At 45.7% G+C, this 40815-nt stretch carries 27 protein-coding genes and 2 tRNA genes; 17 read left to right on the top strand and 12 right to left on the bottom strand.

Features of this window, described 5'->3' with window-relative positions:
• The first annotated feature begins 289 nt into the window (after nt 1-289).
• Nucleotides 290-688 carry a DUF302 domain-containing protein gene (locus QUF61_RS13455; RefSeq protein WP_103919755.1) on the top strand — a complete coding sequence of 133 codons (399 nt, stop codon included), beginning with the start codon at nt 290-292 and terminating at the stop codon, nt 686-688.
• Nucleotides 689-735: 47 nt separating this feature from the next.
• On the opposite strand, the gene QUF61_RS13450 is transcribed toward QUF61_RS13455, so the two are convergent.
• Nucleotides 736-4278 (bottom strand): two-component regulator propeller domain-containing protein, encoded by a 3543-nt coding sequence (locus tag QUF61_RS13450; RefSeq protein WP_289682151.1) that lies wholly within the window; start codon nt 4276-4278, stop codon nt 736-738.
• A gap of 216 nt (nt 4279-4494) precedes the next feature.
• Between QUF61_RS13450 and QUF61_RS13445 the strand changes: the two genes are divergently transcribed.
• On the top strand, nt 4495-5412 hold the full coding sequence (locus tag QUF61_RS13445) for a LysM peptidoglycan-binding domain-containing protein (RefSeq protein ID WP_289682148.1): 918 nt from the start codon (nt 4495-4497) through the stop codon (nt 5410-5412).
• Nucleotides 5413-5464: 52 nt separating this feature from the next.
• On the opposite strand, the gene mltG is transcribed toward QUF61_RS13445, so the two are convergent.
• The 4 genes from mltG to QUF61_RS13425 form a co-directional block, all read right to left on the bottom strand.
• Entirely contained in the window at nt 5465-6547 is a 1083-nt protein-coding gene (gene mltG / locus QUF61_RS13440) for an endolytic transglycosylase MltG (RefSeq protein ID WP_103919750.1), read from the bottom strand.
• 333 nt (nt 6548-6880) lie between these two features.
• Nucleotides 6881-7255 carry a hypothetical protein gene (locus QUF61_RS13435; protein ID WP_103920561.1) on the bottom strand — a complete coding sequence of 125 codons (375 nt, stop codon included), beginning with the start codon at nt 7253-7255 and terminating at the stop codon, nt 6881-6883.
• A 27-nt stretch (nt 7256-7282) separates the two neighbouring features.
• Entirely contained in the window at nt 7283-8290 is a 1008-nt protein-coding gene (gene moaA / locus QUF61_RS13430) for a GTP 3',8-cyclase MoaA (RefSeq protein ID WP_289682144.1), read from the bottom strand.
• A gap of 190 nt (nt 8291-8480) precedes the next feature.
• Nucleotides 8481-8975: a hypothetical protein gene (locus QUF61_RS13425; RefSeq protein ID WP_103920559.1), complete on the bottom strand. Its 495-nt coding sequence runs from the start codon at nt 8973-8975 to the stop codon at nt 8481-8483.
• A 116-nt stretch (nt 8976-9091) separates the two neighbouring features.
• Here QUF61_RS13425 and QUF61_RS13420 point away from each other — a divergent pair, with 116 nt between their 5' ends.
• The 3 genes from QUF61_RS13420 to QUF61_RS13410 are packed head-to-tail and all read left to right on the top strand — an operon-like array spanning nt 9092 to nt 12155.
• Nucleotides 9092-9427, top strand: coding sequence for a YqfO family protein (locus tag QUF61_RS13420; RefSeq protein ID WP_103920562.1), 336 nt, complete (start codon nt 9092-9094; stop codon nt 9425-9427).
• A complete protein-coding gene (locus tag QUF61_RS13415; protein WP_103920558.1) occupies nt 9424-10866 on the top strand; it encodes a YcjX family GTP-binding protein in 1443 nt (480 codons plus the stop codon). The genes QUF61_RS13420 and QUF61_RS13415 overlap by 4 nt, the downstream gene beginning before the upstream one ends.
• A complete protein-coding gene (locus QUF61_RS13410) occupies nt 10863-12155 on the top strand; it encodes a TIGR01620 family protein (RefSeq protein WP_289682141.1) in 1293 nt (430 codons plus the stop codon). The genes QUF61_RS13415 and QUF61_RS13410 overlap by 4 nt, the downstream gene beginning before the upstream one ends.
• A 121-nt stretch (nt 12156-12276) precedes the next feature.
• On the opposite strand, the gene QUF61_RS13405 is transcribed toward QUF61_RS13410, so the two are convergent.
• From QUF61_RS13405 to xrtH, 3 genes are all read right to left on the bottom strand, one after another.
• Entirely contained in the window at nt 12277-13389 is a 1113-nt protein-coding gene (locus QUF61_RS13405; RefSeq protein ID WP_289682138.1) for a hypothetical protein, read from the bottom strand.
• Between the two features lie 314 nt (nt 13390-13703).
• A complete protein-coding gene (gene pgeF, locus QUF61_RS13400; protein ID WP_289682136.1) occupies nt 13704-14456 on the bottom strand; it encodes a peptidoglycan editing factor PgeF in 753 nt (250 codons plus the stop codon).
• A gap of 95 nt (nt 14457-14551) precedes the next feature.
• Entirely contained in the window at nt 14552-15058 is a 507-nt protein-coding gene (gene xrtH / locus QUF61_RS13395) for an exosortase H (RefSeq protein ID WP_289682135.1), read from the bottom strand.
• A 323-nt stretch (nt 15059-15381) separates the two neighbouring features.
• Here xrtH and tnpC point away from each other — a divergent pair, with 323 nt between their 5' ends.
• Entirely contained in the window at nt 15382-17154 is a 1773-nt protein-coding gene (gene tnpC, locus QUF61_RS13390) for an IS66 family transposase (RefSeq protein ID WP_289682134.1), read from the top strand.
• A 335-nt stretch (nt 17155-17489) separates the two neighbouring features.
• On the opposite strand, the gene QUF61_RS13385 is transcribed toward tnpC, so the two are convergent.
• Both QUF61_RS13385 and QUF61_RS13380 read right to left on the bottom strand, forming a co-directional pair.
• Nucleotides 17490-17729: a hypothetical protein gene (locus QUF61_RS13385; protein ID WP_103920553.1), complete on the bottom strand. Its 240-nt coding sequence runs from the start codon at nt 17727-17729 to the stop codon at nt 17490-17492.
• Nucleotides 17730-17957: 228 nt separating this feature from the next.
• On the bottom strand, nt 17958-20846 hold the full coding sequence (locus QUF61_RS13380; protein ID WP_289682131.1) for an adenylate/guanylate cyclase domain-containing protein: 2889 nt from the start codon (nt 20844-20846) through the stop codon (nt 17958-17960).
• A gap of 168 nt (nt 20847-21014) precedes the next feature.
• On the opposite strand from QUF61_RS13380, the gene QUF61_RS13375 reads away from it, so the two are divergent.
• From QUF61_RS13375 to QUF61_RS13360, 4 genes are all read left to right on the top strand, one after another.
• Nucleotides 21015-22220 (top strand): ABC transporter substrate binding protein, encoded by a 1206-nt coding sequence (locus QUF61_RS13375; RefSeq protein ID WP_289682129.1) that lies wholly within the window; start codon nt 21015-21017, stop codon nt 22218-22220.
• Nucleotides 22220-23017, top strand: coding sequence for an AAC(3) family N-acetyltransferase (locus QUF61_RS13370; RefSeq protein ID WP_289682128.1), 798 nt, complete (start codon nt 22220-22222; stop codon nt 23015-23017). The genes QUF61_RS13375 and QUF61_RS13370 overlap by 1 nt, the downstream gene beginning before the upstream one ends.
• A 69-nt stretch (nt 23018-23086) precedes the next feature.
• Nucleotides 23087-24043 carry a PDC sensor domain-containing protein gene (locus QUF61_RS13365; protein ID WP_289682126.1) on the top strand — a complete coding sequence of 319 codons (957 nt, stop codon included), beginning with the start codon at nt 23087-23089 and terminating at the stop codon, nt 24041-24043.
• A 71-nt stretch (nt 24044-24114) separates the two neighbouring features.
• On the top strand, nt 24115-27084 hold the full coding sequence (locus QUF61_RS13360; protein WP_289682123.1) for an EAL domain-containing protein: 2970 nt from the start codon (nt 24115-24117) through the stop codon (nt 27082-27084).
• On the opposite strand, the gene QUF61_RS13355 is transcribed toward QUF61_RS13360, so the two are convergent.
• Entirely contained in the window at nt 27052-29295 is a 2244-nt protein-coding gene (locus QUF61_RS13355; RefSeq protein ID WP_289682115.1) for a prepilin-type N-terminal cleavage/methylation domain-containing protein, read from the bottom strand. The genes QUF61_RS13360 and QUF61_RS13355 overlap by 33 nt on opposite strands.
• Nucleotides 29296-29464: 169 nt before the next feature.
• On the opposite strand from QUF61_RS13355, the gene QUF61_RS13350 reads away from it, so the two are divergent.
• Nucleotides 29465-30517 carry an SEC-C metal-binding domain-containing protein gene (locus QUF61_RS13350; protein ID WP_289682113.1) on the top strand — a complete coding sequence of 351 codons (1053 nt, stop codon included), beginning with the start codon at nt 29465-29467 and terminating at the stop codon, nt 30515-30517.
• A gap of 283 nt (nt 30518-30800) precedes the next feature.
• On the opposite strand, the gene QUF61_RS13345 is transcribed toward QUF61_RS13350, so the two are convergent.
• Nucleotides 30801-34439 carry a ligand-binding sensor domain-containing protein gene (locus tag QUF61_RS13345; protein WP_289682112.1) on the bottom strand — a complete coding sequence of 1213 codons (3639 nt, stop codon included), beginning with the start codon at nt 34437-34439 and terminating at the stop codon, nt 30801-30803.
• A gap of 306 nt (nt 34440-34745) precedes the next feature.
• Here QUF61_RS13345 and QUF61_RS13340 point away from each other — a divergent pair, with 306 nt between their 5' ends.
• The 6 genes from QUF61_RS13340 to QUF61_RS13315 all read left to right on the top strand — a co-directional run bounded on the left by QUF61_RS13340 (nt 34746) and on the right by QUF61_RS13315 (nt 40626).
• Entirely contained in the window at nt 34746-36902 is a 2157-nt protein-coding gene (locus QUF61_RS13340; RefSeq protein ID WP_289682111.1) for an SLATT domain-containing protein, read from the top strand.
• Between the two features lie 74 nt (nt 36903-36976).
• Nucleotides 36977-37237, top strand: coding sequence for a DNA-directed RNA polymerase subunit omega (gene rpoZ, locus QUF61_RS13335; protein WP_103921432.1), 261 nt, complete (start codon nt 36977-36979; stop codon nt 37235-37237).
• Nucleotides 37206-39461 (top strand): RelA/SpoT family protein, encoded by a 2256-nt coding sequence (locus tag QUF61_RS13330; RefSeq protein WP_103921433.1) that lies wholly within the window; start codon nt 37206-37208, stop codon nt 39459-39461. Before rpoZ ends, QUF61_RS13330 begins: the two co-directional genes overlap by 32 nt.
• Before the next feature lie 57 nt (nt 39462-39518).
• Nucleotides 39519-39594 (top strand) — tRNA-Phe (locus tag QUF61_RS13325).
• Between the two features lie 21 nt (nt 39595-39615).
• Nucleotides 39616-39691 (top strand) — tRNA-Lys (locus QUF61_RS13320).
• Between the two features lie 548 nt (nt 39692-40239).
• Complete coding sequence (locus tag QUF61_RS13315) at nt 40240-40626, top strand: hypothetical protein (protein ID WP_289682109.1); 387 nt, start codon at nt 40240-40242, stop codon at nt 40624-40626.
• The last annotated feature ends 189 nt before the right edge of the window (nt 40627-40815 follow it).

Genomic DNA, 40815 nt, shown 5'->3' with positions numbered 1-40815 from the left:
GGGCGTTGCCCTGGGCTGGTATGTTATACCCCTTTGGGGCTGGCTGAATATTTTCTTAAGTTAATGGTAGTGGGGCAACGCCCCTGAAATTGTATCCGTGCCATTCTCTACCCTGGGGCGTTGCCCCTGGCTATATTAAAATACCCCTTTGGGGTGTTAGCGCTAAAACCCATATTTTAAGTTTTACCGTTAAACATTAGAGATAAATCTGTTCGCCTGAAAGGCGAGGGTTTTAACCTTGTGCATGGAAAATAAAACCGTAATAGAAAAAAACTAAGGAATGTGAGCAATGTATACCAATGTAATTGAATTAACGATTGATTTTGATAGTTTTGAAGACGCAGTGGAAAAAGTCATTGCTGCATTGAGCGCAGAAAAATTCGGTATTGTCAGCGATGTTAATGTGCAGGGAATTTTCAAGAAAAAAATGGATCATGAGATACCGGGCTACCGTATTCTTGGTGCCTGCATGGCTCCACTGGCAAGACGGGTTATTGAAGCCGATCCCGATGCAGGCGCGTTATTACCCTGTAATGTTGTGGTACGGGAAACTGAAGAGCAGCGGGTTTTTGTCAGCTTGATGTCTGCGCAGGCAGTACTTGCTCTGGCAGAAAATGAAGCAATTTCACAAGTTGCCCAGGAAGTGGATGCCATGCTGGAAAAGCTGACACCCTACTTTTCTGCCTAAGACTACTGTGGAAAAGCTGGATTTGGTCAGATTTCTCCTATAACACGCTATGGTAACTCAATTTTTTCTATATCAAACTGTATCAGTGGCGGTGGCGCATCTAAATCCAGCTTTAATTCCAGACTGTAAGTCATTCCAGCAAATGGCAGTTCAGGAATCAACAGGGTCTGGGTCAAGGGAATATAATTGACATAAGCCGCCTGGGCTTGTGTACTTAATTGCAGACTGGCGGTATCCAAAACCAGTTTGCTATTGGCATCTAGCAGCATTTCCGCTTGATACAGCAGTGGTTTGTCATCAGCTTGCGGGATGGTGATCGCAGGCAGCAACAAACGATTACTGAGTGCGTCAAAATCAGGATAAGCCAGCGCCTGACCTTCAGGCACGGAAAACAGCAAAGGCTGGGATTCAGTGACAAAACCGCTGTTATCTTCCGCTTTAATGGAAAAGACATAATCGCCCTGACTGGAAAAATCACTGAAACTATTGCTCCAGGTGTTTTCCGCGCTGCGGCGCAAGTACACAACCGGCGTGGGCAGGCGCGAATAACCATTTTCCGTGCGCTGACTGGCAACTTCCGGGGTCACGACTGAAGCCCACACTGAACGCACGCTGCCGCCCGGTATCTGGGTTTCCACTTGCAGTTCCATACTCTCTCCCGGTGCAACCACGGCGGGTGGCGTATTCACCGTGAGCGTGAGCATACCGGGTAAAGCGCCGAAGCAACCGTTCAGGCAATGCTGTTTAGCAAATAAACCACTGCGGGAATCTTCCAGTTGCGGGTTCTGGCGGTTTAAGGGCTTGCGATAGCCACTGATAAGCTGCCGCGTGTGGTTCATGGCTTCCTGATAAGTCGCGCCCTGACGTAGTTGATCCAGATACAGCTTCAGAAATGAAGAGCGCCCCAAATCGTCATAATAAGCCAGGTCTTCATCGGTGCTGCTGATAATCAGGCGCTGCTCAGCCGCCAAATCCGATACCAGTGTGCCGCTGTGACAGGCTTCTACGACCAGCACAAGCGCGTTGCCGGTATGTTGCTGATAATCATCCAGCCAGGTTTTTAACTGTGCCGTGCTGAGTATGTCCTGGCCTTGCGGGTCAAGCAGCAGACCGCCAGGAATACCGTGGTCAATAAAAAATATTATCAAAGGCTCATCCAGACTGCCTTGTTGTTTGGCCCACTCAAACGCCAGAGAGACATCATCCAGCGTGAGATCACGGGGATTTTCTCCCGCCCGGAAAGTACTCAGTGTCACCGGGGCATCGATCACATTAGCATCGGCATAAGCATCGGCATTGACATCCAGACTGGGCTGATAAGACAGAAAATAGATTTCCTGGTTGTCATAACCACGGGCGTGTAGCGTGTGATAGGCATAGCTTGCCATAAAATCCAGCGCCGCAGCTTGTTGATAACCAGCATTAGAACCACGCGGATGAATAATAATCGCCGCCCGCTCACCGTGTAATAAGCTGTTTTGCAGCGTTGTGTTATCTGTAAGCTGGCTTAACTGGACTTTTTCGCCAAAACCCAGATGCGCAATGCCACTCCATTGCGTCGCTATCCACAAACCACCCGTGTTATCCGCCTGCAAGGCCGTGACACTATCATCCGGCAGACCGGAACTATCTGAATTTAAGTGCAGCCAGCTTTCCATCGCGCTACGGTAACTCAGACCGCCACCACCCGCACCGCCACTCATGCCTATCCATAAACCATCATTATCATCTGCCAATAAAGCCATTACACGATTATCAGGCAGTGCGGAATTGCTGGTGCTGTAATGCTGCCATTGACCCTGAGTATTGAACAAGGCCAAGCCCCCGTAAACCAGATTGCTATCGCCGGTCGCATTGGGATCGCCAAAACCCACCCATAAACCGGCACTGGTTTGCGCCAGAGCGTGGACAAATTCCCCTGGCAAACTATTATCACTGCGCTGGTAAAGCTGCCATGTCCCGCTGGCATTACGATAAGCCAGACCACCGGGGCAATCCAGTTGATATTGGGAGGACAAGCCCACCCAGATACCGCCACTGTCATCAGTCAGCAGGGTTTTGACATAATTACCCGGCAAGGGGGTATTACCTTGGTTAAATACTGTCCAGTTGTCCTGCGAATCACGATACGCCAGACCACCGCCCCGGCTGTTAATATCTGCCGCTGGACTGCTGCCACAACCACTGCCCTGCCAGTTGCCACCGCTGCCATTAGATAATCCCGTACCTACCCACAATCCACCGAGATCATCCAAAGCCAGTGCAGTGACCAGATTATCCGGTAAATCTGAGTTTTGCAGATTGTACAGCGTGTATTCTCCGCTGGCTGAGCGATGCACCAAGCCACCGTTATTACCGGCCCAGATACCACCAGCACCATCGGCAATCAAGGCGTTAACATGGCCCATATAATCCACATAATCCGGTTGTTGCAGTTCACCTTCCGGGCTGAGATAAGACAAACCTCCACCAGCTTCCATGCCTATCCATAAGCCCTGCTGCGCATCATGCAGCAAAGACAATACACTATTGTGAGGCAAACCATTTTCATCCCCCGGCAGGGGCAGCCATTGTAAATCCGCTGTCAGCCTGACCATACCGGCTTCCGTACCCACCAGCAGAGAACCATTAGCATCCGCTAACAGACTCAATACGTAATTGGCAGGCAGGCCGGAATTGTAATGGTTAAATAATTGCCATTCCCCACTGGCGGCGCGATATGCCAAACCACCCTGCCAGGACATACCCACCCACAAGCCGCCGTTGGCATCCACCGCCAAAGATTCAATCCAGTTATCCGGTAAGGGTGAATTTTCAGTGGAATAAAAAGACCAGTTCCCTTGTTGATCCAAATGTGCCAGCCCCGCGCTTTGAGTGCCAATCCAAAGGCCGCTGTCAGCCACCGCTAACGCCTGTATGCTATCATCTGGCAACGGGCTGTTGGCGGACTGGTACAAAGACCAGACATTGTTGTTATCGCTATGTGCCAAACCACTTAAAGTGGCAATCCATACACCACCCGCGCCATCATCTGCCAGTGCGTGCACGCTGTCGCCGGGTAAATCTGAGTTTTCTGTTGTAAAATAAGTCCATTCCTGATTTTGATTTAACCATGCCAAACCACCGCCACCCCAGTGATCCTGCATCCCCACCCAAAGCCCGTCATGGGTGTACAGCAGGGCGCTGATATAATTATTGGGTAGCACAGTTGTTGATGCCGCTTGATCCGTGTAATAAGTCCAGCTACCGGATTTGCTATAGCGGGCTAAACCCCCGCCTTCGGTGCCAACCCAGATATTATGCTGCTCATCTGTTGCCAATGCCATCACGCTGTTATAAGGCAGGCCATCAAGATTGGTGAAAACCTGCAACAAAGCACCCGTTTGATAATCACGTTGTTCCAGACCGCCTTCAGTGGCAACCCACAAGGTTTTATCAGCTCCGGCATATAAGACATCACGGATGGTTTTTCTATGGGTGTAAAGTTCCCAGCCACTGTTTTCCTGATTAAATGGCAGACTGGCAGCAAGACTGAATGGAAAATTGATAAACATCAATAACAAAAGCAAATAATAAGTAGGCTTAAACATCTTATTTCCCCTGTAATTACAATCTGTTCCTTATCTTTTAGTATAGTACTCCATTTACTGCGAACATCACTTGTAAGTATGAACATCACTTGTATTTATAGGGGTAGCTTGCGTATGATTAGGGCTTCGGGCAATTGCCTTAATAAAAACAAGTTCTATCATGCAGCTTGTAATAGAAAACCAAGCTGCGCCTTATCACTGGAGGATTTTTTTATCATGAGTGTACGTGTATTTTTGAGTATGGCGGGTTGGTTGTTAGCTGCACCAGCAGTCATGGCGGAAACGGATGTGGCAGCACCGACCGCTGAGCCGCCAGCAGCGCAGCAGACTGAATCATTAACTGCGCCGTTACAGGAAAAAATAACAAAACTGGAAGCAAGCTTGCAAAACAGTCAGCAGCAATTAGAAACAAGCACACAAAAACTGCAACAAGCCAGCACTGAAGCACAAAAACAAGCGGCAGACATCAACCGGTTGCAGGCAACAAAACAAAAACTGGAACAGAACCTTGCCAGCGTGGAAAAAGCGCAAAGCAGTGCTACGGAAAAACTGAGCAGCCTGGAACAAGCCTTGTCCGAGCAAAAAACGCAAGCCAGCAAACTCAATGTGGATTTAGAAAAGACACAAGGTGAATTAACCCAGGCACAAGGTAAATTAACCCAGGCACAAGGTGAATTAACCCAGGCACAAGGTGAATTAACCCAGGCACAAAGCGCACTCACCCAAGCGCAAGGCGAACAACAACAATTACAAAATCAACTGACCCAGGCACAATCTCAAGTCACAAGTTTACGCGCAAAACTGCCCATCAGCGAAGGCGGCACGGCAGACCCGGAAGCCTATCGCCAAAAAGCCGCCAGTACGGTGAAACATTATGTGCAGTTGCGCCGTCAGAAACAGGATAAGTCTGTACAGCAAGCGGCTTTACAGCGATTGGAGCAGGAACAGCAGCAACTGGCTAAACTGACCCGCGCCAAAGCCATCCACACCGTGCGCCGGGGTGAGTCGTTATCGGCGCTGGCAAATAAATATTACCGTGACTCCCAACGCTGGAAGGACATTTATCAGGCCAACCAACATGTTTTAAGCAATCCTGATGGCCTGGAAGCGGGTTATATATTGGTGATTCCATAGTGCTGAGTTTCCCCCTTAGAAAAAGGGGGATTTATTCAGAATAAATCTCCCTTCATTCCTTGCACACCCGGCACCCCGGTTTTTTCCGACAACGGCGGGCAAATTTGCGCGGTGCTTTGTCTTTAATCTGGTAACGCATCACCGCGCATTCATGCTCGCTTAAATTGCTGGAAAAATAATGCCTGCCATTACCGCTGGCGACAAAATACAGGCTGTTACCTGCTGCGGGCTGTACTGCCGCCAGCAGTGCGGCGCGTCCCGGCAAAGCGATAGGCGTGGGCGGCAGACCGGCGCGGGTGTAGGTATTATAGGGTGTATCGCGTTGCAGGTCGGCTTTGCGGATATTGCCTTTAAAATTGTCACCCATGCCATAAATCACGCTGGGATCGGTTTGCAAACGCATACCTTTTTTTAAGCGGCGGCTGAATACCCCAGAAATCTGTGTATATTCCTGTGGGCTGGCGGTTTCTTTTTCGATGATTGAGGCTAATATCAAGGCCGCAGTTTTATCTTTCACCTGCACATCCGGGCTGCGTTGTTCCCAGGTGGCTTGTTGTTCTTTTTGCATTTTCTGATAAGCGCGTTGCAACAGCGCAATATCGCTGGTATTGGCGGTGAAATAATAAGTATCGGGGAAAAAACGCCCTTCCGGGTGGATGCCTGCCAGATCAAGTTGTTGCATGACCACTTTTGCAGCACTATTTTTGGGCAATTGATGGTTGAGATTTTGCGTCTGCTGCAAAGCACTCAGCAATTGTTTGAAAGTCCAGCCTTCTACAATTACAAACGCATGTTGTACGGTTTTACCGCTGATAAACAAGGCCAGCAGTTGCCGGGCATTGCTACCGGGCAGAATTTTGTACTCCCCGGCTTTAATTTGATGCCCCTTGCCCTGGCTGCGCGCCCATAATACCCAGGCCAGGGCGTTGGGGTAATTAAAGATTTTCTCCCGCACCAACGCTACTGCGATCTGATTCACGCCCATGCCTGGATTGATGGTGTAATAGGTAGTCTTTTGCGGCAGTTGCAGGGGGCGCTGTAAACCGTATTCATACAGCGCATAAGCCCCCGCACTGATTAACAATAGCGAGAGCAGGATGGCTAAAAACAAACGCACAAGAAATCGTTTTAACATATTAACAAATAATGATTGAGGAAATTGCGCATTATACCCAATCTGTCATCAAAGGTTTGTGCGGGTGTTGGTTTGAAATCTAAAATCAACAATATAACTTAGGAGTGAGAATTTTATAACTTCAGAAACTTGGCTGGTCTTTTTCTCCATTTTCTGCGTTGTGCCGGTTTGGACTTAGGCAGTTACATAGCTTGCTATGCGCCTGTTTTCACGCCTTGAAAATGAATAAAAATCCTGCGCCCAGTTCCTGCACTTATTTCATCCTCACTCCTTAGCATGAGGCACAAGCTTCTTTCAGCGCGATAAGCGCTGAAAGAAGCTTGTGCCGAACTCTTAATCTATGTCAATCTTAAACCCGGACCATTGATGCTTTGTTTCAGCGATTTTCTGGATTAAACCCGCTTCCACAAAACGCCCATACGCCAGGGAATTATCAAATAAACGCAATGATTGTTCAGCGCTGTTTAATAAAAACTTGCCACCGCCCAGCACTTTCAGATTGGCATCATCGACTTGAAGGGTTTCCGGATTATCCTGGTGATAAAGAATGTGTTGCGCATCCAGAAAGTGTTTTAAGATATCCACATGAAAACGGTGTAAGGTTTTTGGTGCAAAAACCAGATATGCTTCCTCCGCCCAGATGAACTGCACGAATTTACCACGAATTTCTGCCTGTGCCGGACTGTCAATATAATCAATAATCTGCATTTTATTAATAATGATAAATAATAGCCATTATCCCCCGGTTGTATTCATATAACGCATGATTTCAACTGGTTTTTCATGGCTGAAATCATGGCTGTGCGGTTTGTTGTGTATGGCCTTGAGTAAACTATTTTGCAGATACTCGGCATCACCGGGATGGGCGCGGACAATACGACGTAAATCCACCGAGTTTTCCTGACCCAGACATAGCAATAAACGTCCTTCTGCGGTAAGTCGCACGCGATTACAGGTGTCGCAGAAATCATGGCTGTGGGGTGAGATAAAACCGATTCGGGTATCGGGATGCGCTGGCAAGCGGTAATAACGCGCTGGGCCACCCGTGTTTTCCGGGGTGGGCAGCATCTGGTACTGAGTTTTTAAGTCTGCCAGAATATCATCGCTGGAATAATAGGCCTCTGCACGGTCATGACTGTTAATCAGCCCCAGCGGCATTTCTTCAATAAAAGTGAGATCCAGTTGTTTTTGGATGGCAAAATCCACCAGATCCGGTACTTCTTCGTGATTGCGGTGTTTCAGAATGACAGCATTGAGTTTTATGCGCTCAAAACCCGCTTCCCGTGCTGCATCAATCCCTGCCAGTACCTTATCCAGCTTGCCGTTACGGGTCAGCTTCAGAAATTTATCTGCTTGCAGGCTATCCAGGCTGATATTAATCCGTTTCACTCCCGACTCGCGCAAAGGTTTTGCCATCTGCGACAACTGCGAGCCATTGGTGGTCAGCACCAGCTCTTTTAAGCCCGGTAAATCCCCCAGACGCTCAAATAAAGACAGAATATTTCTGCGTACCAGCGGCTCACCGCCGGTAATACGAATTTTTTTCACACCTAAAAGCACAAAAGCACGTGCAATCTGCTCAATTTCTTCCAGGGTTAGAATTTGCTCGCGTGGCAGGAACTGCATTTTTTCATCCATGCAGTACACGCAGCGAAAATCGCAGCGATCTGTCACAGAAATACGCAAATAATTGATGTGACGATTAAAGCGATCAATAAGTGGGTGGGTGTTTGCTGTGGTCATTTAAGATTCCGCCTGTATCCTTTGCCTCGGTAAATTATGAATATCAGGATATTACGCCTCAAATGACCGACCTGTAAAGCCTTTAGGCGATTAAAATCTCGTTAGTTTATATAAACACTGCGCTTCTTTTATTTCTACGCTCATTTTGTAACACCAAAGACAGACAATAAAAACAAGTTAAATGTATTCGTTATTTAACCTGAGGCACCTGAGGCAGATGCTCTATCTGTATGCCTTGCCGTCCGGACATGCGTTGCGACAGAATGACTATAATGTTCTGGGTGTAGGGGAAAATCAGGCGGGCAATATGTTGTGCGCGTAATTTCCCCGCCTGAATATTTGCCAGTCCCTTTTTCCCCGGCGCAATACCGCTGGTGATGAGAATTTTATCCTGACTGTTGATTTTCAGACGTTGCAGTGTTTGTTCCAGCGTTTGCCGTTGTTTTGATAATAAAAAAACATAATCATCAGAAAAATGTATTTGCCATTGATAATGTAATTTTTTTATTGCTCCGGGATGTGCTATCTTTTTTTTATTTGCCACTGCCATAATATTATTATTGCGGGTGTGATGCGTATCAGCATAACTAAACTGGTTTCCATGGAAACTCAATAATCCAGATTGCCAGGATGGTAACAGGCCGGTGATAACAAACAGTAGTAAAATACGCACAATGATATGCATTATTATTGGCTCTCCATGATGATGTTTTCAGTGGGCGCATTTTTAAAACATGCAAGTTTTACACCTTTTGGCTTTGCTTGCCCACACTTTATATTTATTAGATTATGAAATCAATTTTGTATAAAATCTGTTTTTTTGTCCCGGAAACTCACCTTGAGCAAGTCAAAAATGCCTTGTTTGAACAGGGCGCGGGACGTTTTGAAAACTATGATGCCTGTTCCTGGCAAACGCTGGGGCAGGGACAATTTCGACCGCTTGCGGGCAGTCAACCTTTTTTGGGGCGGGAAAATATTATCGAAACAGTCAATGAATATAAAGTGGAAATGATTTGTCAATCAACTGTCATTGCTGCCGTCTTAAAAACATTAATCGCGGTGCATCCTTATGAGGAACCCGCTTATGATGTTTACGAAATTAAACAAGCTAAAAACTTTCCGGGCATTATATCATGACTGACTGGTTTTCTAAATTGACCCCGGATATCCACCATCGCCTGGATAATTTACAGCAAAGTTTTGGAGAAATTTTAGATCGCAGCATGGATCGCTCTGTGCGATTGGCGGTCACGGGCTTAAGCCGCAGTGGTAAAACGGTGTTTATCACATCCCTGGTGCATCAATTAATTCACGGTGTCAACAGCCAGCATTTACCTTTTTTTAAGATTGTTGACAGTGATCGACTGCTGGGCACAAAAGCGCAACCGCAGCCGGATCTGCATATTCCCAGTTTTCGCTATGACCTGGCGGTTGATAAACTCAGCGCCAATCCACCTGACTGGCCGCAACCGACCAGTGGCATCAGTGAAATCCGTCTGGCAATTCGTTATAAGCCCGCCAATCCGGTATTGGCCCGATTTTCACCGGTGAATACCTTATATGTTGATATTATCGACTATCCGGGAGAATGGCTGCTGGATTTGCCCTTGCTGGATTTATCCTATGAACAATGGTCAGAACAAACCGCAGCCTTATGTGATAAAGAACCGCGTTTGCGTCTGTCAAACACCTGGCGCACGTTTATGGATGGCGTTGATGTGACGCAACCGGCAACGGATGAAACCCTGCGTAAAGCCAGCCAGTTATTTACTGATTTTTTAATGGAATGTAAAAAGAAAGAACATGGTTTGACCTTATTACAACCAGGACGTTTTACCATGCCCGGTGACTTAAAAGGTGCGCCCCTGCTGGAATTTTGTCCTTTACTGCGTATCCCATCTAATACTACAAAATCTGGAAATGATTTTTATCATGTGATGAAACGCCGTTATGAGTCGTATAAGGAACATGTGGTCAGAAAATTTTACCGTGAGCATTTTTCGCGTTTTGACCGGCAAATCGTATTAGCCGATGTCCTCAAAGCCTTTAATACCGGTCATGAAACTTTTCAGGATATGCGCACTGCGATTAATCTGGTGCTAAAAAGTTTTCAATATGGAAAAAATAATTTTTTCTCGCGCCTATTGAACGGGAAAATTGATAAACTGTTATTTGCCGCCACCAAAGCGGATCATGTAACACCGAATCAATTACCAAATCTGGAAAGATTTTTACAATTAATGTTGACGGAAGCCAATAACAATGTCATGTTTGAGGGTGTAGAGACGGAAACCGTTGCATTGGCATCATTGCAATGCACTAAAGCGGTGACACAACAGTATCAGGGACAAGCCTTATCCTGTATCCAGGGGATACAAAAAGAAGGTGATAAATCAGTTGCAGTATTCCCCGGAGAAATCCCGGCAGATATACCGCTACCAGAAGACTGGGTGGACGGTCGTTTCCGTTTCCTGGATTTCAGGCCCCCGCATTTACCCAACGTGCGCAATGGCGTATTACCGCATATCCGCATGGATCGTGCACTAGAATTTTTGCTTGGAGATAAATTCTCATGACCACCAAAACCTGGCAGGCTCCTATCGTATTTGAGTTAGACGAGGCTAAGCCCGTTGCCAAAGAAAAAAAACCTGTGAGTCAATCCGTAAAAACTGCGGAAAAAGCCAATATGAAACCTGTGGCTTTTACTGAAAAATTTGAAAAACCGACAACTGCGAGTGCAAAAGCGCCCACTCAGCGCCAAATTCAGCATCCGGCTCAGCATCCGGTTCAGGAAAAAATCAAAGCGGTGGATAACACACAGACCGAGGATTTTGCGCGCATTGACGATGAGCCAGTTCACATACCCGAAACTGAGCGCAACTTACCCGAAGCACTGGAGCGGTTTTTCGATAAACTCGACAGCCTGCCACTGCCGGAAGTATTGTCTTCCCGGATTAACCGGGAACAGGCGCAGCAATTTTCTCCACTGCGCTGGTTATTCGCTTCGCTGGCAGCCTTATTGATGTTGATGCTGGTAGTGGATACCTGGCGTTTTCTGGCAACGCAATTTAACGGCAGTCTGTTTCTGGGTCTGGTATTCAGCTTGCTGGTCTTGACGATCACGGCTACGGCAGGTTGGCTGGCTTGGTCGGCCTGGACAGAAATCCGGCGCTTGCGCACAGTTTCCACCTTGCAGGAAGAAGGTGAAACACTGCTGGAAAATGATGCTTATGGTCATGCCACACCATATCTGAACAAGGTTGCACATTTTTATGAGCAACGTGCTGATGTCAAACCCGGCATAGACCGTTTTTATATCGTTGCCAACGATCACCACACGGATACCGAAGCCTGCCAGTTATTTTCCCAGCAGGTGTTAAAAGACCTGGATGAACAGGCTTATCGTATCGTTTTGAAACGCTCTAATGAAACCGCTTTAATGGTAATGATCAGCCCCATTGCTTCTATCAGCACCATTCTCACCTTATGGCGTAACATGCAAATGATTCGTGATGTGGCAACGCTGTATGGTGGACGCCCTGGCTTTTTTGCCTCGTTTCCTTTGCTGGGCGCGGTGGTACAGAACCTGATTTATGCTGATGTCAGTGAAATTATGGCGGACTCAGTGGGTGAAATCTTTGGTGGTGGTGTGTTATCCGTGGTGTCTGGACAAATGGCACAGGGTTTGGGCAGCAGTTTGATGACTGCCCGCGTTGGTTTGTTTGCCATGCACGCCTGCCGTCCTCTGCCGTTTCAAAGCAAAGAAAAACCCAGCCTGAAAAATATTCGCCATGAGGTGTTACGCTCGCTGAAAAAAGCGATTACGGGTGATAAAACATCGCGTTTTAAGAAAGCGGTTATTTAAAATATATCGTTTTTCATAAAAATAGCTTCACGGATAACACCCTTCGAAGGGGTGTTATCCGTCATACCAAGTATTGCGCAAGGGAATCTACTAAGCTACATTCCCGAAGCAAACGTTTCCGCTACTCATCTTCATCTTCGTCCTCATCGTCTTCGTCGTCTTCATCTTCATCCTCGTCCTCGTCCTCGTCCTCGTCCTCGTCATCATCGTCTTCTTCCTCATCCTCGCCCTCTTCTTCGGCTTCATCCGGGTCGATGACTTCAAATTCATGACGGGCTTTGACGATATATAAACCTGCGGGGAAGTTATAATAGAGACGGGCCTGGTATTTACCGGGTTTTAATTTAGGAAACTCATGGCTGCCTTCGGTTAAACCGCCGGTGCGCCAGGAATAAGTGCCAGTTTTATCATAAACTGAGTCCGGCTTGATGCTCAGACTTAAAGCAATCCAGTCAGTTTTGAAACCCGGTAATTTAGAGAATTGCACCACAACCGGATCGTCAGCGGTATATTGGGCTTTTTCAGTTTTCACTTCACTGGGCGGATCAATAATTTCAAAATCATAGGATTGTTGTACTTTCCAGCCATGTTTCACGATTTCAAAATAGACGCGGATACTGTACTTGCCACTTTCCAGCCCGGTAAATTCCATGCTGCCTTGTTTTTTATTGGCGGTGTATTGCCATTTTTGCGGCAGTACGCGGGTATGTACAGAGGGGGGTGCAATGGCAATAATATCTTCACGGTTGCCGGGCATGCCTTCAAAATTCACAACAACCGGTTCATTCAGATAAAATTTTGCTTTGCTGGTCTCAACTTTGAGGACTTTTTCAGTGGCTGCGGCAGGCTGGGCATCACCTTCAGAACTTGCTGCCGTTGCTGCTGCTTTTGGGCTTACTTGAAATGTACTGCGGGCATGGACTTTATAACCACCAATGGGATAATTCAGATAAAGACGGGCTTCATATTTGCCTTTCGCTAATGCCTTAAATGTCATTGCCCCCGATTTCTGGCCTTTGCTGTATTGGCGATTTTTACCGGGCTTAAAGGCGGTGCTGTCCGGTGTGGTAATCACTATCCAGTCTTTTTGATTGCCAGGTAAATCCGAAAATTCAATGACCACTTCCTGATCCGGTGTATAGCTTTCTTGCGTGGGTTTAATTTCTGGTGCAGCCAGTGCTGTTTGCAAGGCAAACAGGCTCCAGGCCAGCATCAAATACATTATTTTTTTCATGAGCTTCCTCCAGTGGAATAATTAACCTGAGTTCGGTGTAAGCTTTATTCATTGCTTATGGCGATGAAAGCCGCTTCCAACTCACGCTAAGTTATTGATAGTATGTGCTGAACTTAGGTAACTCGCAGCGAATAATACCCCCATTTCGCTGGTCTTTTTACCCGTTTTCTGCGTTGTAAAAACCGTTACATAGCTCACTATGCGCCGGTTTTCACGCCTTGAAAACGGATAAAAATCCTGCGCGCTATGGGGGTGTTATTTCTTGCGAGTTACCTTAAGCATTTGTTCTTAAAAAACCTTATGTTGATTTCAGGTTAATTAAGATTGGATTCTGACACACCTTGAGTATAAATCAAACTCACCATGCGACCGGTTTGGGGATTTTGACGATAAGAAAAAAAACGTGCATCCTGCCAGGTGCAAAAATCACCGCCACTGACCTGGGTAAAACCGGATGCCCGTAAGCGCAAACGTGCCAACTGGTATAAGTCTGCCAGCCAGTGACCGGGCTTGCTGGCAACAAAAGCAGTTGCGCTGTGTTTTTGGGCTGCGATGAAGGCCTCGCGCACTTCTTCTCCCACTTCAAACATCTGTGGGCCAATGGCTGGCCCCAGCCAAATCAAGGTATTGTCTGCTTGGAACTGTCCGGCGCTTAAAGTTTGCTCAATAATACCTGCCAGTAACCCCCGCCAACCGGCATGGGCTGCCGCCACTTTTTTGCCATCGCGGCTGCAAATCAAGACGGGTAAACAATCAGCGGTGAGTACGGCGCATACGGTATTGCTGTGTGCTGTCCAACTGGCATCTGCGCTAATGGGCGTTTGCGGACAGGGTAATTCAACCACTTCCGTGCCATGAATTTGTTGTAGCCAGACGGGTGGACTGGGTAAATCCAGTTCGGCTTGTACAATGCGCCGGTTTTCAGCCACCGCAGCAGCAGCATCCCCTACATGATCACCCAGATTCAATTGTGCAAAATCTGCTTGGCTGACACCCCCCATGCGGGTGGTGGTACAAGCAAAAACCTGAGGTGGTGCGGGCCAGTCTGGGCGGATAATGGGTATCATAGTTTAGCTTCTGATCATCTTGTACAGGTAGCGGCTCAGGGGTGTTGTCCCTCAGAAAAAATCACGACTCATACAGCACCGGCTAAGTTACTTTCTTATGTCGCTATAACTGGCTCATGATTTTTGGGAATCGGCAGGGCGCGCAACCAAAGCATGAAGACAATCAGCACGTCCAGCATAATCAGCACTTCCCAGGCATATAAATGCGCCCACTGAAAAGCAGACAAGCTCCATTGCCCCAGATAAAACAGGCTGATAATGCGTATGATGTTTAAGCCCTGCACCGCAAGTGCGCCAATCAGTAAACCCGTAACACGATAAGCATTGCTGGCGGGAAAGGCAAACAGCGCGGCAATCAGAATAATCAGGGCTTCAACCCCATTACAGCCACTACGAATCACAACAGCAAAACTGCGATCACTACTGCGAATTTCCGCACCTGTGACCAATACGCCGGGGTCAAAATAGTGTACCAACGTGCCACACAATGCTGCCAGTTGTGTTGTCCAGGGTAAAATCAGCATCTGTTGTACCGGCATACTCATTTCCAGTACAAACAAAACCACAAGAATTAGCAGAAAGCGTAAAAAAAACAGTCCCATCAAATTTCCCAGATACAAAAATGGTTATTTTCATGGGTACTTTTTTAACACGAAACGGAATTAAAAGCGATAAGGAGTGAGGATAAAATAAGTCCAGTTTCTGAAGTTATAAAATTCTCACTCCTAAGGAGTGAGGATGAAATAAATACAGAAACTGGGCGCAGGATTTTTATTCATTTTCAAGGCGTGAAAACAGGCGCATAGCAAGCTATGTAACTGTTTTCACAACGTAGAAAATGGAGAAAAAGAGTAAATATTCGGTCATCCTATCAGCTGAGAAAAAAAGTAGTACAGCAAGAGGAAAATGGTGTATAAAATAGCCCATGGAAGTTACGACAACAGCACATTCCTCAGATGGCGTTCAACCAATCGTCTGCTTTACCTCAGATGAGCCAGCGCCCTTTGCTCAAGAAACGATAATTATTACCAAACAGCAGGATATAGAACAGCGTTGCCGGATAAACTATCTGGAAGCTCAACAGATTCGGGATAAGGCTAAAATAAAAGCGCTTGAGGAAGAAATAATCCTCAAAGATGCAAAAATTAATGACCTTAATAAACGTTTATTCGGTAAAAGTAGCGAAAAAAGCAAGAAACAAAACTCTGAAAAAAATACCAATAACTCTGACCAAGCTCCCAAACGTAACCGAGGACAACAACCGGGTAGCCCCGGTCATGGTCGGACTAATCGGCCTAATCTACCTCTTGTTCATACCGCCCCATTGGATTTACCGGATGAGCAGAAAAAATGCCCTGATTGTGGACTCCCTCATATTCGCAAACCTGAATTAGACAAACAAAGCGATGTGATAGAAGTCGAGGTAAAAGCCCACACCCGTCGCTATTCACGACCAGCCTATACACGTAATCAGGGGTGTACGTGTGACAATCACCTTCCCACTATAATTACGGCACCACCACCACCCACGTTAATTCCCCACAGTTCCTATAATGTCAGCTTCTGGGTAGAAGCAATACTCAATAAATACCGTTATGGACAGCCAGCCAATCGCTATTTGCAAGGCTTGCAAGATTTGGGGTGTCCCGTCTCTCCAGGGACACTGGCAGGTGGACTGAAAAATCTGGCACACTTGTTCGATCCCATACTGGAAGCACTCTACATCCGACAAATGGGAGAAAAAATTTTCCATAATGACGAAACCCGTTGGGAAGTCTTCGTAGAAATTGAAGGCAAAGTGGGTAGTCGCTGGTATCTGTGGGTTACTCGCTCTCAATCAGTCATATTCTACTGCATTGACCCCAGTCGTAGCGCAACCGTTCCTGGCGCTCATTTTGCTGGTTTGCAAAATGACCTCGTCATCATTATCTGCGATCGCTACAGCGCCTACAAAAAACTCGCGCGATTAGCAGACAACATTATCCTTGCTTTCTGCTGGGCGCATGTACGACGTGATTTTCTTGACGCTGGGCGTGCTTTTGCCGAACTTAATGAATGGGGACTGGATTGGAAAGAACGGATTGGTAATATCTATCATCTGAACAAATTGCGGCTTGAGCATTGGAATCCAGAACTGCCGTTAAGCGAACAATCCAAACAATTCACTCAATGCCAGCAAACCCTGCAAGATGCACTGCAACGCATGCATGATGAAGCCAGCAAAGGCATAATGCAGGACAATAACAAACAACAAAATAAGTCCCAAGCAAGCAAACGCTCAAATAGCGCCCAGATAAAACAAAAAAAAGTCTATCAAAGCCTGCTTGATCATTGGCAGGGACTCACCGTATTTATCGAAAACCCAGATGTGCCGATGGATAATAATTTAGGAGAAAATGCTATTCGCGGTCCAGTAACAGGTCGCAAAAGCTACTACGGTTCAGGTAGCATCTGGAGCGCGGAGTTAGCAGCAGCCCTGTTTTCTATTACCCAAACCCTGGGGGTTTGGGACATCAATCAGCGCCACTGGTTAATGGCTTATCTTACTGCCTGTGCCGAAAATGCTGGCAAAGCACCCCAAGACATAAATTCATTCATCCCCTGGTTGATGGATGAAACGCGCAGGGCAGAATTGACTCGTCCCTATCCCTCCCAAGCACCTCCTGCAAATTCAGTACAAACTCATCTCAACTCATGAGCAAGCATTACTGCAGACACAATTTCAGCAGTAAATAACTCTGATACTTGAGGATACTCTGCCGCCATTGTGTCTGTTGAATGGGTATATCCTGCATTGCTGGAAACCAGGCAATCGTCCTGCTCAGTTTTACCATCACAACTTGACAAACAGCGTGTTCAAATCAAAGACTTATAGGGAAATCCCTTGAAATAGTGCCTAAATAAAGTGCCAATCAGTTGATATTACTGGGAATGGGGAGACGGAATATTTACGAAAAAGACCAGCCAAGTTGCTGAAGTTATAAAATTCTCACTCCTAAGCATGACGTTTAATCTCTTCTACGCTAACCACGCTCACTGAAGCCCGTGCTTCCGAGTTTTTTTACTCATATTGGAAGCGCTGGTGACAGAAATGTTCATGAGTGCTTCCAGGGTCAGATGAGGTAATATCTTCACCTGCTGGTTTGTATCCATTTCATTAAATAAATTATTCAGGTCATCAAATGTATTTTTATCAAACCCAGTGTTATAAGTAAAAGCCACACTAGGTAATAACAAGGCAACCACGCAGGCTAAAGCATTTTTTTGTAACATGATAGTTTTTCCGTGCTATAGTAAAATTTTTTGCTAACACATGCTAAGTATTTTGATAATACACACTAAATCTTAATATCCTTCCCTGAAAACATTTTATATTAGGTTCAGGTTAGATATAAATATTTCAAGTTTAGCATGTAAATAGCTATTTGGAAAAAGCCTGGAAAGAATTTAGATATAAAATTTAAATATAAAATATAGAATTGCCCCACCAGCAATGATAGTCTATTTTTTAGTCAGCCGCGTCACCCCCGTCCAGGTGCCTTCCAGCGGTGGTTTTTCCAACAAACTGTGACAGCGTTCCTGATAGATTTCAATCATGCGATCTCCTGGCAACAGCGTATCAATATGGTTAAATATATCCACTGCCTCCTGCCATTGGCGTTGTTTATACAGGCTCAGTGCCTGATGATAATCATCCAGCGTGGCCCGAAATTGTACTTTTCGGGCTTCAGGTTCTGCATCCAGTATGGAATAAATGGTCAGTGATTGCGCCTTGCCTTTGACTTGTACCGTATCAATTTCCCGAATTAAATAGTCATCTGGATTGTTTAAACATTGATAGGTCGATTCAGTGATACCGATATTAATCGCATATTGTTTGGTTAAGCTTTCCACACGTGAAGCGACATTCACCGTATCGCCAATAACGGTACTCTCTATGCGTTCTTCAAAACCGATGGTGCCCAGCGTCAACGGGCCGGTGTGGATGCCGATGCCGATATAAATTGGAAATTGCTCATGTGTTTTGCGGTATTGGTTCAGCAGTTGCAGGCTTTGGATCATGCCAATAGCGGCAGCAACGGCATTATCGGTGGTATAGGGATGTTTGCCGGGAAACAGTGCCATAATCGCATCACCGATATATTTATCGATAAAGCCACCATTGCCAACGATATTAGGGCCGATGCTTTGCAGGTAAATATTCAGAAAGTTAAAGGTTTCTTCCGGGGTGAGCTGCTCGGACAGAGAAGTAAAGGCGCGAATATCGGAAAATAAAACCGACATAGATTCCTGGGTGGCCTCGCCCAGTTTAACTTCCTCAATTTCTTTTTTACCCAGATGGCTGATAAATTCCGTAGGTACAAAACGCTTAAATGCAGCATTTTTACGCGCTATCTGCTCCTGGCTATGAATATTTTCAACCGCAACCGCCGCTTGACTGGCTAAAGAATAAATGATTTCAATCTGGTTTTTTTCAAAACGGGCAGCTTCCCCGGTTTTGGGATCGGTGGGATTAATCAACTGCAAAACACCAACGGCTTGATTGCGCCGATCCAGCATGGGAATCGCTAACATGCCGTGAGTTTTGTAACCCATTTCCGCGTCATATTGAATGGTGGAGGAAAAATCAAATTGTTGGTCATGATAAATATCTTCTGCCTGAATCACTTCCTTATGTTTTGCGCAATGTGCAGAGATTTTATTTTCATCAATGGAAATCGCAGGCAGGGTGTTGCTGTGACCGGAATCTCCGCCCATAAAAATATTCATGGATTGGTTTTGTACAATCTTAAAATATAATTGTTTATCTTTAAGTACATACAGAGTACCGCCATCGGCATGACAGACATTACGCGCTTCCGCCACAAACAAGTCCAGCAAAGTATTCAGATTCTTTTCAGCCGATAATGCCGTGCCAACACGAGTTAAGGTATCAATCGTGTTTTTCATCATCTGATCGATTTCTTTTTCACGGGTAATATCCCGAATCAGCACCACGCTGCCGATATATTGGCTGCCAATATAAGTCCCGGCCTCTTCATGAAGACTATCTTTTTGAATGATTGCAGTGGCGACGGCCTGCCCGATATGCTCACCTGCCAGTTTAATTTCCGCGCTGTGTACCTTGTTGGGATATAAACGGGACTGGTGTATCAGTTCACTGATTTCAGCATTAAACTGGGTGCATTCTTTTTCCAGCAGGCTTTCTGAGCCTGATTCTGGATTGTTATAATTGGGAAACATGGCTGACAACGCAGGATTAACCTGGATAATCAGGGTACGGTTATCGGTGACCAATAAACCATCAGGCATATTGTCGATAATGGCGGCCAGGTGAGCCAGGGCATTTTGTAATTTATGGGTGGCTTGCTCAATACGTTGCTCCAGCGTTTCCACCAATTCATGCAACTGACGTGACATGCCATTAAACGCAGTTGCCAGCGTACCCATTTCATCTTTTAAATCAAGGCTGATTTCATAGGATAAATCTCCAGAAGTAATACGTTTAACACCATTGAGCAGGTGGTTTAACGGCCCTAGTATGCTGTGTGCCAGCCAGTAACCCAGCACGGAAGCGCCAATAATGCAAAACAGCATAATGCCCAGCATACTCAGACCTGCTTTTAAGATGGTTTGCATATAAGGCGCGGCAGAACGGCTGATAGCCAGTACCGCAATCGCTTGACCGCTAATATTTTTTACGCTTTGATATTCGGCTAACTGGCCATCAAAGTCGATTTCTGCCACTTCCAGATTACCGGGGGTGCTGATGAGTTGTTGATACAATGCGGGTTTAATATGTGGCGGGCTAAGCGTGTGTTGCAGTGTTTTATAATTAATCGCCTGTCCATTTTGATAAATAACAGCATCCACGCCCAGCAAATCCTGAATCCTTTCACTGAGTTGTGCATTGTTATTTAAAATATAATGTACAATAACCGCACCGATGATTGCACTATTATCCGAGCGTTTATTGGGTGCATTAGACCGTGCTTTTACCCGGTCGCTACGATGAATGGGACTGATTGCGCTAATCGCCAGAAATGATTGCCCATTGAGCTTAATATGTTCAGAACTGGCAACACTGCGATCTTCTTTCAGTGCAACTTCCAGCAGTGCATTATGGGTAAAATCCTGAAAATTATTTAAGATTTCAAAATCAGGTTTGACAGCTTGCGCCAGACGCTGTTTTTGTGGATTGACCACGATTAACTGATGCGCATTAATATTTTGTAAAAATTGATCCAGGTGACCTGCCAGTTTGGGTTTAATCTCAAAATGTACCAGTAGTTTTAATGCATTTTGCCGCGACAGGCGATGACTGGTATTTTTGATTTCTTTAACCTGATTCTGGTAGATTAAATCAGCCAACTGAATATGCTTACGCATATTGAGCAGTGCCTCACTACGGATTTTATCTGAAAAATAATAAATAGAAAAAACCGTCATAGATACGGTGGAGATGCAGGTGATTAAAAAGAACGATAGTAACAACCGCCCTCGCAATTTAAGATGTTTAAACATGAATACACTCTCAAAATTCAGGAAACCCGCTGTATGAAACCATTGATTTCGACCTTGATATTCATTCTGGGTCTCATGACTTCAAATCACGCCAATACATTATTTCATTTTAATACAGTCTCTGCCGAAACTGAAACCAGAACTGTTTCTTCCATTGAAGCAGTGATGCCAGTCAGTAATCATGGCAAAAAATGGCGCGTGGGTTATATTCAGGGTGGTATTTATGAATCTTACCAACGCACCCTGCTGGCAGTCGTGCAAGGCTTGATGAATCGCGGCTGGATTGAACAAGCCGATTTGCCTAAACAGGACGATCTCCGGGATAACAGTGCATTATGGCTATGGATGGCAAAAAACCTCAACAGTAATTATCTGAAATTTGTAGAAGACGCCTATTGGTCTGCAAACTGGGATAAAGAACAACGTTTTATGATCCGCAACACCGTACTTGAGCGCCTGAATGAAACTCAGGATATTGATTTTATGCTGGCAATGGGTACCTGGGCCGGTCAGGATATGGCAAGCAATGCACATCAGGTGCCAACGATGGTGCTATCCACAACTGATCCGATTGCGGCGGGTATCATCCTCAGCGTTAATGATTCCGGTTTTGAGCATATTCACGCAAAAGTTGATCCAGACAGACATCAGCGCCAGGTACGTTTATTTTATGACATTATCCCATTTAAGCGTCTGGGCATTGTTTATGAAAATACTCAGGAAGGCCGCAGCTTTTCAGCCATTGATGCCGTAGAAAAAGTTGCCGGTGAGTTAGGTTTTAAGTTAGTGCGCTGTTATGCTGTATTTAATGACGTGGAACCAGAAACGGCAGAACAAAACCTGGCCCAATGTTATCAGGAATTAGCCCCTAAAATCGATGCCCTTTACCGGGTGCGCCATCCGGGAGCCACCCGCGCTAATATGCCAAAGCTGGTGCAACCACTGCTAGAGCATAACATTCCATCTTTTTCCCAGGCTGGCAGTCAGGATGTCAAACGTGGTATTTTATTCAGTATGGCCTTATCTGATTTTAAGTTTGTCGGACAATTTTATGCCGACACCATCGCCAAAATTTTAAATGGTAAAAAACCCCGTGACCTGCCACAGTTTTTCCGCAATCCCCCGAAAATTGCACTGAATATGAAAACTGCGCAGTTGATTGGCTTTGAGCCTTCCATTGAAATGCTTGGGGTTGCTGATGAAGTGTATCAGGACATAGAACAGCCACAAGTTGAATAATGGAAAGCCTGCAAGCAAGGCTGGAAGCACAATTGCAAAAACTGGCCTTCCCCAAACATCGCATTATTATGGTACACGCACGTCTGCGTGGTTTACAGCAGTGCACCCGCCTGAGTTATCCCGCATTGAGCCAACAGATTAAAGCCGCTTTATTGTCTTTCCAGCCCTATAGCATATTAATCCCTGCTTATACTATTACCAGCTTCCGCATGGGTCGGATTTTTCATCGCCTGTATTCTCATGCAGAAACCGGGCGTTTTTCCGAAGAACTGCGTTTATCAGGTATGCCGCGCACATCAGATCCGGTTTACAGCCTGCTTGACAGCCACAACTATCTCGCACAACAAAGTTGCTTAAACAGTCCCTGTTGTTTTGGCAAAAATAGTGTATTTGCACATTTATATTGCAATAATGCCGTGATTTTAAATATTGATATGCCCGGTTTCTGGTCTACGCTGATTCATCAACTGGAATGGCAACAACAAGTGCCTTATCGCCAGCTCAAAATGCTATCGGGTCAGATTTATCATAACGCTACAAACCATCAGCTCATTAATTATCCGGCTTATTTACGCAAGCTTAACCAACATGGCGTGATGCAGCCCTTTTATGACCAGAAAAAACGCCTTGATTTTCTGCAATCCAAGGGCATCTTACGTGAAGATTCACAGCAAAATATCAGCCTGCGCTGGACTTATGCACAAAACCTCATGCAGGTGCTGGAACCTGAACTTGACAACAATCCTTATTTTTTAATCAGTCAACAACAAAGTCCTGATTTTCCGTGGCTGACATAATCACGGATATTGCGCAATGCTGTTATTTTGATATGTCATTCGACTGTATATAAACTCTGGAGCTGTTTAATGGATACACCCACTTTAAAACAAAGTGTTAATCAACAACGGGAAAAATTGACCCTGTTATTGGGCAAGGCCTTATTAAAGCTTGCTAAATGCTGCCCACCAATTATGCAGTTACGTATTGAGCTGGAAGCCTTATTGGAAGCCGAACTGCCAAATATTGGTTATTGCAAGCACCTTTATGTACTGGATGCGCAAGGCGTGCAGGTCACAGCCAATATTACCCGTACAGGACAAGACCTGTCACATTTTGCACGTAATCGCATGACTCGACCTTATATGCAGGAAATCATTGGACACACTGATTTTAAGTTATCCGAAGCCTATATCAGTCGCAATAAAAAACGCCCTTCACTGACTGCCATTCAGGTTATCCGTGATGAAAGCGGTGAGCGTATTGGTTTTTTGGGCGCTGATTACGACTTGCGTGAACTGCCTGGCAGTTTGGGGGTATACCAGGAACCGAATAGCTGGCGGCAGATTAAAGGTGATCCCGCAATTCGTGGCGGTTTGTTTTTACAACATCGCACGGAAAGTGAGATGGATCGGCAGCTGGACATGGTATTACCCTTATTACAGGAACTCATCCTTGAACATGGCGTGTTTCACGGCAAACTGCATTTTTCCAGCAATCGCGGCACAATCTGGCTGGTTGATAACCCTTATTCTTATCGTATCCTCAACATCGAAGAATTGTGCGACCCGGACATTTGTCTGGCTTATCCCCACATGCCTTATACACAACGCGCAATCGTGCCAGCACAACAGATCATGCCGGTATTTAACCTGTTTCGCACCCTGCGTTTTGCTGATGACAATATCTATTTACGCGCTGGCTCCTTAAATGTTTGTAATGGCATGGTTGCGTTGAATTTTTCCTGTGATGGCTCGCATTATTTGCCTTATGATGAATTTCTAAATAATGGTGTTAAGTTTTGGTTCGGTGCCTTAGGTGTTTAAGCTGAAAAACTGTTGATAAACCATCTCCTAAGCCTGAATTTAGACTCTTAACTTTAAGTACGGGGCTTGCAATGAAATTGCTATGTTTCTTTTATCTCTTGGCTTTTGCTTTGTGCGCACAGGCAAACACACCTCATCTCAAATTTAGTGCGGACGAATTGCATTGGCTGGCAGAAAATCATGAAGTGCGGGTCAGGGTGAGTAATTTCGCACCATTTCATTTTGTTGATAACAACACTGTCCAGGGTATCAGTGTTGATATTATGAATAAAATCGTCGAAATGACGGGGCTGCGGATTCGCTACATCCATGATAGCAATTGGAAAGATGCATTAAAGGCAATTAGCCAGCATGAAAAATATGACATATTACTAACGGCTAAACAAACACCTGAGCGCGCCTTGCAAATGGGCTTTACCCAAGACTACCTGCATTTACCCTGGGTAATTTTTACCCGCACAAGCGCTGAACTGATTAACAGTGAATACGATCTTGATGGCAAACGGGTTACAGTTGAAGCCGGTTATGTCATGCAAAAATTGTTGCAAAAGCATGTGCCTGGAGCCGAATTAATTGTGGTGAATGGCGGTACGCCAGATGCCTTGAAACGCGTATCCACTGGCAAAGCAGATGCCTATGTGGGTAATTTAACAGTTGCCAATTATTTTATTGGTCGATTAGGACTCAACAATCTTAAAGTTGCAGCCCCAACCCAATTTGGCGATCACACGCAAGCAATGGCAGTACGCAGTGACTGGCCTAAACTCATCAGTATATTAAATAAAAGTCTGGCGCAACTCTCTCCGCAACAACGCAGTGAAATATCACGGCGTTGGTTATCGGTTAAATATGAACAAGGCTACTCGAAACAGGAAATGTTTGGCACCGCCATTATCATCAGCGCCCCTTTGGCTTTTTTATTATGGCTGTTTTACCACTGGAATCAGCACCTGAAAACAGAAATTATGCTCAGAAACCAGCTCACCACACGTTTACAGGACAGTGAAGCACGTTTCAGAGAGCTGTTTCAGTCTATGAGCAGCGGTGTTGCGATTTATGAAGCGGTAGAAAATGGTCGTAATTTTATTTTTAAGGATATGAATCAGGCGGGAGAACGTATTTCAAATGTTTCCCGGGATAAGATTTGCGGGCGTTTGGTGACAGAGTGTTTTCCAGGCGTTGATAAGCCTGAATTTGGTCTATTTCAAATTTTTCAACAAGTTTACCAGGATGGGCAATATCGTTTTCATCCCTTAACTTTTTATACAGATGAACACCATAAGCTTTGGGTGGAAAACAAAGTTTTTAAATTACCTTCAGGTGAAATTGTTGCAGTTTATGATGATGTCAGTGCGCGTAAACATGCGGAAGCCGAAGTGAGGCTTTATGCCAGTGTTTATGAAAACAGTGGAGAAGCCATTTTAATCACCGATGCCAACAATAAAATTATTGCCATCAATGAGGCATTTACCCGACTGACAGGCTACCATTTTCATGAAGTGGAAGGGAAAGATCCTAAAATATTGGCTTCAGGCAAGACGACTCCAGCAACTTATCAACAGTTGTGGCAAGCACTACAAGAAAAAGGTTACTGGCAAGGGCAACTCTGGGATCAGCAACGTGATGGTAAAATTTATCCAAAATGGGCAGCCATCTCCGTCGTGCATAATGAACAGGGAGAAATCAGCAACTATGTTGCCAGCTTTACTGACATTAGCGAAAGAATTGCGGCTGAGCAGCGTATTCATCAATTAGCGCATAACGATACATTAACCGGCTTATTAAATCGTTTCAGTCTGGAAGAGGCACTACAACAAATACTCGATCAGGCACGTCAAAATAACCATTCCATTGCGCTGATGTTTATTGATTTGGATAATTTTAAGAATATTAATGACACGCTGGGTCATCATTTAGGTGATGAGCTATTAAAGGCGGTGGCAAAACGTATCAGCAATAGTGTACGCCACAGTGATATTGTTGCACGCCTGGGTGGTGATGAATTTATTGTGGTATTAAGCCACCTTAATGATAGTCAGGTGACGGTAAACATTGCCAATAAAATTGTCAGTGCCGTTTCCGCCCTCTATCAAATCAATGGTCAGGAATTACATACCTCACCCAGTATCGGTATCAGTCTTTATCCCACTGATGGTGAATATGTTGAAGACTTGATGCAATGTGCTGATACTGCCATGTATCAGGCTAAGAGCAAAGGTAAGTGTGGTTATAAATTTTTTGCAGAAGAGATGACCTTTGTTGCGCAAGAGCGTATGTTACTCGAACGTGAATTACGCCACGCACTCAGTAAAAATCAACTGGAACTTTATTACCAACCCCAGGTTTCTGTTACCCAACAAAAACTAATCGGTGTTGAAGCACTTATTCGTTGGCATCACCCACTACAGGGTCAGATTTTTCCCGCACGTTTTATCCCCATTGCTGAAGAGAGCGGTTTAATTCAGCCTTTAGGCCGCTGGATTTTAGAATGTGCCTGTCAGCAAGTGGCAGCATGGCGGCAGATGGGCTTACCCGATTTTTATGTCGCAGTTAATATTTCTGCACACCAGCTACTCTCAGGCGATCTATTTGATCTTGTCAAAAATACGCTGGCACAATATCACATTCCGCCCTCACAACTTGAACTTGAGATCACAGAAACCGTTGCGATGCAAAACCCAGAGCAAGCCATACAAATTTTAGAGAAACTCGATAAGTTAGGCGTATCACTTACCATTGATGATTTTGGTACGGGTTACTCCTCACTGGCTTACCTTAAACGTCTACCAATACACAGCTTGAAACTGGATCAAACTTTTGTCAGAGATATTGAAACGGATGCCAATGATGCAGCGATTAGCTCCGCAACGATTGCACTGGCGCATAAGCTGGGCCTTAAGGTGGTTGCAGAGGGCGTGGAAACCACAGCCCAGCGGGATTTTCTGATACAGAACGAGTGTGATATTTTACAAGGTTATCTCTACAGCCGTCCCTTACCCAATAAACAATTACTGGATTTTATCAGACAGTTCAATTATTGATGCTTGCGGAGGCCACGGCGTATATTGTTTACCACAAGCCGGGCAGTACAGTGCTTGCGGTGGCGGCCATAATGCGCTGAGATGACGTGACAGCGGATAGCGATGACCACAATGCTGACAATCAAGCTGCTGGGGTTGCGGCGCACCGCAATGTAAGCAGAACTCACCTTCGGGCATACTGTGACCACAGGCCAGACAATGGGATTGCTGCGCTTGTCCGCTGCTGGCCTGTTGCTTGAGCCACTGACGCTGACTGTAAAGTTGTTGCAAGGCGATTGTCAGCCTATCCAGCAGACTGGAAACCTGTTTGCTCTGGCGCTCAATGTCTCGTTTTAACTGTTGCGCCTGTTGACTGTGCTTGTCATCAGCCTCAATATCTTTAAGTTTTTCCACTGCCGTCCTGAAATCCTTATTCGCTAACAAGTTTTCCAGACTACCCCGAATTTGTAGCAATTGCGTGCGTTCTTCCTGCAAAGTTTCAGGATCCTGGTTTTGCAGCGCGGTTTCCACTTCCATATCACGGGATTCCGCCTTATTGATTGTACTAAACCAACTCTGTAATGCTGATTGCAGTGCTTTGTCATATTGCTGGCGGGCTTCTTTTTGTTTTTTACGCTGACTGGCGCGCTGGCTCAGCAAAGCCGACATCGATTCCTGTAGTTGCCGATAGACTTGCTTTAAGCGTTCCAGTTGTTTATCCAGTTCCAATTCCAGATTTTTTGCTGTTGCGGCATAGTCGTCTGCTTCCAGTTTTAATTCAGCTAAACGGATTTTTAATGCCGGATAATCTGTCTGGCAGGTGCTGATGCTGGCAGCGGCCTTTTCAACTTGGTGGCGTTTGCGCTGTAAGCCTTGATCATCACTTTCTGCCAACCAGAGACTGACCTTATCCTGATATAAACCCGCGTCTTCCAGGTTTTGCTGAAGCTCCCGCTGGCGCTCATTCAGGCGTGCTTGTTGATGACGGCGCTTGCCCAGATCGCGCTGGGTTTTACGATAAGCCCGACGTTTGGCAGCCCAGCGCGGGTAGCTCCAGGTAAAATAACTCATGGTCATCACGGCAGCGGCAATATACAGATATTCCCGGTATTCACCACCATAAACGCCATTAACCACCAGACCCAGGGTGAAAACGGCTAACGGCAATACATGGGTTAAAGCAAAGCGCAACTTGAGCTGCCCCGCCAAATTTGAGGAGACATGCAAAATCAACAAGGGCAGAGACAACAGGGCGGCAAAGCTCAACCCTAGTAGCGTTGAAGTCTGGTAACGGAACATCAGCACGGCAAAAATCACAAAAAACAGGAAATAGGTCAATGCCAATAATAAAAAATGTCCCCAGCGGAAGTTGTTTAACTGTCCCGGTTGCTGCGCTTCCGCCATATACCAAAAGCCCGCGCCGAATAAAAATACCGCCAGCCCCGCCAGTTTTGCCAGCAGTATCACCCGCCCGATAGGACTCATAATCGCAGGCAACTCAACCACGATATGCCGTTGCTGGGTGACCAGATTATTAAAATCCCAATTCAGTATTGCTGCATTTTCTGCGCTGGGTTGCAAGGCGGTTGCCGGAACATGTGGGCTGCCCGTGCCCTGGTGCTGGAGTTTAATTTGAATTTTTGGCGTGCGCCCACTACCGGGCAGACGATAGACAAAACGATCCAGACCGGCAGCACGATAAGTCACTTTGGCGTTTAACAAGCTATCTTTTGCCGCTTCACCATGCCAGTAAATACCTTTTAAGTCATAAATCACATTGTCCGGTTCACTGAATTCGCCTTCCACATTTTTAAGTTGCAAAGAGACATCCCTGGCACCGATAGCGCCTGTGGGAAATGGAAAAACCAGTTTCACCGGCTCATCAACAGTCTTATCCGGGCGATAAACAAAATGTGCGGTAAACGCAGCTTCATACCAGGTATGTACATTCAGGCCATCCAGACGGTGACCGGTTTGCAATTGAATATCAGCAGACAGGGACTCCAGTTCCGGCACTTTCCCTGGTACAACAGGGAGCGCGGCTGGCTTAACCATACCCGTGGTATCGGCTGCTTGTTTCTTTGTTTTAGCCACCTCCGGTGCTATGAGGTCTTGCTCATCAGCAAAATGACGCGCCAGTTGCGGAATCACCAAAGCCGATAATATGCCAATGATTGCCATCACCACCATCAATTCAATCAGGGTAAACGCTTTGTGCTGTTGCATTTTCATGGTTTATTCACCTTTCAAATAACATCTGCGCTTTATGCGACCAATATCCACTTTTCCGCAGTCAATTATCCTAATTCCGACACTCCTTGTGCAAGAACTTCTGTATTTATGAGAAATTATAGGCTATAACACCTTCCAAGATCATTGAACCATTACAGAAAAGAGATATATGATGAGTTATGACAAGCTAGTCAGCCAATTGTTGCAATTAGGCGATACCGATATTAAACCGAAGCCCAATCTTGAAAAACTAAAAAAACTGCAACAAGCGCTACAGACAGGGCCGGAAGCAGTTACGGAAATGATACTGGATAGCAGCACAGATTTGGATAAAGCTTATAAACACAGCGATAAGTGGCTTGATTACCAAAAAAAATTCGGCATAACTACACAACATATTCCAGAACTGATTGAAATCCTGACAGATAAAGAACTGCTGTGGGCACCAGGGGACAGCAAGGAAGTTTGGGCACCTACGCATGCAGCTCGCGCATTAGGACAATTAGGTGCAGCAGAAGCACTGCCTGCGCTGGTGAGTTTATTTCCGATTGTAGAAAATATATACAATGCTAATGCAGACTGGCTATGTAATGAGCTTCCTGATATTTTTGCTTTGATAGGAAAATCTGCCATTCCTGTCTTGGCACCCATCATAGCAGACAATACCTTGCACGATTCACAACGTACTTTGGCTTCTGAATCTTTGCGTAAAATCGCGGAGTATCATTCGGACTTGTTGGAGCAGTGTAAAGATATATTTATCACCCAATTTCAGCATTATCAAACCAACCCTTATGAACTCAACGGCTTCATTGAAGGTAGCTTGTGTAGTTTAAAAGCCGTTGAGGCTATTGATCTAATTCGGGAAGCGCATAAAGCTAAAAAAGTCGATGTGCGAGTCCATGGAAGTTTAGCTTGGGTTGAATATGAACTGGGGCTTAGTACAAAAAGACCAAAATTTAATTATGATGAAAATGAATTACCCCCGGAATTGCTTGAGCAACACCTGAAAGCAAAGCAGGCTACCGATCAATTTTTGGAATCCAGCTCTTTCTTGTCAAAGGCATTAGCTTCCTCCTCTCCCTCCTCTCCCTCCTCTCCCTCCTCTCCCTCCTCTCCCTCTCCCAAGAAAGTAAAAGTAGGTAGAAATGATCCTTGTCCCTGCGGTAGCGGCAAGAAATACAAAAAATGTTGTTTGAACAAAGACAAGTTCGTAGCTTAGAAATAGGCAGTTAACAATAATCAAGGTAATTAAATATGAAAAATATACAGGTATTTTATGTTTTGGCTGTATACAGAACGATATTATAAATACCATAACCTGGACATCAGTATCTCAATAAGGAGTGAGGATAAAATAAATACAGAAACTGGGCGCAGGATTTTTATTCATTTTCAAGGCGTGAAAACAGGCGCATAGCAGGCTATGTAACTGTTTTCGAAACGCAGAAAATGGAGAAAAAGACCAGCCAAGTTGCTGAAGTTATAAAATTCTTGCTCCTAAATCAGGATAAACTGATACTTTCCACACTTAATATAATCTCCGGGCTGGATTGAATCACCTGCATGGTAATTTGATAATGCACCATGCCGCCCAAGCCATCATCCACTGCCAGCAGGGGAATTTGCACCAAACCCGTTGCCGCTTCAAAATAAGCATGGCTGCTGCCGCTGGTTTCGGTGATTTCCACTAAACTGCCCAGGTCTACTGTAAACTGCAAAGGCTCCATGCTGCTGAGCAATAAATCCAGCTGGTAAAACACTTCCTGCTCCAGACTGACGGGAACCGCTAAGACTGGCAGGCTGATACGCATGGGGTTACTGAGCATATCCAGACTGGAAGTTTGCAGGCTAGAGCCACTGCTGACAGAAACCATAACCGCTGGCGCATCGGTGACAAACCCGGTGTTATCTTCGGCTTTAACACTAATTTGATATTCACCATTGAGGCCAAATTCATCAAATACCCCATTCCAGTGCGTATCATCAGCACGGCGCAAATAGGTGATGGGGCTGGATTGCCGCGCATACCCTTGGTCGGTGATCTGGCTGCTGGTTTCCGGGGTACTGACCGAAGCCCAGACCCGGTTGACGCTGCCACCGGCAATATTGGTTTCCACACTGAGTTCCACAGTTTGCCCAGGTTCTACTACGGCAGGCGGGGGTTCCACGGTCATGGTGAGCAGCCCCGGCAAACTACCAAAACAACCATTCATGCAAAACTGTTGCGCCAATATCCCATTGCTACTGTCTTCCAATTGTGGCTGCTGGCGGTTCAGCGGTGAGCGTTGCTGTTGTATATCCGCGCTGACCATTTGCCAGGCACTCATAAAACTATCACCCAAACGCATTTGATCCATGAACGAGCGCATGAACGAAGTGCGACCCAAGTCATCATAATAGGCTAAATCATCATCGGTGCTGGTGATGATAATGCGGTTTTCCGCTTGCAGCGCAGATACCAGAGAACCCGTATGACAGGCTTCCAGCACTACGATAACCGTGTTACCAGTCACATTTTGGTAATCATCCAGCAAACCGGCAAAAGTGGTTTCATCCAACAGTTGCAGCCCCGTAGGTTCCAGCAGTAGATGATCGGGCAGGCCGTGATCAATAAAAAACAGCAGCAGCGGTTGTTCCAGCGTACCCTGCTCTTTCGCCCAGTCAAATGCCTGGGTAATATCTTCCAGGCTTAAATCCCGCGCTGCCGTGCCTGCCTGCCAACTTTGCCAATCAACCGGCGCATCCACCACATTGACATCGGTTTGCCCATCCTGGTTAATATCCATGTCCGGGCGATAGGACAAAAAATAGATTTCATCATGATCATAACCCCTGGCATACAGGGTTTGATAGGTGTAACGCGCCATAAAATCCACCGCTTCCGCCTGGTTATAACCCACGCCCATGCCATTAGGGTGAAAAATCAAAGCGGCGCGTTTATCGGTATATAACTGGTCTTGCAAAGTACTATTGCTCACCAGACTGCTGAGTTGGCGGCGCTGACCAAATTCCAGCAAGGCCAGACCACCTTGTTCCGTGCCTATCCACAGATTACCCGTGCTGTCGTTTTGCAGGCTGGAAACGGTATTATCCGGCAAACCGGAATTTGCCGTGGTAAACACCGTCCATTCCTCATTTTTGCTGAAATGGGCAAGGCCACCGGATGCTATGCCGCCGCTGCCAATCCATAAACCACCATTGCCGTCATGACTTAAGGCATAGACGCGGTTGCCGGGCAGTTCACTGTTCTCAGTGGTAAAAACTTGCCATTGCTGGTTTTCAGCAAGATTAAGCAAACCGCCATCAGTGCCTATCCATAAGCCCTGATGGTTGTGGCGCAGGGCATAAATACGATTACCGGGTAAAGCAGAATTACTTTTATCAAATACCTGCCATTGCCCATCATTACCTAAATAGGCCAGCCCCAGACGTTCGCTGCCAATCCAGATGCCGCCACTATTATCGGTAACAATCACATCCACCTGATCATCTGGCAGTTCAGAATTGCGGGTATTGTAGACTGTCCAGGTATTATTTTGGAAACGGGCCAAACCACCATTTTCAGTACCTACCCATAAAGTATCCCCCAGCACTTGCAAGCTGAGTATGCTTTGCTGCGGCAAGTCAGAATTGTTGGGGGTATAGACTTTCCAAGTGCCGGATTCATTGACTCGCGCCAAACCAAAACCAGTACCTATCCACAGGTTTTTACCATCGTGCGCCAGGGCTTGAATAAAACCATCGGGCAGCTCAGAATTTTCGGTGTTATAGAGCACCCAGTCTCCGTTGGCATCACGGTATACCAGACTGCCACCAAAGGTGCCTATCCAAATCCCGCCTTCATCATCGGCAGCCAGTGCTTGCACCCGGTTACCCGGCAAACCGGCATTATCGCCTTCCTGCACTAACCAGCGATTTTTTTGTAAACCTGCCAGACCGTTTGTGGTGCCAATCCACAACGGAGAAAAAATCTGGGGGCTGACGATTAAAACATTCACCCGGTTATTGGGTAAATCAGAATTATCCGTATTCAGGATTAACCAGTCCTGTTCGCCATCAAATCGCACCACTCCCATGCCTGCCGTGCCAATCCAGATAACGCCCTGGTAGCCGTTTTCCAGACTGAGCACTTCATTATCCGGCAAGCCCATATTCTCCCCAGTATTATCTTGGGTCCACACCTGCCATTGCCCTGCTGCATCCAAGCGCGCCAAACCACCACGGGTTCCCAGCCATAAATCACCCTTGCCATCAGCCAGCAAAGCATTAATCGTATCGTGGGGGAGTTCCGAGGAACTACTATTTAATTGTCCCCATTGCCCTGCGCTGTCACGCCGTAATAAACCCCGGTTACTGCCCAGCCAGAGATTGGCCTGAGCATCAACCAGCATGGCGCGGATTTCATCACCCGCAGATAAGGCCGGTACATCCACTGGCGTGATATCACCAGTTGCGCTGATGTGTGCCAGAGTGCCGCCAAAACTGCTAAGCCAAACCCCGCCTGCGTTATCGCTGCTCAGGGTTTTAATATCATTCCCCGGCAAACCCTGAACGCTGGTGTAAGTGGCCCATTGGCTGCCGTCAAAATGCGCCAGCCCTGCGTTGGTACCGGCCCAAACGCCATTTCCCTCATCCGGTGCTAAGGCTTGTATCTGGGGGCTGGGTAAACCGTTAAGGCGGTTGAATATCTGTAATAAACGCCCCGTAGCGGCATCGCGTTGCTCCAGGCCGCCACGGGTGCCCAGCCACAGAATTTTACCGTCACTGGTTTTGCTGCTGGCCTGGATGTCACTGCGATTGGCAAAATTACGCCATTGCGCCTTGTCCAGGGCGATAAAATTATCATTGCTGCTGGTGGGTACAACGGTAATTTTTAATACACCAACCTCTATCCCGCTGATGACCGCAATGGCATCTATGCCCACTTGTGCGGGTGCGGTATAGGTCACGCGCTCACCAATACCGGCGATGCTGCCCAAAGTGGGATTCCAAAGGATGCTGTCACCCGTGCCCTGTACCTGGATACTGACAGATTCCCCGGCTTTAATAACTGGCGTTGCGGGTTCAAAGCTCAAAGCAGCCAGTGCATTGCCTGCAATCAACAAGCAGATTGATATGATAAATTGTAAAAAAACTTTCATGATTCCACTCCCATCTATTTTAAATTACATAGGCGATTTATCTCAAATAATGCGGTATATTCTTTTCTTGAATGATTAGGAACGAGGATTTTATAATTCCCGAAACCAGGCTGGCCTTTTGCTCCATTTTCTGCGTTCCGAAAACAGTTACATAGCTTGCTATGCGCCTATTTTCGCGCCTTGAAAATGAATAAAAATCCTGCGCCCAGTTTCTGTATTTATTTTATCCTCACTCCTAAGTGTACCTCAGAAGTTTTTCAGCATTTCCTGAATTTCTATTGGCCTGATGAATCAGAGCGATAAAACATGAAAAAACCAGAATCAGAAAGCACGCCAGCACAAAGCCTGCATTTCAAAAATGGTCGCAGTGCCAAAGCGATAACAGCACCACTGAATACAGAAATTACCCCATTGCTGGAAACCCTGGGCCTGGATAAACAAGCCAAGGCACTGATTAGCATTTCTGGCGGTGCAGATGGCCTGGAAGCGGAAAAAAGCAGCCGTCTGCAACAATTATTCAGTCGTGGTATTGCTGTTGCTGCTGCCGAAACCGGCGCGGATCTCATTGATGGCGGCACCGATTCCGGGGTAATGGCGATGATGGGGCAGGGCGTTGCAGACCGCAATTATCGTTCCCGTTTAATTGGCGTGATACCCGCACCTTTAGTGGACTTATCTGAAAACAGCCTTGACGTGGCGAAGCTGCCTGCTGAAGAGGGTGCGCTGGAAGCGCCTTCTACCCCGGCACAATCGAGTGCAAGCGCGAAACTGGAATCCAATCACTCCCATTTTGTGCTGGCAGATGCACCCGATTGGGGGGAAGAGATTCCGCTGAAAAATCGTATAATTGAAAAAATGGCGCAGCATATTCCCACGCTGAGCATTCTGGTTAATGGTGGAGACCTGTCCCGCACGGAGATTTTACATAGCGTGCGCATGGGTTGGCCGGTGATTGTCATTTCCGGTAGTGGACGTCTGGCCGATGAAATCACGGAACTTAAAAACAATCCCCCCGATTTTATTGAAGATACAGAACTGGCTGAAATCATGGCTGAAGGACGTTTATACCTGTTTTCTTTAGATGATGTGCTGGATAAAAAAATTGCCGAGTTACAGCGTTTAATCCGCCGTTTATTACGCGGTGACACCACCTTGAAACAGGCCTGGGAGCGTTTTGCACGTTATGATTTTAATGCCACCCGTCAACAACGCACATTTCATCGGGTACAAATGACGATTATCGTGTTAAGCGTGCTGGGCACGGCAATGGCCTTGCTGCAAGGGACACTGGATCGGGAACTGGCTTTGATCAATACCTACCGGCTGAACTTATATCAAAATGGCATGTTGGCGCAATATAATGAACCGCCTAAAAGTATTATCGCCGTGTACCAACAGCATGAGAAACTTCGTCAGGAACTCAAAGATAAGGGCATTGAACCTGATGAGACATCATTGCTGACACAGCTACCAGCCGATAATCAAGCGCCTGTTGAATCCATCCCCGAACATATTGAATTGGTTGAAAATCTCAGGGATTTTCGCATACTGGAACGGATTTCCCATTGGGTTAAAAACCATTTTATTTATTTTGAAGCCATTTTTCGCTTTATATCCAATACCCTGCAAAATCTGATCATACTGGTGCCGATTATCGTGACCGCTTTGCTGGCGGCAGCAAATCGCTTTAATAATGGCAATAAATGGCTGGCATTACGCAGCAGCGCAGAAGCGGTTAAACGTGAGATATTCCGTTATCGCGCCCAGGCAGAAATTTATTTTCCCGTAGCAGGTGAGAAAAAAAACCAGGAAATCAAACTCGATGATCGGCTGAAACTAATTAGTGACCAACTGATGCAAAGTGAGGTCAATTTATCCGCCCTGCACCCTTCCCCAAACAATATTCCACCACGCAACAGCATTGCCGAAGCCGATGATGGTTACAGTCCGCTGTCACCGGAGCAATATCTCAGTTACCGTCTGGAAAACCAGTTAAATTATTACGTGGGTAAAACCGTGAAACTGGAGAAAAAACTTTACCGCCTGCAAATCTGGATTTATATTTTTGGTGGCATCGGCACCTTGCTCGCTGCTGTAGGTCTGGAATTATGGATTGCGCTGACCAGTTCTCTGGTGGCGGCACTGGGGACTTATCTCAGTTATCAGCAAATTGAAACCACCCTGTTAAAATATAATAAAGCCGCTTCAGAGCTGGATAATATCCGTAGTTGGTGGACTGCACTGCCCAGTGCCGAACAGGAAAAACAAGCGAATATTAATTTGATGGTCGGGCAAAGCGAACGCACCTTACACAGTGAATTCAGTGGTTGGGTACAGGAAATGCAGGATACCCTGTTAGCCTTAAAAGAAGAGCAGCAGGAGCAATTGGCAGAGCATGAAAATCTGGAAACAGCAAAACCAGAAACAACACTCACAGCACAAGTACCTGGTGCTTCGCATTAAAGCAGTTGAAATATTCACTTATACCGTTAAACTAAGCGGTTCTCAATTGTAAAGTACATATAAAGGATAACTACATGGCACGTTTAACTGTAGAGGACTGTCTGGATCACGTTGACAACCGCTTTAATCTGGTCTTGCTGGCCAGTAAACGCGCACGGCAACTCTCTCTGGGCGCAAAACCCCTGCTCGACGGTGAAAAAGACAAACCCTCAGTTTTGGCACTGCGGGAAATCGCAGAAGGCCTGGTCACATTCGACCTGATTAACAAGGAATCCAGCTCTGCTATGCTGGAAGATTTAGTGTATGACGATGATGTCGGAACAAATAACAACTAAGACAGATAACAACACTGAGCAAAGTCCCTCAGGTTTTCAGCTCAGTCAGCCTAGTCTGGCTCAGATTAATAATCATCGTTTTCAGATTGGCGATTTATGTAAAATCGTTGAAAAATATCTGTCAGCAGAAGAAATATCTGAAATATTCAGCGCCTACCTGCTGGGAGCCGAGGCTCATCAAACACAGACCCGACGCAGTGGTGAAGCCTATATTTTTCACCCACTGGCCGTGGCGGGTATTCTTGCCGAATTAGGCATGGATAAACCTTCACTGGTTGCCGCTTTACTGCATGACGTGCTGGAAGACACACCGCTGAGCAAAGACGAACTGGCAAAGCAGTTCGGCGAACAGGTCGCTGAACTGGTTGATGGATTAAGTAAACTGCGCAGTCGCCATTTCCCAAACAAAACCCGTGCCAGAGCCGCCAGTTTTTATAAACTGATTCATGCCACCATCCGTGATGTGCGGGTGATTATTATCAAGCTTGCTGATCGCCTGCATAATATCCGCACCATCCAATACATGAAACCGGATTCACGCCGCCGCATTGCTCGGGAAACCATCGATTTTTATGCGCCAATTGCCCTCAGTCTGGGCATGGGCAGGATTGCCTGGGAACTGGAAAGTCTGGCATTTAAAGCCTTATACCCCTGGCGCAGCCAGATTATTCAGCATTATTTTTTTCAGCACAACGAGACCCAGCAAGCCTTTCACTTACAAATTGAAGCAAAGATTCAATACCAGTTAGAACAACTGGATATTAAAGCCCACATCCAGCCTGCTGCACCGCGTTGTTACCCCATTTATCAACAAGCCCATCACCAGCATGGACAACTGGCAATGCGCAGGCAGCAATTAATCCTGGAAATAGTGGTCAGCAGTGTAGATGAGTGCTATCGCGTATTAGGGGTTATTCATAATTTATACAAACATCGCCCCGGCAGCTTTAAAGATTATATTGCCGTACCCCGGCGTAATCATTACCAATCACTGCACAGCAAAGTGATAGTCTCGAAAAAAAAACATCCACAAGTGCTGCTGGAAGTGCGTATTCGCTCACAAAAAATGCAGCACTTTGCAGACTATGGCATTACCAGCCAGGACTTATATAAACTCAGCAGTGAAGAGCTGAATAAAAAAACCAGCACAAAAAATTATCCGGGGCAATGGTTTAATGACATTAAACTCCTGAAAACCAATGTTGTTGACGATATGGACTTTATGGAGATGTTTAAGATACAACTCTCCCCGGATGAAGTTTATGTATTTACCCCCAAAGGCAAAACCATTGAACTGCCTCGTGGCGCGACACTGGTGGATTTTGCTTATGCCATACACAGCGACATTGGCAACCACCTGATTGCAGCAAAGATTGACGGTATCAATACGCCATCCTTACATACTGTTTTACGCAATGGGCAGACGGTGGAAATTGTTATCGCAAAATGGTCGATTCCCAAACCGGAATGGCTTAATTCCGCAATTACCGCCAGAGCGCGTAGTCAGATTCGCCGTTATCTGCATCGTATTGACCAAAAACAAGCCAAACATCTGGGCAAGCGTCTGCTCAACAAAGAATTAAAACGTTATGACACTACAATTAAAACACTTACCGAAACCCAGCGCCTGCACTTGTTGCAAAGCACCTCAGTAGACAGCTTTAATCAACTGCTGGTCGATATTGGTCTGGGCAAACGACTTGCTTACGCGGTTGCGCATTATCTGCATGAAGAAGAATTCGCGCAGGAAAATGAACCCAACCTGATACCCACAGACACCAAAGCCGACACGCCGCTATTAATTAAAGGCAGTGAAGGCATGGTGGTTGGATTGGGTTTATGCTGTCACCCGATTCCTGGTGATCCGGTTAAAGGTCTGATAACACCAGGGCAGGGCATTACCGTACACCGGGAAAACTGTCCACAACTGGCGCAACAAATGCAAAATAGCTGCCCCGATCTTTCCTGGGCAGAAGACATTGAGGGCAAATTCCCGGTCACCATATACCTGGAAATGCTCAACACCCCCGGCGGCTTGGCACAATCCACCCTGCGCCTTGCGCAATTAGGCATTAATATTGAGTCAATAGAAAGCAACCGGCAAAATCACAATATCACTCAGGTGATATTAAAAATCCTGGTAACAGACCGTCAACATTTGGCACAAATTTTACGTCGTTTGAAAAAGCTCAAACATATTCATAAACTTTGCCGAAAAACATAAAAAAAATCTTGACAGCCAAGCCGTAGTATTGTTTAATACGCGGATTGTTTGGACACGGGCCAGATAGCTCAGTCGGTAGAGCAGTGGACTGAAAATCCTCGTGTCGGTGGTTCGATTCCACCTCTGGCCACCATCAATAATCCCCCCCCAATATGGGTCGTTAGCTCAGTTGGTAGAGCATCGGACTTTTAATCCGCTGGTCGCTGGTTCGAATCCAGCACGACCCACCATTTTATTCAATAATTTACAAATTAACTATAATGCTGCTGTAGCAAAATTGTAGCAAATTTTAAGTCAGTCCCCCCCCCTTTATATTCTTAGTCATTTTGCAGGAAATATCCTTCTGATTTTTAGCCATGATTGCACTGCAATAGGCTCTTAATCCATTGGTTATAGGTTTGATTACTATACAGCTCATCAACTAAATCAATTGATTGCAATCTTAATGTAATATGTGCTGTAATAAATTTGTAGCAAGTTCTGAATTACCCCCCAGCAGCTTACCGGTTTTAATCGGATATGTTGGGTTCTCGACTTATCTGGTTTCCCGTATAACATGCCATACGGGATGATATACAGCTAGTACATGCTGAGTTTTGACCCTGATAGCATTACAAGGGTATTTTTTAGGATGCTATGCAGAAACTATATAGCCACTTGTTCCGGCGGATATGCCGCGGAACAAGGAAGATCAAGCAGACAACCTCTCCAGGGGCCTACCACATTATGCTATTGATTCAAATACTTTCAACAAAACACAGAAGGAAATCACTTTGAAATGATGTTTGAGAAAAAAAAGAGAAATATCTTTAAACCAGTTAGTGAACAGCCTGATAATTTCATTGATGGATTTGGGGAATGGCTTGACACTAAAGACGGTGAAGACGCAATGCAGGCGATTGATGATATCAATGAGTTTTTAAGAGATGCTTTGGTCGATACAAATGAAAGAAAAATAATTTTGTCTGATGATGTAAAGTTGACAATAACTCAAATTGCGGAAAAAATAAAACAGCATAGTGAGGCTCCTCTCGAGGTAATAATACGTCATATTATATTATGGTTGCAAATGGAATATGTCCCTGATAATTTGAGTGAAAAAGAAATGGAAAACTTCGAAATTCAAATAGAAGAATGGATTGAAAATTATAAAAACGATGCATAACAAAAAAATTCAGCGGACGTATCCGCTGCTGATTTTAGCCGTTAGGTTTGTCAATACACATCATCAGCAATTCCCGCTTCACTCAAAAAAGGTTAAAATACCCCCCAGTCATCATAAAACTAAACCCGAGAAGGTTACATGCCACGTAAATTACCCGCGCCCCCCGCTCGTGAAGATTTGACATTCCAT

The organism is Candidatus Venteria ishoeyi (assembly GCF_030378065.1).
Classification (GTDB): domain Bacteria; phylum Pseudomonadota; class Gammaproteobacteria; order Beggiatoales; family Beggiatoaceae; genus Venteria; species Venteria ishoeyi.
This window is presented reverse-complemented; position numbering and strand designations above follow the sequence as displayed.

Bases quoted from the DNA above. Each gene is read 5' to 3' on its own strand.
- QUF61_RS13445 (WP_289682148.1), top strand. From the start codon at position 4,495: ATGAGTGTACGTGTATTTTTGAGTATGGCGGGTTGGTTGTTAGCTGCA.
- tnpC (WP_289682134.1), top strand. From the start codon at position 15,382: ATGGAAGTTACGACAACAGCACATTCCTCAGATGGCGTTCAACCAATC.
- QUF61_RS13370 (WP_289682128.1), top strand. From the start codon at position 22,220: ATGGAAAGCCTGCAAGCAAGGCTGGAAGCACAATTGCAAAAACTGGCC.
- rpoZ (WP_103921432.1), top strand. From the start codon at position 36,977: ATGGCACGTTTAACTGTAGAGGACTGTCTGGATCACGTTGACAACCGC.
- QUF61_RS13405 (WP_289682138.1), bottom strand. From the start codon at position 13,389: ATGAAAAAAATAATGTATTTGATGCTGGCCTGGAGCCTGTTTGCCTTG.
- QUF61_RS13380 (WP_289682131.1), bottom strand. From the start codon at position 20,846: ATGCGTAAGCATATTCAGTTGGCTGATTTAATCTACCAGAATCAGGTT.
- QUF61_RS13345 (WP_289682112.1), bottom strand. From the start codon at position 34,439: ATGAAAGTTTTTTTACAATTTATCATATCAATCTGCTTGTTGATTGCA.
- QUF61_RS13415 (WP_103920558.1), top strand. From the start codon at position 9,424: ATGACTGACTGGTTTTCTAAATTGACCCCGGATATCCACCATCGCCTG.
- QUF61_RS13340 (WP_289682111.1), top strand. From the start codon at position 34,746: ATGAAAAAACCAGAATCAGAAAGCACGCCAGCACAAAGCCTGCATTTC.
- QUF61_RS13350 (WP_289682113.1), top strand. From the start codon at position 29,465: ATGATGAGTTATGACAAGCTAGTCAGCCAATTGTTGCAATTAGGCGAT.
- QUF61_RS13450 (WP_289682151.1), bottom strand. From the start codon at position 4,278: ATGTTTAAGCCTACTTATTATTTGCTTTTGTTATTGATGTTTATCAAT.
- QUF61_RS13455 (WP_103919755.1), top strand. From the start codon at position 290: ATGTATACCAATGTAATTGAATTAACGATTGATTTTGATAGTTTTGAA.
- mltG (WP_103919750.1), bottom strand. From the start codon at position 6,547: ATGTTAAAACGATTTCTTGTGCGTTTGTTTTTAGCCATCCTGCTCTCG.
- xrtH (WP_289682135.1), bottom strand. From the start codon at position 15,058: ATGGGACTGTTTTTTTTACGCTTTCTGCTAATTCTTGTGGTTTTGTTT.
- moaA (WP_289682144.1), bottom strand. From the start codon at position 8,290: ATGACCACAGCAAACACCCACCCACTTATTGATCGCTTTAATCGTCAC.
- QUF61_RS13330 (WP_103921433.1), top strand. From the start codon at position 37,206: ATGACGATGATGTCGGAACAAATAACAACTAAGACAGATAACAACACT.
- QUF61_RS13375 (WP_289682129.1), top strand. From the start codon at position 21,015: ATGAAACCATTGATTTCGACCTTGATATTCATTCTGGGTCTCATGACT.
- QUF61_RS13410 (WP_289682141.1), top strand. From the start codon at position 10,863: ATGACCACCAAAACCTGGCAGGCTCCTATCGTATTTGAGTTAGACGAG.
- QUF61_RS13355 (WP_289682115.1), bottom strand. From the start codon at position 29,295: ATGAAAATGCAACAGCACAAAGCGTTTACCCTGATTGAATTGATGGTG.
- QUF61_RS13315 (WP_289682109.1), top strand. From the start codon at position 40,240: ATGATGTTTGAGAAAAAAAAGAGAAATATCTTTAAACCAGTTAGTGAA.
- QUF61_RS13360 (WP_289682123.1), top strand. From the start codon at position 24,115: ATGAAATTGCTATGTTTCTTTTATCTCTTGGCTTTTGCTTTGTGCGCA.
- QUF61_RS13435 (WP_103920561.1), bottom strand. From the start codon at position 7,255: ATGCAGATTATTGATTATATTGACAGTCCGGCACAGGCAGAAATTCGT.
- QUF61_RS13425 (WP_103920559.1), bottom strand. From the start codon at position 8,975: ATGCATATCATTGTGCGTATTTTACTACTGTTTGTTATCACCGGCCTG.
- pgeF (WP_289682136.1), bottom strand. From the start codon at position 14,456: ATGATACCCATTATCCGCCCAGACTGGCCCGCACCACCTCAGGTTTTT.
- QUF61_RS13365 (WP_289682126.1), top strand. From the start codon at position 23,087: ATGGATACACCCACTTTAAAACAAAGTGTTAATCAACAACGGGAAAAA.
- QUF61_RS13385 (WP_103920553.1), bottom strand. From the start codon at position 17,729: ATGTTACAAAAAAATGCTTTAGCCTGCGTGGTTGCCTTGTTATTACCT.